This window comes from Mesorhizobium sp. WSM4816 (assembly GCF_055811535.1).
In genome coordinates this window covers 1-47,929 of sequence record NZ_JBVVQR010000042.1, presented here as the reverse complement: position 1 = coordinate 47,929, position 47,929 = coordinate 1, and the positions used below count along the sequence as shown (strand labels likewise).

At 64.1% G+C, this 47,929-nt stretch carries 45 protein-coding genes and 1 tRNA gene; 23 read left to right on the top strand and 23 right to left on the bottom strand.

Translation table 11 applies throughout. From position 1 onward, the window contains the following. Positions 1 to 178: 178 nt before the first annotated feature. Together rlmN and AC0L3H_RS28810 are read left to right on the top strand one after the other, a co-directional pair. Positions 179 to 1,414, top strand: a complete 1,236-nt coding sequence (gene rlmN, locus AC0L3H_RS28815; protein ID WP_473587725.1) for a dual-specificity RNA methyltransferase RlmN — start codon at positions 179 to 181, stop codon at positions 1,412 to 1,414. Beyond that, positions 1,411 to 1,890: a hypothetical protein gene (locus AC0L3H_RS28810; RefSeq protein ID WP_473587724.1), complete on the top strand. Its 480-nt coding sequence runs from the start codon at positions 1,411 to 1,413 to the stop codon at positions 1,888 to 1,890. The genes rlmN and AC0L3H_RS28810 overlap by 4 nt, the downstream gene beginning before the upstream one ends. Here AC0L3H_RS28810 and AC0L3H_RS28805 read toward each other — a convergent pair. Beyond that, a complete protein-coding gene (locus AC0L3H_RS28805) occupies positions 1,862 to 2,503 on the bottom strand; it encodes a LysE family translocator (RefSeq protein WP_473587723.1) in 642 nt (213 codons plus the stop codon). The genes AC0L3H_RS28810 and AC0L3H_RS28805 overlap by 29 nt on opposite strands. A 425-nt stretch (positions 2,504 to 2,928) precedes the next feature. Here AC0L3H_RS28805 and AC0L3H_RS28800 point away from each other — a divergent pair, with 425 nt between their 5' ends. The 3 genes from AC0L3H_RS28800 to leuB all read left to right on the top strand — a co-directional run bounded on the left by AC0L3H_RS28800 (position 2,929) and on the right by leuB (position 5,988). Then, positions 2,929 to 4,152 carry an argininosuccinate synthase gene (locus tag AC0L3H_RS28800; RefSeq protein ID WP_473587722.1) on the top strand — a complete coding sequence of 408 codons (1,224 nt, stop codon included), beginning with the start codon at positions 2,929 to 2,931 and terminating at the stop codon, positions 4,150 to 4,152. A 118-nt stretch (positions 4,153 to 4,270) separates the two neighbouring features. Further along, positions 4,271 to 4,654, top strand: a complete 384-nt coding sequence (locus tag AC0L3H_RS28795; RefSeq protein WP_473495517.1) for a RidA family protein — start codon at positions 4,271 to 4,273, stop codon at positions 4,652 to 4,654. A 230-nt stretch (positions 4,655 to 4,884) separates the two neighbouring features. Then, positions 4,885 to 5,988: a 3-isopropylmalate dehydrogenase gene (gene leuB / locus AC0L3H_RS28790; protein WP_473587721.1), complete on the top strand. Its 1,104-nt coding sequence runs from the start codon at positions 4,885 to 4,887 to the stop codon at positions 5,986 to 5,988. 59 nt (positions 5,989 to 6,047) lie between these two features. Here leuB and AC0L3H_RS28785 read toward each other — a convergent pair whose 3' ends face one another. Next, positions 6,048 to 6,731, bottom strand: coding sequence for a DUF805 domain-containing protein (locus AC0L3H_RS28785; RefSeq protein ID WP_473587720.1), 684 nt, complete (start codon positions 6,729 to 6,731; stop codon positions 6,048 to 6,050). A gap of 379 nt (positions 6,732 to 7,110) precedes the next feature. Beyond that, positions 7,111 to 8,967 (bottom strand): DEAD/DEAH box helicase, encoded by a 1,857-nt coding sequence (locus AC0L3H_RS28780; protein WP_473587719.1) that lies wholly within the window; start codon positions 8,965 to 8,967, stop codon positions 7,111 to 7,113. Between the two features lie 198 nt (positions 8,968 to 9,165). Between AC0L3H_RS28780 and AC0L3H_RS28775 the strand changes: the two genes are divergently transcribed. From AC0L3H_RS28775 to AC0L3H_RS28755, 5 genes are all read left to right on the top strand, one after another. Then, positions 9,166 to 9,315 carry a hypothetical protein gene (locus AC0L3H_RS28775; RefSeq protein WP_473587718.1) on the top strand — a complete coding sequence of 50 codons (150 nt, stop codon included), beginning with the start codon at positions 9,166 to 9,168 and terminating at the stop codon, positions 9,313 to 9,315. Between the two features lie 106 nt (positions 9,316 to 9,421). Beyond that, positions 9,422 to 10,456 (top strand): aspartate-semialdehyde dehydrogenase, encoded by a 1,035-nt coding sequence (locus tag AC0L3H_RS28770; RefSeq protein WP_473587717.1) that lies wholly within the window; start codon positions 9,422 to 9,424, stop codon positions 10,454 to 10,456. Positions 10,457 to 10,776: 320 nt separating this feature from the next. After that, positions 10,777 to 11,682, top strand: a complete 906-nt coding sequence (locus AC0L3H_RS28765) for a bestrophin family protein (protein WP_473587716.1) — start codon at positions 10,777 to 10,779, stop codon at positions 11,680 to 11,682. A 124-nt stretch (positions 11,683 to 11,806) separates the two neighbouring features. After that, positions 11,807 to 12,217 carry a DoxX family protein gene (locus tag AC0L3H_RS28760; protein ID WP_473495524.1) on the top strand — a complete coding sequence of 137 codons (411 nt, stop codon included), beginning with the start codon at positions 11,807 to 11,809 and terminating at the stop codon, positions 12,215 to 12,217. 151 nt (positions 12,218 to 12,368) lie between these two features. Then, complete coding sequence (locus AC0L3H_RS28755) at positions 12,369 to 12,632, top strand: YMGG-like glycine zipper-containing protein (RefSeq protein ID WP_027153677.1); 264 nt, start codon at positions 12,369 to 12,371, stop codon at positions 12,630 to 12,632. Positions 12,633 to 12,707: 75 nt separating this feature from the next. On the opposite strand, the gene rpsP is transcribed toward AC0L3H_RS28755, so the two are convergent. The 7 genes from rpsP to AC0L3H_RS28720 form a co-directional block, all read right to left on the bottom strand. Next, complete coding sequence (rpsP, locus tag AC0L3H_RS28750) at positions 12,708 to 13,109, bottom strand: 30S ribosomal protein S16 (RefSeq protein ID WP_473587715.1); 402 nt, start codon at positions 13,107 to 13,109, stop codon at positions 12,708 to 12,710. A gap of 44 nt (positions 13,110 to 13,153) precedes the next feature. Beyond that, entirely contained in the window at positions 13,154 to 13,480 is a 327-nt protein-coding gene (locus tag AC0L3H_RS28745; RefSeq protein ID WP_023803766.1) for a chorismate mutase, read from the bottom strand. Between the two features lie 7 nt (positions 13,481 to 13,487). After that, on the bottom strand, positions 13,488 to 15,107 hold the full coding sequence (gene ffh, locus AC0L3H_RS28740) for a signal recognition particle protein (protein WP_473587714.1): 1,620 nt from the start codon (positions 15,105 to 15,107) through the stop codon (positions 13,488 to 13,490). A 324-nt stretch (positions 15,108 to 15,431) separates the two neighbouring features. Beyond that, positions 15,432 to 16,394, bottom strand: coding sequence for a lysostaphin resistance A-like protein (locus AC0L3H_RS28735; protein WP_473587713.1), 963 nt, complete (start codon positions 16,392 to 16,394; stop codon positions 15,432 to 15,434). 250 nt (positions 16,395 to 16,644) lie between these two features. Continuing rightward, the gene (locus tag AC0L3H_RS28730; protein WP_023803769.1) at positions 16,645 to 17,244 is read right to left on the bottom strand and encodes a DUF1236 domain-containing protein; all 600 of its coding nucleotides are present in this window, start codon (positions 17,242 to 17,244) and stop codon (positions 16,645 to 16,647) included. A gap of 63 nt (positions 17,245 to 17,307) precedes the next feature. Then, positions 17,308 to 18,402, bottom strand: a complete 1,095-nt coding sequence (locus AC0L3H_RS28725; protein ID WP_473587712.1) for a zinc-binding metallopeptidase family protein — start codon at positions 18,400 to 18,402, stop codon at positions 17,308 to 17,310. 115 nt (positions 18,403 to 18,517) lie between these two features. Next, positions 18,518 to 19,765 carry a flavin monoamine oxidase family protein gene (locus AC0L3H_RS28720; protein ID WP_473587711.1) on the bottom strand — a complete coding sequence of 416 codons (1,248 nt, stop codon included), beginning with the start codon at positions 19,763 to 19,765 and terminating at the stop codon, positions 18,518 to 18,520. A 267-nt stretch (positions 19,766 to 20,032) separates the two neighbouring features. On the opposite strand from AC0L3H_RS28720, the gene AC0L3H_RS28715 reads away from it, so the two are divergent. Beyond that, positions 20,033 to 20,827, top strand: a complete 795-nt coding sequence (locus AC0L3H_RS28715) for a lytic murein transglycosylase (protein ID WP_091592126.1) — start codon at positions 20,033 to 20,035, stop codon at positions 20,825 to 20,827. Between the two features lie 118 nt (positions 20,828 to 20,945). Here the strand turns inward: AC0L3H_RS28715 and AC0L3H_RS28710 are convergent, their stop codons facing one another. Both AC0L3H_RS28710 and leuD read right to left on the bottom strand, forming a co-directional pair. Continuing rightward, on the bottom strand, positions 20,946 to 21,875 hold the full coding sequence (locus tag AC0L3H_RS28710) for a hypothetical protein (RefSeq protein ID WP_473587710.1): 930 nt from the start codon (positions 21,873 to 21,875) through the stop codon (positions 20,946 to 20,948). 61 nt (positions 21,876 to 21,936) lie between these two features. Then, positions 21,937 to 22,542 carry a 3-isopropylmalate dehydratase small subunit gene (gene leuD / locus AC0L3H_RS28705; RefSeq protein ID WP_023803774.1) on the bottom strand — a complete coding sequence of 202 codons (606 nt, stop codon included), beginning with the start codon at positions 22,540 to 22,542 and terminating at the stop codon, positions 21,937 to 21,939. Positions 22,543 to 22,694: 152 nt separating this feature from the next. On the opposite strand from leuD, the gene AC0L3H_RS28700 reads away from it, so the two are divergent. Continuing rightward, positions 22,695 to 23,120, top strand: coding sequence for a GNAT family N-acetyltransferase (locus AC0L3H_RS28700; RefSeq protein WP_473587709.1), 426 nt, complete (start codon positions 22,695 to 22,697; stop codon positions 23,118 to 23,120). 66 nt (positions 23,121 to 23,186) lie between these two features. Here AC0L3H_RS28700 and AC0L3H_RS28695 read toward each other — a convergent pair whose 3' ends face one another. From AC0L3H_RS28695 to AC0L3H_RS28680, 4 genes are all read right to left on the bottom strand, one after another. Continuing rightward, the gene (locus AC0L3H_RS28695; protein WP_473587708.1) at positions 23,187 to 24,353 is read right to left on the bottom strand and encodes an NAD(P)/FAD-dependent oxidoreductase; all 1,167 of its coding nucleotides are present in this window, start codon (positions 24,351 to 24,353) and stop codon (positions 23,187 to 23,189) included. 66 nt (positions 24,354 to 24,419) lie between these two features. After that, on the bottom strand, positions 24,420 to 25,916 hold the full coding sequence (locus AC0L3H_RS28690; RefSeq protein WP_473587726.1) for an ATP-binding protein: 1,497 nt from the start codon (positions 25,914 to 25,916) through the stop codon (positions 24,420 to 24,422). Positions 25,917 to 25,975: 59 nt separating this feature from the next. After that, positions 25,976 to 26,671: a response regulator transcription factor gene (locus AC0L3H_RS28685; protein ID WP_128170058.1), complete on the bottom strand. Its 696-nt coding sequence runs from the start codon at positions 26,669 to 26,671 to the stop codon at positions 25,976 to 25,978. A 3-nt stretch (positions 26,672 to 26,674) separates the two neighbouring features. Continuing rightward, a complete protein-coding gene (locus AC0L3H_RS28680) occupies positions 26,675 to 28,216 on the bottom strand; it encodes a DUF4153 domain-containing protein (RefSeq protein ID WP_473587707.1) in 1,542 nt (513 codons plus the stop codon). Between the two features lie 564 nt (positions 28,217 to 28,780). Between AC0L3H_RS28680 and AC0L3H_RS28675 the strand changes: the two genes are divergently transcribed. After that, positions 28,781 to 29,665 (top strand): HpcH/HpaI aldolase/citrate lyase family protein, encoded by an 885-nt coding sequence (locus tag AC0L3H_RS28675; protein WP_473587706.1) that lies wholly within the window; start codon positions 28,781 to 28,783, stop codon positions 29,663 to 29,665. 25 nt (positions 29,666 to 29,690) lie between these two features. Further along, positions 29,691 to 29,897, top strand: a complete 207-nt coding sequence (locus AC0L3H_RS28670) for a DUF1737 domain-containing protein (protein WP_236371063.1) — start codon at positions 29,691 to 29,693, stop codon at positions 29,895 to 29,897. Between the two features lie 188 nt (positions 29,898 to 30,085). Here AC0L3H_RS28670 and AC0L3H_RS28665 read toward each other — a convergent pair whose 3' ends face one another. Beyond that, positions 30,086 to 30,508 carry a metallopeptidase family protein gene (locus tag AC0L3H_RS28665; RefSeq protein WP_023802719.1) on the bottom strand — a complete coding sequence of 141 codons (423 nt, stop codon included), beginning with the start codon at positions 30,506 to 30,508 and terminating at the stop codon, positions 30,086 to 30,088. 185 nt (positions 30,509 to 30,693) lie between these two features. On the opposite strand from AC0L3H_RS28665, the gene AC0L3H_RS28660 reads away from it, so the two are divergent. The 3 genes from AC0L3H_RS28660 to AC0L3H_RS28650 are packed head-to-tail and all read left to right on the top strand — an operon-like array spanning position 30,694 to position 36,429. After that, positions 30,694 to 31,734, top strand: coding sequence for an ImuA family protein (locus AC0L3H_RS28660; protein ID WP_473587705.1), 1,041 nt, complete (start codon positions 30,694 to 30,696; stop codon positions 31,732 to 31,734). Continuing rightward, complete coding sequence (locus AC0L3H_RS28655) at positions 31,676 to 33,157, top strand: DUF6504 family protein (protein WP_473587704.1); 1,482 nt, start codon at positions 31,676 to 31,678, stop codon at positions 33,155 to 33,157. Before AC0L3H_RS28660 ends, AC0L3H_RS28655 begins: the two co-directional genes overlap by 59 nt. Next, a complete protein-coding gene (locus AC0L3H_RS28650) occupies positions 33,154 to 36,429 on the top strand; it encodes an error-prone DNA polymerase (RefSeq protein WP_473587703.1) in 3,276 nt (1,091 codons plus the stop codon). Before AC0L3H_RS28655 ends, AC0L3H_RS28650 begins: the two co-directional genes overlap by 4 nt. A 226-nt stretch (positions 36,430 to 36,655) precedes the next feature. Here the strand turns inward: AC0L3H_RS28650 and AC0L3H_RS28645 are convergent, their stop codons facing one another. The 4 genes from AC0L3H_RS28645 to AC0L3H_RS28630 all read right to left on the bottom strand — a co-directional run bounded on the left by AC0L3H_RS28645 (position 36,656) and on the right by AC0L3H_RS28630 (position 39,593). Continuing rightward, positions 36,656 to 36,895: a Trm112 family protein gene (locus AC0L3H_RS28645; protein WP_027153659.1), complete on the bottom strand. Its 240-nt coding sequence runs from the start codon at positions 36,893 to 36,895 to the stop codon at positions 36,656 to 36,658. Positions 36,896 to 37,148: 253 nt separating this feature from the next. After that, positions 37,149 to 37,820: an LON peptidase substrate-binding domain-containing protein gene (locus AC0L3H_RS28640; RefSeq protein WP_091592106.1), complete on the bottom strand. Its 672-nt coding sequence runs from the start codon at positions 37,818 to 37,820 to the stop codon at positions 37,149 to 37,151. A 184-nt stretch (positions 37,821 to 38,004) separates the two neighbouring features. After that, positions 38,005 to 39,003 (bottom strand): thioredoxin, encoded by a 999-nt coding sequence (gene trxA, locus AC0L3H_RS28635; RefSeq protein ID WP_473587702.1) that lies wholly within the window; start codon positions 39,001 to 39,003, stop codon positions 38,005 to 38,007. Positions 39,004 to 39,095: 92 nt separating this feature from the next. Next, complete coding sequence (locus AC0L3H_RS28630; RefSeq protein WP_473587701.1) at positions 39,096 to 39,593, bottom strand: prolyl-tRNA synthetase associated domain-containing protein; 498 nt, start codon at positions 39,591 to 39,593, stop codon at positions 39,096 to 39,098. Positions 39,594 to 39,826: 233 nt separating this feature from the next. Between AC0L3H_RS28630 and AC0L3H_RS28625 the strand changes: the two genes are divergently transcribed. Continuing rightward, a tRNA-Gly gene (locus AC0L3H_RS28625) sits at positions 39,827 to 39,901 on the top strand. Here AC0L3H_RS28625 and AC0L3H_RS28620 read toward each other — a convergent pair. Then, positions 39,890 to 40,093, bottom strand: a complete 204-nt coding sequence (locus tag AC0L3H_RS28620) for a hypothetical protein (RefSeq protein WP_473587700.1) — start codon at positions 40,091 to 40,093, stop codon at positions 39,890 to 39,892. The two genes, AC0L3H_RS28625 and AC0L3H_RS28620, sit on opposite strands and share 12 nt — an antisense overlap. Positions 40,094 to 40,273: 180 nt before the next feature. After that, positions 40,274 to 41,143: a helix-turn-helix domain-containing protein gene (locus tag AC0L3H_RS28615; RefSeq protein ID WP_027153653.1), complete on the bottom strand. Its 870-nt coding sequence runs from the start codon at positions 41,141 to 41,143 to the stop codon at positions 40,274 to 40,276. Between the two features lie 106 nt (positions 41,144 to 41,249). Between AC0L3H_RS28615 and AC0L3H_RS28610 the strand changes: the two genes are divergently transcribed. The 5 genes from AC0L3H_RS28610 (at position 41,250) to AC0L3H_RS28590 (ending at position 47,835) form a co-directional block, all read left to right on the top strand. Further along, complete coding sequence (locus tag AC0L3H_RS28610) at positions 41,250 to 42,521, top strand: ABC transporter substrate-binding protein (protein WP_473587699.1); 1,272 nt, start codon at positions 41,250 to 41,252, stop codon at positions 42,519 to 42,521. 338 nt (positions 42,522 to 42,859) lie between these two features. Further along, entirely contained in the window at positions 42,860 to 43,720 is an 861-nt protein-coding gene (locus tag AC0L3H_RS28605) for a carbohydrate ABC transporter permease (RefSeq protein ID WP_473587698.1), read from the top strand. Next, the gene (locus tag AC0L3H_RS28600; RefSeq protein ID WP_473587697.1) at positions 43,717 to 44,583 is read left to right on the top strand and encodes a carbohydrate ABC transporter permease; all 867 of its coding nucleotides are present in this window, start codon (positions 43,717 to 43,719) and stop codon (positions 44,581 to 44,583) included. The genes AC0L3H_RS28605 and AC0L3H_RS28600 overlap by 4 nt, the downstream gene beginning before the upstream one ends. A gap of 7 nt (positions 44,584 to 44,590) precedes the next feature. Continuing rightward, positions 44,591 to 45,676 carry an ABC transporter ATP-binding protein gene (locus AC0L3H_RS28595; RefSeq protein ID WP_473587696.1) on the top strand — a complete coding sequence of 362 codons (1,086 nt, stop codon included), beginning with the start codon at positions 44,591 to 44,593 and terminating at the stop codon, positions 45,674 to 45,676. A gap of 125 nt (positions 45,677 to 45,801) precedes the next feature. Next, on the top strand, positions 45,802 to 47,835 hold the full coding sequence (locus AC0L3H_RS28590; RefSeq protein WP_473587695.1) for an aldo/keto reductase: 2,034 nt from the start codon (positions 45,802 to 45,804) through the stop codon (positions 47,833 to 47,835). Positions 47,836 to 47,929: the final 94 nt, after the last annotated feature.

Below are 47,929 nucleotides of genomic sequence, written 5' to 3'. Positions count from 1 at the left end.
AATCATCTCCCTCTCTTCCTTACCCCCGGAATCATCAATCCGATTCTGTGCAAAGGCCTCACAAGGGGAGAAGGAAACCGCCGCCTGCATGACTCCGCCGTCAAGCTGTGCTATGCGCCGCGCTTCATTTCGGGCACGATGCTGTAATCGGCCGTAAATCGCTTATATTGGCGCAACGATGACCCTCTCATTCGACCTTACCACTGAAGGCGCCCGTGACGCGTTGCGCGCCCGCGCCGCGCCGGCGGAAAAACCGTCGCTGATCGGCCTGACCCGCGCCGAGCTTGGCGCTGCGCTCGTTGCATCAGGCATCGTGCCGGAGCGCCAGGCCAGGATGCGCGCCCAGCAGCTCTGGCACTGGATGTATGTGCGCGGCGTCTCCGACTTTGCTGGTATGTTCAACATCTCCAAGGATCTGCGCGCCGAGCTCGACAAGCATTTTACCGTCGCCAGGCCCGAGATCGTCGAGGAGCAGATTTCCTCCGACGGCACGCGCAAATGGCTGTTTCGCTTTCCGCCGCGCGGCGCCGGCCGGCCGGTCGAGATCGAGACCGTCTACATTCCCGAAGAAGGCCGCGGCACGCTCTGCATCTCCTCACAGGTCGGTTGCACGCTGACCTGCTCCTTTTGCCACACCGGCACGCAGAAGCTGGTGCGCAACCTGACCGCGGAGGAAATCCTCGCCCAGCTTCTGACCGCCCGCGACCGGCTCGGCGATTTCCCCGACCGCGACACGCCCGATGGCGCCGTCGTTCCGGCCGAGGGCCGGAAAGTGTCCAACATCGTCATGATGGGCATGGGCGAGCCGCTCTACAATTTCGAGGCGGTGAAGAAGGCGCTGCTGATCGCGTCCGACGGCGACGGGCTTTCCCTGTCGAAGAGACGCATCACGCTGTCGACTTCCGGCGTCGTGCCGGAGATCTTCCGCACCGGCGACGAGATCGGTGTCATGCTGGCGATCTCGCTGCACGCCACCAATGACGATCTGCGCGACCTTTTGGTGCCGATCAACAAAAGATATCCCTTGAAAGAGCTGATCGCCGCCTGCCGCGCCTATCCCGGCCTGTCGAACGCCCGCCGCATCACCTTCGAGTATGTGCTGCTGAAGGACGTCAACGATTCGATCGAGGACGCCAAGGGACTGATCAAGCTGCTCAAGGGCATTCCAGCCAAGATCAATCTGATCCCGTTCAATCCGTGGCCGGGCACCAACTACCAGTGCTCGGACTGGGAGACGATCGAGAAATTCGCCGACTACATCAACAATGCCGGCTATGCCTCGCCGATCCGCACGCCGCGCGGCCGCGATATCCTCGCCGCCTGCGGCCAGCTCAAGTCGGAATCCGAGCGCATGCGCAAGGTCGATCGGCTCGCGCTGGAAGCAATGATGATCGCGGGGCACGGCGAGGCGTGACCCGCCTTGTCGCCTACTTCATCCGCTTCGCCATCATCCTGATCGGTTATGGCGTTGCCGCGCTGGCGGCCAGCGCTTTCCTCAACGTCATGTTCCTGGCGTCGCTGGGCTATACGCCGGAGCATGTGCAGCCGGCGGCGACGGCCTCGCTGTATTTTTCAATCCCCTTCGTTGCGCTGTTCGTCGCCTATTTCGCCTTTATGCCGGCAGCGGTGGCGATTCTCGTCTCGGAAATCCTCGGACGGCGCGACTGGCTGTTCTATGCGCTGGCGGGCGCGGTGGTCGCGGCGGTCTTCCTCGGCTTCGCCCACCAGACCGCCGAGGTCAATTTCGAGATCACCGACCCGCGCGTCGTCGCTGCCGTGATCGGCAGCGGCATGGTCGGCGGCATTTTCTACTGGCTGAGCGCCGGGCGCTCGGCCGGAAGCTGGCGCCAAGCCGGAAGGTCTACTTCGCCTGGGCGGTCAGGATCTTGAGCGCGAAGGCCGAAAACACCCCGGCGAACAGATAGTCGACGGCGCGCGTTACCCGCGGGCTTGCTTTCATCGCGGCCGAGAATTTTTCTGCCGCAAAGACCATCGGCGCTGTTACCGGGATCGACAAAACGACGAACATCGCGCCGAGGAAGAACAGTTTTCCGGGCGCGTTCGGATCATGGGCCGAGACGAACTGCGGCAGGAAGGTCATGAAGAACAGGATGATCTTCGGGTTGAGCAGATTGACGCCGAGCCCTGCCGCCCAGGCGCGAAACAGCGAAATCTCCGGCCCGCTCTTCTTCTCGGGCGAAAACGCCGAACCCTTGGTGATCGCCTGCCACGCCAGGAAGACGAGATAGCCGGCGCCAAAGATCTTCAGGGCCAGGAAAGACATCGGCGAGGCGACGATCAGCGCCGAGATGCCGACCACCACCAGCGTGGTGTGGATCAGTGTGCCGAACAGCGCGCCGGCCATCGAGGCAAAGCCGGTGGCGCGTCCATGGCTCAGCGTGCGCGACACGAACAGCGTCATGTCGGGGCCCGGCGTGATCGCCAGGATCACGGTGGCGATGGCGAATTGGATCAGCGTGGTGGTGTCGGGAATGAAGGACATCTGCGGGCCCCTGGATAAAGAAAGCGCAGCCTATAGCGCAGGTGCCTTATACACGCCAGCTTCTCGCCAGCACGGCGTCTGGTATAGCGAGACTCCGACAAACAATCGCGCCCAACTCGGGCAGCCAATCGTCAAATGTCGGCGCCGCCCCTCATTGCCCTGCCGGGCATTTCTCCCCGTATAGTGACGGGGAGAAAGGGCTGGCCGCAGCCTCAGCGCCATTCTTGCAGCGTTAGAGTTTGGCGAAACCGATGAAGCCGCCTCCTCTCCCCGTCACTATACGGGGAGGGGATGCCGGCAGGCAGGTGAGGGGCGGTGCAAACGCCCGGAAGGACGATTGCCCTCCGGAACACTGTTCGTCACTTGCGCAAGGCGGAAACGCCGTGATACCTCGCCCGCAAAGAACCCTGTCGCGGAACAGCCAAATGTCGAAAGCAAAAACCGTCAACAAGGTCGTGCTCGCCTATTCCGGCGGCCTTGACACCTCCATCATCCTGAAATGGCTGCAGACCGAGCTTGGCGCCGAGGTGGTCACCTTCACCGCCGATCTCGGCCAGGGCGGCGAACTGGAGCCGGCGCGGCGCAAGGCCGAGATGATGGGCATCAAGGATATCCGCATCGTCGATGTGCGCGAGGAGTTCGTTTCCGACTTCGTCTTCCCGATGTTTCGCGCCAATGCCGTCTATGAAGGCACCTATTTGCTCGGCACCTCGATCGCCCGGCCGCTGATCTCCAAGCACCTGGTCGAGATCGCCCAAGAAACCGGCGCCGATGCGATTGCGCATGGCGCCACCGGCAAGGGCAACGATCAGGTCCGTTTCGAGCTTTCGGCCTATGCGCTCAATCCCGACATCAAGGTCATCGCGCCATGGCGCGACTGGTCGTTCAAGTCGCGCACCGACCTGATCAACTTCGCCGAGCAGCACCAGATCCCGGTGCCGAAGGACAAGAAGGGCGACGCGCCGTTTTCGGTCGACGCCAATCTTCTGCATTCGTCCTCCGAAGGCAAAGTGCTGGAAGACCCGTGGAGCGAGCCGCCGGAATTCGTCCACCAGCGCACCATCTCGCCGATGGACGCGCCGGACAAGGTCACCGAGATCGAAATCGAATTCCTGAAGGGCGATCCGATCGCGCTCGACGGCAAAAAACTGTCGCCGGCGACGATGCTGGCGGCGCTCAACGATCTCGGCCGCGACAACGGCATCGGCCGGCTCGACCTGGTCGAGAACCGTTTCGTCGGCATGAAATCACGCGGCGTCTACGAGACCCCCGGCGGCACCATCCTGATATCAGCCCACCGGGCGATCGAATCGATCACGCTCGACCGTGGCGCCGCCCACCTCAAGGACGAATTCATGCCGCGCTACGCCGAGCTGATCTACAACGGCTTCTGGTTCGCGCCCGAGCGGCTGATGCTGCAGGCGATGATCGACAAGAGCCAGGAAGACGTCGAAGGCACGGTGCGGCTGAAACTTTACAAGGGCAACGTCATCGTCACTGGCCGCAAGTCGAACAAGACGCTCTATTCCGACGCGCTGGTCACCTTCGAGGATGACCGCGGCGCCTACGACCAGAAGGACGCCGAAGGTTTTATCCGCCTCAACGCGCTGAGGTTGCGGACGCTGGCGGCGCGGGGCCGAAAAAGCTAGCCAGTTTCTCTGCGCAGGGAATGCACGGCTCAGATAAATGTCGATTCCGCCCCGCCTGGCCCATAGCCGGAAGGCACGTCTTCAGCTCAATATCGCCTCAGGAATATCCGAGGGAACCATGCGAAAACTGATCTCCACCGGCTCGCCCTTCGAGAAGGCCGCCGGTTATTCGCGCGCCGTGGTGCAGGGCGACTGGTGTTTCGTTTCCGGAACAACGGGCTACGACTATGCGACCATGTCGATGCCGGAGACGGTCGAGGCGCAGACGCGCAATTGCCTGGCGACGATTGCCAAGGCGTTGCAGGACGGCGGCTTCGAGATGGCCGATGTGGTGCGGGCGCATTACTACATCACCGACGCGGCTTTCGTCGACATCGTCTTTCCGCTCCTCGGCGAGGCTTTTGGTGACATCAGGCCGGCAGCGACGATGATCGTCTGTCAGCTCAACAAGCCGGAAATGAAGATCGAGATCGAAGTGACGGCGCTCAAGCGCACGTCCTGAGCGCGGCGGCGGCGCAGAAGCTTGCGCGACGTCGGCGGAGCGAAGGATCGTCAAAGGTGCTCTGAACCAAGGCTTGCGCGTGAGCCGCTTGGCGTTTAGCAAGGCCGCGGCTCACGACAGCGCCGCGCGTCCTTTGGCCGCGAAAAGGGACGCTGTAGAATTTTGTTTCTGCGCATGATGCTTTGCGAAATCGATTCCGATTTCATGCGCCACAATTAGGACGGTTCCGGATGGCTTCGAAAAATCTTCTCCTGCTCGCCGGCGACGGCATCGGCCCCGAGGCGATGGCCGAAGTGAAGAAGCTGATCGCCGCCATGAACGACAATCTCGACAGCGGTTTTGTCACCGATGAGGGGCTGGTGGGCGGCTGCGCCTATGACGCGCATGGCGCGGCGATTTCTGATGCCGACATGGCCAAGGCGATGGCCGCCGACGCGGTGCTGTTCGGCGCCGTCGGCGGGCCGAAATGGGATGCGGTGCCTTATGAGGTGCGCCCGGAAGCCGGACTGCTGCGGCTGCGCAAGGACATGGAGCTGTTCGCCAATCTCAGGCCGGCCATCTGCTATCCGGCGCTGGCGGCATCCTCCTCGCTCAAGCAGGAGGTGGTCGAAGGGCTCGACATTCTGATCGTTCGCGAGCTCACCGGCGGCGTCTATTTCGGCGAGCCGAAGCAGATCATCGATCTCGGCAACGGCCAGAAGCGCGGAATCGACACCCAGGTCTACGACACCTTCGAGATCGAGCGCATCTCGGGCGTCGCCTTCGAGCTGGCACGCACGCGCAAGAACCACGTCACCTCGATGGAAAAGCGCAATGTGATGAAGTCGGGCGTGCTATGGAACGAGGTCGTCACGCAGACGCACAAGGCCAGATATGGTGACGTCAAGCTCGACCACATGCTGGCCGATGCGGGCGGCATGCAGCTGGTGCGCTGGCCGAAACAATTCGACGTCATCGTCACCGACAATCTGTTCGGCGACATGCTGTCCGACATCGCCGCCATGCTGACCGGCTCGATCGGCATGCTGCCTTCGGCGTCGCTCGGCGCGCCGGATGCCAAGACGAAAAAGCGCAAGGCGCTCTACGAACCGGTGCACGGTTCGGCGCCCGACATCGCGGGCAAGGGCATCGCCAACCCGATCGCCATGATCGCCTCCTTCGCCATGTGCATGCGCTATTCCTTCGGCATGGTGGCCGAGGCCGACCGCCTGGAAAGCGCCATCGCCGCCGTGCTCGACCAGGGCTTGCGTACTAGGGATATTCTTTCCCCTGGCATGACCGAGGTCGGCACCGCTGAGATGGGCGACGCGATCATCGCCAGGTTCCTGGGCTAAGCCCGCTGGCGATCGACGTCCGCCCGGCTTCCACCCCTCAAAATCGCTGTGTCGACCAGCTAGGCCCTGACCCCCGCCGGCACCGGGCCCCACTGATTTTCACGGGACTGCGTCGGGATCAGCGCGAAGACCAGGATGATCAGCCAGCCGATGGTCGGGATGAGCACCGCCAGAAAAAGCCAGCCGGTCAGGCCGATGTCGTGCAGGCGACGCACGTTCAGTCCGATCCAAGGCGGGAATGTCGCCAGCACAAACGCGCCGCAAAGACCGACCGTCGCTGCCGGCAATTCGTCAAGATCGCCCATGGCGTCGTCGATGAAGAGGCCGACGCCGACGACCACGATCAGCGCGATCGTCCAGAACAGGCAATAGCCCCAATATTCCTTGCGGCGGGCACGGCCGGAGAAATTGAAGTAATTTTCAGTCAGGCCCCGCCGGAAGTAGCTCCAAAGGTCGGTGGCGGGAGCATTTTCAGCGAAACGGCCGAAATGTTGCGGCGCCACGGGCGCATTGCCGGCCTGAGACAGAGCCACGGTTGCGTCCGTCGGACTGGCGGTTTGGGCGCGGACCGAAAAAACCTCGCGTGCCCGTCCGCCAGCCGGCTGGAACTCGATGGCCGTGCCCCTGCCTATCGTCGCCTCTCGGCGCAGATCCTCGCGCGCGAAGGTGTAGCGGTTGCCGTCGGCTCCGGTGATGAAGCCAAAACCCTGGTCCTCGTCATAGTGAAGCACTTCGCCGCGCATGCCTGCCCCTCGTCCCGCTGGCCAAACTGTTCAAAGTTGCGGCAGATCGCAAGGGGTGCGTGCGCGGGAGCATCGCTTCAGATAAAAGATAGCGGCGCCACTCGTGTTGAAGACGACCAATCGTCGAAGTCTTCGCCGCCCCTCATCGCCCTGTCGGGCACTCCCCGTATAGTAACGGGGAGAAGGACGCTGTCATCGCCGGTTTCGCCAATCGCGGGCGTCGCGGAAAGAACGCCGAGGCTGCGGCCAGCGGGCTTCTCGCCGTTGACGGGGAGAAGGTGCCGGCAGGCGGATGAGGGGCGGCGCAGACCTGTATCGATTTCCCTTGGCGAGGGCCAGCCCTTGCAGGCCATGACAAGCCAACGATGCCAGCAAATCGCTAAGCCGGCCGCTTCTTCGCTTTCTTGCTCTTGGCGGGTCCGGCCTTGTCGAATTTCGGCTTGCCTGCCTTCCCGGCCCAGGGCTTTGCCTCGAATGCGGCGGGGCGCTGATCGGCTGACGGTGCGCGCTTCTCGAATTTGGGCGCGTTCTGGTCGAACGTCCGCTTGCCGCGGTGCGGCTTCTTGTCCGGCCGTGGCTCCTGATAGCCGGCCCGCGACAGGTCGGGCGTGCCGTCCAGCCGCTTCACCGCGATGTTGTTCTGCAGCTTGCGATCCGGGCCGATCGCCTGGAGGAACCGATCGGCCCAATCCGCCGCGATCTGCACGAAAGTTTCCTCCGGCTGCATCTTGATGGCGCCGATCTCGCGCTTGGAGATGCCGCCGGTCCGGCACAGCATCGGGATCAGCCAGCGCGGCTCGGCATTCTGCCTGCGTCCCACCGACAGCGAGAACCAGACGCTGTCGCCGAAATCGTCGCGGCGGCTTGGCGCCTCGTCGCGACGGGCAGATCTGTCGCCAGAGGGCCTGTCGCCCGACGGCGTGAACGGAGCGACTTCTAAAAGATCCTCGGGCGCCGAACGGCTGGAACGGCACAGACGCACGAAGGCGGCGGCCACCTGATCGGGGCCATGCTGCTCAAGAAGCGCATTGATGAAGCCGCGTTCATCATCCGTCACAGGCTCGCTGAAAACCGGGTCGGCGAGGATGCGCTCGTCGTCGCGGCGCAGGACGTCGTCGGCCGAAGGCGGGCTTGCCCATGTCGCCGCAAGGCCAGCGCTTTGCAGCAGCCGTTCGGTGCGCCTGCGAGCATTGTTGGGCACGATCAGCGCGCTGACACCCTTGCGTCCCGCCCGTCCCGTCCGCCCGCTTCGGTGCAGAAGCGTCTCCGGATTGGTCGGCAGGTCGGCGTGGATAACCAGTTCGAGGTTGGGCAGGTCGATGCCGCGCGCCGCCACATCGGTGGCGATGCAGACTTTGGCGCGGCCGTCGCGCATCGCCTGCAGCGCGTGGCTGCGCTCGTTCTGGCTCAGCTCGCCCGAAAGCGCGACGACGGAAAAGTTGCGGTTGTTGAAGCGCGCGGTCAGGTGATTGACGGCAGCGCGTGTATTGCAGAACACCAGTGCGTTCTTCGCCTCGTAATAGCGCAGCACGTTGATGATGGCATTTTCCCGGTCGGCCTGGGCCACGCTCAGTGCCCGGTATTCAATGTCGAGATGCTGCTTCTCCTCGCCGGCGGCCGAGATGCGCACCGCATCGCGCTGGTAGCCCTTGGCCAGCGTGGCGATGGAGCGCGGCACGGTGGCCGAAAACATCAAGGTGCGGCGCTCGGCCGGCGCGGCGTCGAGGATGAATTCCAGATCCTCGCGAAAGCCGAGATCGAGCATCTCGTCGGCCTCGTCGAGCACCACTGCCTTCAGCTCGGACATGTCGAGCGAATTGCGGGTAATGTGGTCGCGCAGCCGGCCGGGCGTGCCGACGACGATATGGGCGCCGCGCTCCAACGTGCGGCGCTCGGTCCGCATGTCCATGCCGCCGACGCAGGACGCTATCGCTGCGCCGGTCAGTTCGTAGAGCCATTCGAGTTCGCGCGTCACCTGCAAAGCGAGCTCCCGCGTCGGTGCCACGGCCAGCGCCAGCGGTGCTGCGGCCTGGGAAAAGCGCTCGGCGCCGTCGAGAAGGGTCGGCGCCAGAGCCAGCCCGAAGGCGACGGTCTTGCCGGAGCCGGTCTGGGCGGAAACCAGCGCATCGGCCTGCCCGAGCTCGAGAACCGCCTTCTGCACCGGCGTCAGCTCGACATAGCCGCGTTTTTCCAGCGCCTTTGCCAGCGCGGGGACAAGTGCTTCGAAATTGGACATTTCACTCTTTCGGAATTCGGATTCTTTTATGCCCGGCAATGGGTCATCCGTCGGCGAGCGCCAGGAGCGCCACGAGCCAAACGATCCAATCGTTCGTACTTCGCGCCGCCGCCATTGTACAGGGCAAGCGCCTCGCCGCGTCGCGATTGACTCTTTACGCAAACCGCGTAAAAGCCGGCACCGAATGGGGTAGTTTCGATGCGCGGCCTTTTGATGGCGCTTCTTGCCTTCGACGTCCCGGGCCGCAATGTGAACCATTGGGCCGGGCGTCTCGGCGCGTCTGCTCGTTCCAGCAAAACCAAGTTCTTGGCCAAAAAAACCGGTAAAACGACCACTAAAACGGTCTGATTCCCTTGGCCTAACCACCCTCTCCCGGGTCCGGGCCGGGGGTTGAAACCCGCATCGGCCGGCGGGTTTTCTCCAAAAAACCGAGCGGAGAGGACAGGAGATTTCGATGAGTTTCAAGGTTGCAATCGTCGGCGCCACGGGCAATGTGGGTCGGGAAATGCTCAACATACTGGAAGAGCGCGGCTTTCCGGTGAGCGAGGTGGTAGCGCTGGCCTCGCGGCGCAGCCAGGGCACGGAAGTGTCGTTCGGCGATCGCACGCTGAAGGTCAGGGCGCTCGACCAATATGATTTTTCCGATACCGACATCTGCATCATGTCGGCCGGCGGCAACGTTTCGAAGGAATGGTCGCCGAAGATCGGCAAGCAGGGCTGCGTCGTCATCGATAATTCGTCGGCCTTCCGCTATGACCAGGACGTGCCGCTGATCGTGCCGGAAGTGAACCCGGACGCGATTTCGCTGTTCACGCGCAAGAACATCATCGCCAACCCGAACTGCTCGACGGCGCAGCTGGTCGTGGCGCTGAAGCCGCTGCATGACCTCGCCACCATCAAGCGTGTCGTCGTCGCCACCTATCAATCGGTATCCGGCGCCGGCAAGGAAGGCATGGACGAACTGTTCACGCAGACCCGCGCGGTGTTCGTCGCCGATCAGGTCGACGTCAAGAAGTTCACCAAGCGCATCGCCTTCAACGTCATCCCGCACATCGACGTCTTCCTCGACGACGGCTTCACCAAGGAAGAGTGGAAGATGGTCGCCGAGACCAAGAAGATGCTCGACCCCAAGATCAAGCTGACGGCGACCTGCGTGCGCGTGCCGGTGTTCATCGGCCATTCGGAAGCGGTCAACATCGAATTCGAAAAGCCGATCACCGCCGAGGAAGCACGTGATATCCTGCGCGAAGCGCCGGGCTGCCAGGTTCTCGACAAGCGCGAGGACGGCGGCTACATCACGCCGCTGGACTCGGCCGGCGAGGACGCGACCTTCATCTCGCGCATCCGCGAGGATTCGACCGTCGACAACGGCCTGTCGATGTGGATCGTCTCCGACAATCTGCGCAAGGGCGCGGCACTCAACGCGGTGCAGATCGCCGAATTGCTGATCGAGCGCGGGCTGATCCAACCGAAGAGGAAGGCGGCGTAACTTCTCGCTCACGGGCCGTATCGCCGCTGCCGCGGCGGGCCCCCCGCGGGGGCGCCGGACAACCGGCGGCCCGCAGTCGCGGGCTCGGCCTTCGGCCGTTAGCCCCTTCTCCCCGTTCACGGGGAGAAGGTGCCGGCAGGCGGATGAGGGGCGGCACCGGCGCCTCAGTTAGATCGCGTCGGGCCGGCATCACCTGGCCCTGCTCTGCCCTCAAACTGGCAAGACGACATCGCCATGTCGCTGGCCGCTGGGCTTGTGCGTGTATTGCGTCGCACAATGGAACCGATCAGGATCATTGCCGGTCCGTGAAAGGGGTTTCGATGATCGTTCGCCCGCGCCCGGGATTTTTGCATCTGTTCTTCATCATGCGCGGCTCGGTGGCGCCGCGCATCCTGCCGCAGATCTTCGGCTTCGGCATTTATGGCGCACTGGTGGTGCTGGCGGTCAGGGCGCTGCAGCTTGACCTCGGCAATGCCGGGCCCGCGCCGCTCGCCTTGCTCGGTGTGGCGCTGTCGATCTATCTCGGCTTCCGTAACAATGCCGCCTACGACCGCTGGTGGGAGGCGCGCAAGCTGTGGGGCCAGCTTGTGTTCGACATTCGCAATCTGGCGCGCGCCAGCACCGGGTTGATCGAGGATCGGGTCGAACTGCGCGGGCTGCTGATGGAGGCGATCGCCTTCTGTCACTTCCTGCGCGGCCTGCTTCGGCGGGTCGATGCCACGACCGAAGCACGCGCGTTCATCGATGAGGCGGCCGAAAGTGCTGCCAAGCTGGCCAACCCGCCGGACGCCATGCTGCGGCGGATGGGCGAGCGAGCCGCCGCGTTGTACAGGGCCGGCGCAATCGATGTCATGGGCTACCGCATTCTCGACGAGCGCCTGTCGCAAATCGCCGCAGCGCAGGCCGGCTGCGAGCGCATCATGGGAACACCGCTTCCTTTTGCCTACACGCTGCTGTTGCAGCGCACCGCCTACATCTTCTGCCTGCTGCTGCCGTTTGGGCTGGCCTCGACTGCCGGTTGGGCGACGCCGCTGTTCACGGCGCTGATCGCCTACACCTTCTTCGGCCTCGACGCGCTCTCGGAGGAACTCGAGGACCCGTTCGGCACCGAGGCCAACGATCTCGCCCTCGACGGCCTGTGCCGCGTCTGTGAGATCTCGGTGTTCGAGGCGCTCGGCGAAGCGCCGCCAAAAATGATCCCCGCCAAAAAATACTATTTCTCCTAGGGTTTGTTCCCGCGCTCACCGAAGCACCGTGCGCTGGAAAAATCATAAGCGTGTCGGATCGCCGCCTCACGCCGCGTCCTTGGTTCGACCCTCGCCAAAAGGGCTCGAAACAACCGGAGGACCAATGACCATGTCTCAAACAGCATCCGTCACGCCGAGCGCGCTGTGGACCGGCCGCGGGCTCAGCGCCCTCATCGTGCTGTTCATGACCTTCGACGGCGTCATCAAGCTGCCGCCGCTCGATGTCGTCACCCAGACCATGGTGCAACTCGGCTGGCCGGCCGATCCCGATGTCTCGCGCATGCTCGGCATCGTCGGGCTGGTCTCGACCGCGCTCTATGCGGTGCCGCGCACCTCGGTGCTCGGCGCCGTCCTGCTCACCGCCTATCTCGGCGGCGCCATCGCGACCCACGCGCGTCTTGGCAGCCCGCTGTTCTCGCACACATTGTTCGGCGTATATCTCGGCCTCATTCTGTGGGGCGGCCTTTTCCTGCGCAATCCCGGGGTGCGCTCGCTGATCCCGCTCAGCCGATAGCGGCGGCGTCAAGAGCCGTTCGATGGCGGTCGCGCCGCCAGAGAGAGGGCCATCTGCCGCCACCCTCTTCCTTGCCCTTGGATCAAATCGCCCGGTTGCGAGTTAGACGAGGTGGGGCGAGGACGGAAAACCCCATTTGGGAGGAGCGACGATGAAGAAACTGGTGGTCCTGATGATATTGGCAACCTCGCTCGCAGCCTGTTCGCGGACGGAACAGGGCGCCGCGGTCGGTGGCCTGGGTGGCGCTGCTGTCGGCGCTGCCGTTGCAAATGACCCGGTGGAGGGAGCTGTTGTTGGTGGTGCTGTCGGCGCCGTCGCCGGCGCACTGATCGGTCGTGCTACCGAACCCGGCCGGTGCCGCTATCGCGATCGCTATGGACGCGTCTACATCGCCCGCTGCCCGGCAGGCTATTGATCGGGCCGCGTTTAGCTCCGACCAAATAAAACGGCGGGCAAAGCGCCCGCCGTTCCGTAGGCGATAAAAAGCGGATTATTCGGCGGTCGCGGCTTCCGCCTCGACCGGCGCGGCTGCCGCAGCGGCAACAGCGGCGGCTGCATTGTCCTGCGCCTTCTTCAGAAGTGCGGCGCGTTCCTGCGCCTTCTTGCCGGGCTCGGCCTTCTTGGGATTGGAGCGGGCCTCGCGCTTGGCGATGCCGGCCTCGTCGAGGAAGCGCAGCACGCGGTCGGTCGGCTGGGCGCCGTGCGAGAGCCAATGCTTGACGCGGTCGGCGTCGACCTTGACCCGCTCGCCGTCCTTGGGCAGCAGCGGGTTCCACGAGCCGAGCGACTCGATGAAACGGCCGTCGCGCGGCGAACGGGCGTCGGCGACGACGACGTGGTAATAGGGACGCTTTTTCGAGCCCGCACGGGCCAGTCGGATTTTCAATGGCATTTCTTTTCTCCTAAAACGCTGATTTTCGGGTTTACGGCTGGTCCTCAGCCGGTTTTCGTTCCGCCGTTGGATGCGGCGATATGCTCGTGATGGCGGATCACTTCGCGGACGACGAAGTTCAGGAATTTCTCCGCGAAATCCGGGTCGAGATGGGCGTCCTTCGCCAGTTGGCGAAGGCGGGCGATCTGCTGCTGCTCGCGCGCCGGATCGGCCGGCGGCAGGCCATGCGATGCCTTCAGCTCGCCGACCGCCTTGGTGCAGCGGAAACGCTCGGCCAGCATGTGGATGAGCGCTGCGTCGATGTTGTCGATCGAGGCGCGGTAATCGACCAGCGCCGCGCGTGCGTCGGCCATGTCCTTCTCTTCGTTCATCGCGCCCTCACTTCTTCTTGCCAGGGGCGTTCTTGCCGAGCATTGGCAGACCGCCGCCGGATCCTGGCAAACCAGGAAGCTTCATGCCGCCGGGCAGCCCAGGCAGACCACCGCCACCTGGGAGGCCACCGGGAAGACCCTTCATGCCGCCGAGACCGGCTGCCTGTGCTTGCTTCTGCAAGGCTTCGAGCTGCTTGGGGTCCATCTTGGACAGGTCCGGCATGCCGCCCATCATGCCGCCCGGGCCACCCATGCCCCCTGGCATCATGCCGCCGAGTCCCATCTTCTGGGCCAGACCGCCCATCATGCCACGCATCAGGCCACCGCCCTTGCCGCCCATCGCTTTCATCATGTCGGCCATGCCGCGGTGCATCTTCAGGAGCTTGTTGATCTCGGCCGCATCGGTGCCGGAGCCTGCGGCGATGCGCTTCTTGCGCGAGTGCTTCAGAATATCGGGGTTGGCGCGCTCGGCCTTGGTCATCGACGAGATGATGGCGAGCTGGCGGCCGAACATCTTGTCGTCGAGACCGGCGGCAGCCATCTGGTCCTTCATCTTGCCCATGCCCGGCATCATGCCCATGATGCCGCCCATGCCGCCCATCTTCGACATCTGCTGAAGCTGGCCGGCAAGATCGTTCAGGTCGAACTTGCCCGACTGCATCTTCTTGGCCATCGCCGCCGCCTGCTCGGCGTCGATGTTTTCGGCAGCCTTTTCGACGAGGCTGATGATGTCGCCCATGCCGAGAATGCGGTCGGCGATGCGCTTGGGATGGAATTCCTCCAGCCCGTCCATTTTCTCGCCGGTGCCGATCAGCTTGATCGGCTTGCCGGTGACAGCGCGCATGGAAAGTGCCGCACCACCACGGCCGTCGCCATCCATACGGGTCAGCACCAGGCCGGTGATGCCGACGCGCTCATCGAAGCTTTTTGCCAGATTGACGGCATCTTGGCCCGTCAGCGAATCGGCGACCAAAAGGATTTCGTGCGGCGACGAAACCTTCTTGATGTCGGCCATCTCGACCATCAGCGGCTCGTCTATGTGGGTGCGGCCGGCGGTGTCAAGGATGACGACGTCATGGCCGCCGAGCTTTGCGGCCTGCACGGCGCGGCGGGCGATGTCGACCGGCGTCTGGCCCTCGACGATCGGCAGCGTGGCGACCTTGACCTGCTCGCCGAGCTGACGGAGCTGCTCCTGCGCGGCGGGACGCCGCGTGTCGAGCGAGGCCATCAGGACCTTCTTGTTCTGACGCTCGGTGAGGCGCTTTGCGATCTTGGCCGATGTCGTGGTCTTGCCGGAACCCTGCAGGCCGACCATCATGATGACGACTGGAGCCGGTGCATTGAGGTCGATGGCGACGCCCTCGGCGCCCAGCATCCCGACCAGCTCGTCATGGACGATCTTGACGACCATCTGCCCGGGCTTGATCGACTTCAGCACGGCGGCGCCGACGGCCTTCTCGCGCACCTTGTCGGTGAAGGAACGCACCACTTCCAGCGCAACGTCGGCCTCAAGCAGCGCACGGCGCACCTCGCGCAGCGCCGCCGAGACATCGGCCTCGGACAGGGCGCCGCGGCCGGTGAGGCCGTTCAGGATCGAACCAAGACGTTCCTGTAGCGATTCAAACATTCTTCTTCCTTTTCCCTGGCACCCGGATGATGCCCGAGAGGTAATGCGTTCGCGCCCAGTATCCAACCCAAGCTGTCCAGGCAAAAGCTCAAAGCCAAAAAGCACCCGGGGGCGCACAGCGCTGCCGGATGTTGACCTCCAGGATCGATTTACAGCACGTCGCCTCAAACAGGCTTCGGCGTCCCGGTCGGCTTGCTCGGAGGGATACTCGTCGCGGAATTCGCGGGCTGTAGACAGGAAATCGGCCGCGGAGTCAAGGTGCGGGGCCGAATACGCTGAACCGGGCCGGTTTGGTTTATGGCAGCACCACCAGCGTGATGCGCATCAGCATGGGCCGCCGGGGTGCGAAAAATCCGGCTCGACCTTCAGCGGCGAGCGCGGGTGCAGCAGCAGCAGAACGGTCAACAGGCTGCAGACGATGCCGATCGCCGCAATGAGGACGGCATCAACCGTCGTCCAGCCGGGGCCTTCGAGCGGCTTGGCGTTGAACAGGGCGAAGGAATTGTAGCTTTGCTGGTGCGAAATCAGCAGGAAGCCGGTCAGATTGTTGCCGAGGTGGGCGCCAAAGGCCGCGCCGAGATTGCCCGTGGCATAGACCACAAGCGTCAGGAGCAGCGCAAAAGCGGCGATCGAGGCCAGCACGCAGGCGTTGATGGCGGTCGTCGAGCTTGGGTTCCAATGCATCGCAGTGAACAGAAGTCCTGGCAGCAGCGCCCAGATGAAGGGGTTTTGAAAGCGGTTGGCCAGGCCCCTGAGGAGATAGCCGCGAAACAGCACCTCTTCGGACGAGGCCTGCAGCAGGGTCAGCGCGGCGATCGGGATCAGGAACAGCAGCCAGGACGACAGGGCGAGCGCACCGCGCGCAATGTCGGGCTGCAAGAGATAGAGCAGTATCTCGGAGAGCAGCGATGTGACCAGCACCGCGGCCAATCCCCTAAAAAATCCCGAGCGCGAAACGCGGCGGCTGGTGCCGATCAGCGCCATCAGCGGCTCGCGATGGACCCAGCGCATGGCAGCCCACAGGCCGAGCCAGATTCCTGCGAAGGAGGCGAGCGCGGCGAGGATCCCGGCGGGTGAGGCCATGAAATTCTGCACCGCCCCTCCTTCTATCAGGGCGCCAGACGATGCTTGCCAGACGACGAAGAAATAGGCGCCGCCGAACAGCACGGCGACGGTCGTCGCGACCCAGAACAGGACGACGATCGCCGTTCCGAGCAGGAGCCGCGGCAGGGTCGTCTTGGCGTTGGGAGTATGCCGATAGCGCTCGAAGGCGGCAGGGTCTATCACGCGGGCTCACAGGCTGGTGCTTCGGGTCGCATGATTTATTCGATCGAGTCGTGCCGCGCAATCGTCACGGCAATCGGCGTTGGCGCCGCCCCTCACCTGCCTGCCGGCATCCTCTCCCCGTGAACGGGGAGAGGGCGCTCTCCCAACGATTTCGCTAATCGCCAGCGAGGCCCCCGGCAGGGCGATGAGGGGCGGCGCCGACTTCGACAGTTCCGTCATTCGTCCAAGGCGATTGCCCTGTTCGGCACCGTCAGCGCTCGACGTACATGATGCGTCGGGTGCCGGGGTCGACCAGTGCCGGCTGACCGTTCACATAGACATAGCGGTAGTCATAGTCCGGAATCTCGCGCAACTCGACGGTATCGGGCAAGGTCGCGCCGGTAACCACCTCGCCCTCGAGATAAACCGGGTCGACCCGGTTGGTCTCGATGTAGGTGCGGACTTCGGCCGGCGGCCGCCTGATCGGCTCGATCGGCTCGCCAGCGACGATCGCTCCGGTATAGATGTCGGGATCGTCGACATCGGCGGGGGCTTCGACGATGGTAATGTCTGCGTCTGCCGGGCGCCGGGTCAGGACGACCTCGTTGCCGCCGAAATCGGCCGTCACATAGTCGGAATAGATCCAGCCTTGGCCATTGGCCTCGGCTATGGTGCACCATTTACTGTTTTGGATGCAGCCATCGAGCGTTGCCGACTGGCCGGCGGCGAGCACGCCGATGACTGGGTATTGCGGCCCTGGGCCGGCGCGAATGTTGAGATCGGCGACCGCCGAAACGGCGGTATCGGCCAAGGCTGTGCCGGACATGGCGACAAGCGCTCCGGCGACAGCAGGAAACAGTATGCGCTTCATGGTTTCGCTCCGTGTTGATGGTCCCTCGCGAACGAAAACGAAACAAGACCTCATGCGTTCCGGCTAAAACGCCTCGGCCGGCTCACGTTTTGTTCCGGTTTCTTTCACGACACCGGTCAGGAGTTCATGGACGAAGGCCAGCTTCTGTGCCGTCAGTTCCGAGATGACGAAGGGATAGAGGTCCGGCAGGCCCATGCAGCGGTTGATCGAGTTGGACGCTTCCGACAGCACCAGCCAGCGGGCCAGGATCTTTTCAAACGGTTCGGGAACGGCGGCAGGTTCAGACGGCGCCGGCTGGAGCTCGCCGCCGGTGTCGCCCCGCGACAGGTCGTTGGCCTCCACCGTTTCCAGCCGGCCGAGCGGGAAATTCAGCGCATGCACCATCTCCAGCGTATCGGTGATGTGCAGATGGTGTGCCCATGTCTCGGCCCAGTCCTCCCAGGGATGGGACGTGGCATAGGCGGAAATGTGGTCCTGCTGCCAGTCGGGCGGCGCGCCATTGGCATGGTAGGTCTTCAGCGCCTGCTCGTAGTCGGCGCGCTCGTCGCCGAACAAGGTGCGGAAGGCGGCAAGCCGTTGCGGGTCGTCGCGGATCAGGCGGTCCCAGTAATAGTGGCCGAGCTCGTGGCGGAAATGGCCGAGCAAAGTGCGATAGTTCTCGCCCATCTCGACGCGCCGTCTTTCGCGCTCGGCCGAGTCCGCCTCGGCGACATTGAGTGTGATCAGGCCGTTGTCATGGCCGGTCAGGATGCGCGCGCCACCCGGACCACCAATCGGATCGGCGAGAAAGTCGAAGGCGAGGCCAGCCTCGTCGCCGGCGTTCTGCTTGGGTGCGACCGGCAGTCCGGCGGCGAGCAGCGAATAGATGGCCCGCTTCTTTGCCGCTTCGACGCGGATCCAGCGACGGCGGTTGCCCTCGACCGAAAGGTCCGGGATCAGCTGGTTCAGCGCGCAGGCGCGGCAGAAGGCATGGCCAGGTTCCGCCATCCAGTTGCAAGCGCACTCGTCGGCATTGGTGCACTGGAAAACGCCGCCGGCGCCAGACAGCACGAAGCGCGCATGCCCGGCATCGTAAAGCACGGGGCTGGCGCAGTTCAGGCACTGGGCGTTCTCGAAATAGAGGCGGTGGCCGCAATGCGGGCAATCGAAGAGCTTCATACCGATCTCGAATCACCAGATCTCAAATCACCAAGTCTCAAATCATCAGGCCCGGATATAGTGCGCAGCGGCATATCGCCCAAACGCCTGTCGGCGGCCGGCGTTCCTGCCGTTGCTATGTTGCCGCAAGCTGGGCGGCGACCGTTCTCGCCACCGCCTCGCCCGATAGCCTGGCGCCGCCGCAGGTCTGCATCAGCGGACCGGCCAGATGCTCGCCGGCGAAGAAGATTTTTTCCGCCACCGGCTGCATCAGCGTGGCGCGCGCCTGCGAACGGCCGGGTCGGGCCGCCGCATAGGCGCCGCGCACGAACCGCTCGCCGCCCCAATTGGTCATCATGGCGCGCCCGACATGTTTTCTGACGTCGCCGCCGAAGATGGCGCACAGCCGGTCGACGACGAAGTCGACGCCTGCCGCCTCGCCCGCCGCCGACATCTCCCAAGCGAAATCGCCGCCGACGAAGCCGACCATCAGGTCGAGGTCGAAGGGAAAGCAAAGGAAGTAGATGTCGTGCCTGGCCAGCCGCTCGATCAGCAGGTCGTCGAACGGCGCCAGCCCGAGCCTTGTGCCCCTGATCTCAACCGGCAGCTTGGTCAGCATGCCCATCGGCAGGTCGAAGAAGGCAGCGAAATGCCTGTCTGGCAGCGCCGGCGCGAATTCGATCTCCTCGAAGGCGAGCACCGCCGGCGAGGCGGTGACGATGACCGCCTTGGCGCGGATGATGCCGCGATCGGTGACGCAAGCGACGCCGGGCACGTCCCAGAGGATTTTCCGCACCGGCGTCGACAGCTCGACCGGCACGTCGGCGCCGAAATGGGCGACCAGCGCGCCGAACCCCTCCTTGGTGAAGTAGTTCGGATCGAGATCGGCGGCAGCCTGAAAGTCGCGGATCGATATCTCGTCCTCGTCGGCGCCGAAGTCCATCGGCCCGGCAAAGGTGGCGGCGGCGCGCGGCGCATGGCCTTTGGCGAGCAACGCCGAAAGACGGTCGTCGTCACCAACCTTGACCTCATGCGCCGCCAGCAGCTCGAACAGCCTGATATCGGCCGCCTTCATTGCGGCCTCTTCGTCCTCGCTCGCCTTTCGGTTGCGATAATAGAGATGGTCGATATTCATGTCGTGATGATGAAGCGTCCAGCGGGCAGCTTGCGCCTCGGGAAAGTAGGGATTGCGGTTGGCCGCGTGCAGCCAGGCGCAGCCGATGTCGAAAGGAACGCCGAAATGCTGGTCGCTGGTCCAGGCGCGGCCGCCGATACGGTTCATCGCTTCGACCAGCTTGAAGGAAAGGCCGGCCGCACGCAGGGTCTTGGCGGCGGAAAGTCCCGCCGAGCCGGCGCCGATGACCACGACGTCAACGTCTTCCATGAATATTCTAGCCCCCCGCCACAATAATTACTTGATCGTAAGCAAGTTGTCCGGCATTCGCCAGCGCTGCGGCGAGGATGCGTAAACGAGTTCTTAGCGCATCGGCCCCGAAGGTCGGTTCCGATTCTCGGAAAGCACGATGCGCAGATTGTAAAGTGCTGGAGCGTACTACGTCCAAGCGGACGCACGTCGCTCCAACGGTGACAAGCGGGCGTTTCGCTGGCAAATTCGTATTTGGGACAAGATCCAGGCAACCAGGAGAGCAACATGGCATTTTTTGCCAAGGCAAAGATTTTCGCAGCGGCGGCATCGATGATGCTTGCGGCGGCAACAGCGGCACAGGCCGCCCAATGCGGCAAAACGGGCGCGGGCTTCGAAGCGTGGAAGGCGGAGTTCGCGCAGGAAGCAAGGGCCAGCGGTGTAGGCTCGAAGGGTCTGGCCGCTCTGGCTAGCGCGACCTACGCAAAAAGGACGATCGCCGCCGACCGCGCGATCCACAAGGCTTTCGGTGGCTCGGTGGATGCTTTCATGAAGCGCCGTGGCGCGTCCACGATCATTTCCAAGGGCCGTTCACTGAAGAAGTCGAACGCGGCGCTGTTCGACAAGATCGAACGGACCTACGGCGTGACGCCGGGTGTGTTGCTCGCCATCTGGGGGATGGAGACCGGCTTCGGTTCCTTCTTGGGCAAGCAGAATACGGTCTCTGCCATTGTAACGCTCGCCTATGATTGCCGCCGCCCGGAGTTCTTCTACCCGCATGCTGTTGCAGCCCTGAAACTGGTTGATCGCGGCGCGTTGAGCGCCTCGTCGGTCGGCGCCATGCATGGCGAGATTGGCCATACGCAGTTCCTGCCGGGAAATGTCTTGAAATACGGGGTCGGCAGCGGAAATCTGCGCGACAAAGCCACTGCGTTGGCTTCCACCGCCAACTTCCTCAAGGCTCATGGTTGGCAGGCGGGTGCCAGCGCACAGGCGAATCTCGGTGCAATTGCCGGCTGGAATGACGCGAGCAACTATCAACAGGCCATCGCCCGCATCGCCACGGCGATCGACGGCGAGTGATACAAGTCTCTATTCGACGGAAAGCCCGGCCATGCGCCGGGCTTTTTTGTCGATGGTCTGAGGTTACGACTGCCGCCGCTCGGCCCCGCCTCGGGAACGAAGGCATGAAGCAGAGAAGCTAATTCGGCGAACCGAGCGCCTTGTCCATCGCTTCCCTGACCTCGGCCGGCCACGTGTTCACCGCCGGCCACGCATCCGGCTCGGGCTTGTCGCCGCGGCGGGCGAAATAGAGCTTGTGGTTGGCCGGATCGATCGCCATGAAGCCGTCGTCGCCGCCGCAATCATGCGGGATGCAGCCGCTGGCGTGGAAGACGCCCGAGGTGGTTTTCTCGGTGCCGCCGCCGACCAGCAGGCTGGTCGCCATGTCGGGCATCTGCTTGCCGAGCAGCGTCGCGGCTTGCCTGTAGATGGCCTCGTTATGGAAGGCATCGACGATGCTGTCGTATTGCGTCGGGTCGACATCTTTCCAGCCTGAACCCGGCTCCGGCATGTAGGCGAGGTTGCCCGAGGTCGACAACCCGCCGGTCGGCGACCATTGCAGCGCCGGCTTCGATTCGCCCGGCAAGAGATTAGGCACGAAATAGATGGCGCCGTCGGATAGCGCGGCCGGCGGTGCGCCGCATTCATCCTGCTCGACGGTGGTCGTCTGGATCGTGCCGCCTTCCGGCTTCCACACGATCACCTTGGCCGGACCGCATTGATTGCCGCCGTCGCCGACATCGACCAGCGCCACCGTGACGCCGCCGACATCGACAATCCTGTCGAAGAAGACATCGTAATTGCGCGCCAGCTGCTTGCCGTCATAGGCCAGCACCTTCTCGCCATAGTCTTCCTGCTGGGTGATGGTCAGCTGCCCATTCTCGAACGGGACCGGTGCTTGGCCGTCATCCTCGGCCAGGGCCGCATTGCTCGACGCGCCCAGGTCGGCGGCCCCGCCGGACGCATCGTCAGCCGGCACGAGCACCGTGTCGGTCTGTGCATGCGCGCCAGCCACCGGCATCAGAATCCACGCCAGCGCCCAGGCGCCCGCAAGCAGCGAACGTGTCATGCCTGTCCCTCCGTGCAGCCGCCACGAACCCGGCCTGTCGCGGCCGGGGTCATCCTACCGTTCAGGCCCAGGGCCGCAGCTCGGCGTTCTTCTTCTCGAACGAGGCGATGGCGTCGGCCTTCTCCATAGTCAGGCCGATATCGTCGAGCCCGTTCAAGAGGCAGTGCCGCTTGAAGTCGTCGAGGTCGAACTTGACCACGCCGCCGTCCGGCCCGCGGATTTCCTTGGCTTCGAGGTCGATCGACAGGGTTGCGTTGGAGCCGCGCGAGGCGTCGTCCATCAGCTTGTCCAGATCCTCCGGGCTGACGGTGATCGGCAGGATGCCGTTCTTGAAGCAGTTGTTGTAGAAAATGTCGGCGAACGAGGTCGAGATGACGCAGCGTATGCCGAAGTCGAGCAGCGCCCACGGCGCATGCTCGCGCGACGAGCCGCAGCCGAAATTGTCGCCGGCGACCAAGATCTGCGCCTTGCGGTAGGCCGGCTTGTTGAGCACGAAGTCGGGGTTTTCCGAGCCGTCGTCCGTGTAGCGCATTTCGGCAAACAGTCCGCTGCCGAGCCCGGTGCGCTTGATCGTCTTGAGATAATCCTTGGGAATGATCATGTCGGTGTCGACATTGACGATCGGCATCGGCGCGGCAACGCCGGTGAGCTTGGTAAATTTTTCCATAGGTCTTGCCCGTCTTCTTTTCGCTGCGGGGATGTATTGGCGCCCGGTTTACACAAAGCTGCAGGCAAATAAAAGGCAGCTGTTTTCGCAAGCTTTGGTCCTAGAGCACGGACCGCTTCAAAGTTGCCGCCCTATGGTGCACCTTGGCCGGCATGACAACACGTCCCAAAGTACTCTACGCCAGCGAACCGAACCTCGACGCAGCCGAGTTCCGCCGCGTGCTGGTGGAATCCGGCCTCGGCGTCACTCGGCCCATCGATGACGACGTCCGTCTGAAGGCGATGCTTGCCATTGCAGATCTGGTGTTGACGGCGCGCCTCGATGCGCCTGGCGAGCCGCTGATTGGCCTCGCCCGAGGCATCACCGACTTATCGTGGGTGTGCTATATTTCCGAGCTCGCCGTCTGCAAATCGGCGCAAGGGCTCGGCATCGGCAAGGGCCTGCTCGACGAAGCGCGGCGGCAGCTCGGGCCATCCGTCGCCATGTCACTGATCTCCGTGCCCGACGCGGTCGGCTTCTACGAACGGATCGGCATGACGCGGATGGCGGATGCGTTCTGGTTTGGCCGCGAGCGCTGACGGCTGGCCTTGCGGTGCGGAACCCTTTGGTGACCGAGGGACAGCACCCCTCTCTGTCCGCCAGCCTCAGATCACATTCAACTCCCTGAAAGCCCGCCCCTCGGCAACGCGCTCATACCCAAACGCCGAGCAGTCCACCGTGCGGTAGCCGCCATGCACGATCAGCTCGGCCAGCGCCTTGCCGACCGCCGGCGCCTGCTGCAGGCCGTGGCCGGAAAAACCGTTGGCGAAGAGGAAATTCTGCACCTGCGGATGCGGGCCGATCACCGCGTTCTGGTCGAGCGTGTTGTAATCGTAATGGCCGGCCCAGGCGCGCGTCGGCTTGATCGCCTCGAAGGCCGGAATGCGGGTCGCCAGCACTGGCCAGATTACCTCTTCGAACAGCGGCCAGTCGGGCTCGAAATCGCTGGGATCGGCGGGGCCGTCGCCGTCTTCCGGTTCGGCCCCGCCGGTGATGTAGACCGAGCCTTCCGGCCGGACATAGATGCCTGAGGGATCGACCAGCAGCGGCATGTCGTCATATTTCTCGCGCGCCTCGAAGATGAAGACATTTCGCTTGCGCGGTTCCACCGGCAGCACCAGTCCGGCCATTGCCGAGACTTTTCCGGCATTCGGCCCGGCGGCGTTGACGACGATACCGGCGTCGAGCCTTTCGCCATTGTCGAGGCTGACGCCGGTGACACGGTCGCCCTGCCGTTCGATGCCGGTCACGTCGGCGGTGATGAAATCGATCTTTTTCTCGCGCAGCGCCTTGCGGAACAGCATCAGCATGGCATGCGCGTCGAACCAGCCCTCGCCGCTGCGGCCATAGGCGCCGGCGGTGATGCCCTCGGCCGACAGCCATGCAAACCGGCGGACGAGCGCCTCCGCATCCTCAAGCACGATGTCGGCGCCCTCGGCCAATTGCGTCTGGTGATTGGCCTCAAGGATCGGCAACCCGTTCTCGCCGGCAAGGATGAGGTAGCCGCCTTCGCGAAAACCGATATCGGCGTCGGCCCCGAACTCTTCCGTCAGCCGCCGGAACAGTTTCAGCGTGAACTGCGACAGCCGGATGTTTTGCGGAATCGAAAACTGCTGGCGGATCGAAGCGCAGGACAGCGTCGTCGCCGCATGGGCGAACTGCGGGTCGCGCTCGACCAGCGCGATCGAGCCCGAAAACCCTTCCTCGCGCAGATAATAGGCGATCGAGGAGCCGACGATGGCTCCGCCGATGATGACGACGTCGTAGCGCACTTTTTCGCTTCTCCAGTTCTGAAGCATGATCCCGAAGCCGGTTTTCTGAAACGATCATGCTGCAATTCATGCAGCCGGCAGGATGATCTCGAAGCGCGTGCCGCGCTCGGAGTCAACCAGGCGGATCGTGCCATCATGCGCTTTCAGCAGGGCCAGAACGATGCCGAGGCCCATGCCGGTGCCGCCGCAATCGCGGCGTGTGGTGAAGAATGGCTCGAAAATACGCGCACGGTTGCTCGGCGAAATGCCGGCGCCGTCGTCGCTCACCTGGATCGTCGCCTTGCCGCCTGCGCTCGCCGCCGTGATCGAAACCAGTGTCGCGCCATGCCTTGCCGAATTGTCGATGAGATTGGCCAGCACGATCGCTGCGTTCTCGGCCGAGATGCGCAGGCCGGTCTCGCCGCCCGCCTCGACCCGAAGCGCCAGCCTGTCCCCGGTCGGCAACAGCGCCAGGGCCGCACTGAGCGATGTGCTTTCGCCGCTGGGCGCAAGATTTTCGGCACGCGTCAGGTCGAGCAGACGGCGCACCAGCAGATTGAGCCGCCCGGCGTCGGTGACGATATTGTCTGAAAACCGCCGCCGCTCGGCCTCGTCCATTGCGCTACCTGAATCGCGCAGCAGTTCGGCCGCCCCCTGGATCGCCGTCAGCGGCGATTTGAGCTCGTGCGAGACATGGGTGGCGAAGGTCTGGATGCTGTCGGAGCGCGCATGCAGCTTTTCGGCCATCTCGAGGAAAGCGTCGGACAGCGCTGCCATCTCGCGCGTGCCATGATGGTCGAGCGGCCTGATCGCTGCTCGATCACCGGCGGCGATCCGCTTTGTCCGCTCCATCAGCGCGTAGATCGGCCGGCTGACGGTGCGCAGGAAGATCAGGCCGATGAGCAGCGTGCCGCCGAGGATGGCGATCGCCGCCAGCACCACCTTGCCGCGCTCGCCATAAAGATGCTTGACGATGTTGTTCGGCGTCCGCGACAGATAGACGACGCCGGCGACCTTGCCGTCGACGGCGACGGGCATTGCGACGAAGACGCGGACTCTCGTGCCGCGGCTGACCGAATAGAGCGAAGGTGGCGGCTCGTCTGATATCCTCTGCCTGAGCGCGCTGGCATAGCGGCCGGCAAGTGCTGCGCGAACCTCGCCTACTGCGCCGAGCGACAGGCCGATCTCCTCGCGTCCGGCGATGACGACGCCTTTGGGATCGAGCAGCCGGAAGCCGGCAAGCGTGGTTTTCTGCGTCTCGGCAAGAATGCCCGACAGCCGCGCGCCGATCGCCGTGAAGGCGGGATCGACGGTGGCGGCTGTCGCCGCGGGCCGTGTCGCCAGAACCCTGTCGGACGCAAGATCGAGGCTTGGCTCGATCGGCCGGTAGGGAGAGTCCGGACTGTCGCTGTCGGCAGGCACGGCCGCGCCGAGCTTTTCAGCCGCGATGCCGGCGTCGCGGACCTCTTGCGCATGGATGGCGGCAAGGGCGGCACCCTGCGCGATCAGCTCGGCCTCGGTCTGGCGGATCAGCTGGTTCTCGTAGAGCCTGAAGAAGAACAGGCCGACCAGCGGCAGCGCCATCACCATGATCAGGATGGCGACAACGACCGTGGCGAGGCGCGGCCGCCATTTATGCGCGGTCACGCGCCGCACCGGCCGAGCCGGAAGCCGACGCCATGTACGGTCTCGATCGCATCTGTGCAGCCGGCCGCCGCCAGCTTGGCGCGGATGTTGCGGATATGGCTGTCGACGGTGCGGTCGGCGACATGGATGTTGCCGGCATAGGCATTGGCCATCACCATGTCGCGCCCAAGCACATGCGCCGGGCGCGCCAGAAACCCCTTCAGGATGGCGAATTCGATCGAGGTCAGCACCAGCGGCCTGCCGTCGAAGCTGGCGGCGTGGCTGGCCGGCAGCAAAGCGAGACGGCCGTGCGAGAATTGCCTGTCGTCGGCCTGTTCGGCTTTTGCCGGGCGGGCGCGCCGCAGGATGACGTTGACGCGGGCGACCAGCTCGCGCGGGCTGAACGGCTTGGTGACATAGTCGTCGCCACCCATTTCGAGCCCGAGGATGCGGTCGATTTCTTCATCTCGCGCGGACAGGAACAGCACCGGCACATCCGATGTGTGCCGCAGCCGCCGGCAGACCTCTAGCCCGTCCATCTCCGGCATGCCGATGTCGAGCACGACAAGATCGGGCGCGCGGCGCTCGATCGCCTGCAAGGCGGCGGCGCCGTCGGCTACCGCGACCGTTTTCATGCCGGCCTTTTCGAGCGCGAAGCAGATGATCTCGCGGATGTGCGGATCATCGTCGGCGATAAGGATGTGATGCGGCATCGATCAGCGGCCCGGCACGAAGGGTTCGGAGCCCTGAGGAACCACGAACGGGATAGACGTGTCGAGAGTGCGAAGGAGCCGCCAATCGCGAAAGCTCCAGGCGCGCCAGTTTTCCTGGGCCGCGCGGTAGCCGGCCTCGTCCTGTCCCAGCAAACGGACGAGTTCGCGGTAGGGGGAAACGCTGGCCGTATTGGTCCTGGCCTGATGCTCGAGGAAGCGATCGAGCGCCGGCCGGGCGCTGGGACCGAGCGAACGCAGGTACCAGAAATCGAGCTCGGTTCCGTGGCCGGTCATTTCGAATGAGTGCTCGACATTGTAGTTGGCGATCAGGGCGGCAAAGTTGATGAACGAGCAGGCATAAAGCGTCGCCGATAGCGTCAGAAGATTGGCGGAAAGCAGCCATTCATTGGATTTTCCGAGCGCGATGCGGGCGATGATCAGGACGAGGCCCGCCGCCACCAGCCCCATCCAGACGAAGGCGGCGACGCGCCAGTAGGTCAGCGCATAGATGCCGACATAGAGTTCAAGCCGCAGGATCGACGAGATGACCAGCACGATGTTCTGCGCCACCCAGACATAGACCAGCCGGCGGATGAACGGATCGCTGGAAGTGGCACTTCCCGGCCTGAGCGCCGCCAGCACGAAACCGGCGGCGAGCAGCGCCGTGACGATCAGCGGATAGGCGCCGCGATGCGCATAGGCGGCGTAGGTCAGCCCGTCGGGCAGGGCGATGCCGCCCCACAGATAGGTGGCGTCGAGCGCGGTCTGCATCGCGAACAGGATGTTGAAGATGACCAGCGCGCGAAGGATGGCGGCCTTGCCGAAGATGATGTCCTCGATCGCCCTGGCGGGTTTTGTCGTCGTCGTCACCGCGCTGACAGGGACAGGTGTCACCCGACGCGCAATGCGGCGCAAGAAGCGCGGCAGGCGCGGGCGCAAAAAAGCCCAGACGCCGGCAAGCACGACCAGCCAGAAGGCCAGCCGCGGCAGCTGGATGAGGTCGAGCAGTGCGTAGAGATCGATCAGCGACAGCCAGTATTCGATAACCGGATTGGCGGCGCCGAACAGCGCCAGAAACACTGCGCCCAGGGTCAGCGGCATGATCCAGACGGCGATCGCCGCGAAGCCGATGCGCCGCCGGCCAAGCCGCCGCGCCGCCTTGCGCCAGCGGACGAAATCGTGGACGAACCGAAACGGCGCTGCGAGCAGGAACAGCGCGACCTGGCCGGCAATGCGGGCAAATCCGCGCCGCAGCCGCCCGACCAGCGAAAGCGTAAAGACGGCCAGCGCCGCAAGCCCGATCGCGACGGACAGCGCGCTGACATTTTCAAGGAGCGGCAGCAGCCCGACAAGCAGGGCAACGGGTTTGAACCAGGCCCGGCCGGCGCTGAGCGCCGCGGCCGCGGCGGCCAGCGTCATGCCGAACAGGAAGAGCGTGATGCCGACCGGCTGCCCATAGAAGAAGAAATCGGCCAGCGCGGCAAGCAGGGCGGCAACGCCGAAGCGCGCGCAACTGCCCGGCGCGGCGGTAAGCAGCGATGTCATGATCGGGTTTTCTCAGCGGCTTTGATCCGGCCGGGGGGCGGAGATTTGCGGATGAAGGGAAAGAGAGTCGCCGAACGCGGCGGATCGATGAGCCAGCAACCGTCATTGCGGAGGGGCAGGGACCAACGGGGCTTTTCGCGCTCTTGCATGCCGCCCTTTTCGCCGGCCGAAATGCAGGCTGCGAGGCGGGTCCGAGGAGATTTTCCGCAATGTTGTGCAGTTTTTGTGCAGGGTCAGGAATCACTTCAGCTTTGAATCCGCCCCGTCACCCCTTTTGCGGGCGCTTGCGCTGCCCCTCACCTGCCTGCCGGCATCCTCTCCCGTATAGTGACGGGGAGAGGGGTGCTCTCATCGCCGGTTTCGCCAATCACCAGCGTTGCAAGAATGACGTCGAGGCTGCGCCAGCCCCTTCTCCCCGTCCCTATACGGGGAGAAGTGCCCGGCAGGGCGACGAGGGGCGGCGCCAACTTCGATGATTGGCTTGCATCCAATGCAAGCTATGACTGCCCGAAGCGATTGCCCTGTGTGCTTGCTTCGATCGCCTCCAGGCGGCATAGATCAGGCATGACCGAAACCTGCCGCCCGCGCCGCTCGGTGCTTTACGTCCCGGCCTCGAACGACAAGGCGCTGGCCAAGATCTCGTCACTGGCCTGCGATGCCGTCATCATCGATCTCGAAGATGCCGTCGCCCCGACCGACAAGGTTTTTGCCCGCGAAAAGCTGGCTGATATTTTCGCTCACCGCGCAAACCTGCGCTGCGAAATGGTCGTGCGCATCAACCCGCTCTCCAGCGAATGGGGCGCCAGGGACTTGCTGGCGGCGGCACGCTGCCAGCCCGACGCCATTCTGCTGCCCAAGGTCGACACGCCGCGCGACGTCCTGGAAGCCGGCGACGTGCTGGACGACAATTTTTCACCCGACGAGGTAAAACTATGGGCGATGATCGAGACGCCCAAGGCGCTGCTCAACATCGGCCCGATTGCCGAGCTTGGACGCGATCCGGCCTCGCGGCTGGTCTGTTTCGTTGCCGGAACGAACGACCTGGTCAAGGACACCGGCATTCTCGCCACGCCCGACCGGCGCTATCTCACACCATGGCTGATGCAGATGGTGCTCGCCGCGCGCGCCGGCGGCCTCGAGCTGCTCGACGGTGTCTTCAACGATTTTCGCGATCTGGACGCTTTTGCGCGCGAATGCGCGGAAGCAGCCGCCATGGGGTTCGAGGGCAAGTCGCTGATCCACCCGGCCCAGATCGATGCCGCAAACCGCGCCTTTGCACCATCTGCCGAAGCCGTGGCCGAGGCGCGTGCGGTCAAGGAGGCCTTCGCGCTTGCCGAAAATGCCGGCAGGCAAGTCATTGCGCTGGATGGAAAGATGCTCGAGCGGCTGCATCTGGCGCAGGCCGAAAAACTGCTGGCGAAGGCGGCCGCCAGCGCCAGCGGGACATGATCGCAACCCACCACAGGAATGAAAAATGAAACTCTACCGCTTTCTGTCCGGCCCGGACGATTCCAGCTTCTGCCACAAGGTGACGGCGGCGCTGAACAAGGGCTGGCACCTGTTCGGGTCGCCGACCTATTCCTACGACCAGCAGACCAAGACCATGCGCTGCGGCCAGGCCGTGGTGAAGGATGTCGAGGGCCAGGAATACGGGCCCGACACCAAGCTCAGCGATTGGTAGCTTTGCAAGGCTCGACGCAGGGTGTGTTGAGATTCAGGTCAGGCCGCGCCGGAGTCGAAGACGGGCGCGAAGCGACCAGACTGGGTAGTTTCCGAGAACCGGAGCGGAGCGTACTTTTGGGTACGTGAGCACCGGGAGCGCAGGGAACTGCCGTTCGCAGGCCGGCATCACCTGAATATCAGCACAGCCTACTCGGCTGCCTCTTCGATCCGTTCCATATCGTCGTCCGACAGGCCGAAATGGTGGCCGATCTCGTGGATCAGCACATGGGTGACGATATCGCCCAGCGTCTCCTCGTTCTCGGCCCAGTAGTCGAGGATGGCGCGGCGGTAGAGCGTGACGCGGTTCGGCCCCTCGCCGGTCTGCGGATTCCAGCGCTCGGCGATGCCGCGCCCCTCGAACAGGCCGAGCAGATCGAAAGGCGTTTCCAGCGACAAATCGTCCATGATCTCGTCGGTCGGGAATTCGGCGATCTGGATGACGATCTCGCCGGTCAGCTTGCGAAACTCCTCCGGCAGATGGGCGTAAGCTTCTAGCGCCAGGAACTCCATTTCCTCCATCGACGGCGAAAGCTCGTCGTGCCAGGTACGGGTCTTGTAGATGCGGGCCATGCTTTGTCCTTCTGATCCCGGCATATAGGCTTTCGCGCCGGACTCGGCAATTGGCCGGGTTGCCGTCCATGCGCGGCAGGAATAAATTCCCCATGACTGCGCCTATGACTCCGCTTGACTCTTCGGCCGCCCTCTGGAATCTATTAGAACATAACAGGAACAATTGTGAGTGGAAGCTGACCGTCATGGCGACAAGCGCCGTGGCGCGGGAGACTGTTTTTGCCCTGCGCCGCCAGATCGCGAAGATCGAGGGAACGCTGCCCGAGCGCCTGCAGGCGCCGGCCGGCGCTCCCGTTGATGCGCCCCGGAATCCAACAGCTGATGTCACGCCCAAAAATCTGACAATTGTCCGCCGCGGCCTCGCCGTGGCGCCGCCCGATGCGTTTCTGCGCACCGGCGCCGAAGGTCTCGACACCGCGCTCGGCGGCGGCCTGCCGAAGGCGGCGCTGAGCGAGATCCATGGCGCCGCGACCCGCGATGCCGGAGCCGTCGCCGGCTTCGCCCTGTCGCTCGTCAGCCTGATCCTCAAACAGGGGCCGCGACTGCCGGTCCTGTGGATCGGCACCGCGGAAATCTTCCGCGAGGCCGGCTTCCCCTATGCCAGGGGGCTTCATCGCCTTTTCGGCATCGAGCCGGAGCAATTGCTGTTTTCCGAGACGCCAAGGCTCCTCGACGCGCTGTGGACCGCCGAGGAGGCCGCCCGGATGACGGCGCTCGCCGCCGTCATTCTCGAAATCCGCGGCAGTCCGCAGCGGCTGGACCTCACCGCGACGCGGCGGCTGCACGCCCGGGCACAGAGCGCCGGCCGGCCGGTGTTTCTGCTGCGCCAGGCCGGCGAACCCGAGCCGACGGCGGCACCCGTCCGCCTCGTCCTGTCGGCGGCGCCGTCGGCACCACGCCAGACGATCGCCGGGCCGCTCGCCGGCTCGATCGGCCGCCCCGCCTTCACCGTCAGCATCGGCAAGAGCCGCACCGCCTTGCCAGGACAATTCACACTGGAGTGGAACCCCGATGAACGCAGTTTCGAGGAAAGAAGGGCTGGGGAAAGACGCCAAGAACGGGCAGCGAATCCTGTCCCTGTGGTTTCCGCATCTCGGCGCGGAAAGGATCCTGCGCCAGCGTCTGGGGCGGTCCTGGCGTTCGCGGCCGTCGGATCACCTGCCGCTGGTGATCAGCCATCGCCAGGCGAACGCGCAGCGCATCGCCGCCCTCGACGAGCGGGCTGAGGCGCTTCACCTGAAGCGCGGCATGGGCATAGCCGACGCGCGCGCCATGCATCCGTCGATCGACGTCGTGGAAGCCGATCCCGAGGCCGACCGCCGCCTGCTCGAAAGCCTCGCCGACTGGTGCGACCGCTACACCCCGCTGGTGGCGATCGACGCAGCCGATGGCCTGTTTCTCGACGTCACCGGCTGCACCCATCTTTTCGGCGGCGAACGGGCGATGCTGGACGACATCCTGTCGCGCTTTTTCCATCAGGGTTTCGATGTCCGCGCCGGCCTTGCCGCCACACCAGGTGCAGCCTGGGCGGCAGCGCGGTTTTCTGGTGATCGCATCGTCCCCGGTGGCGAGGAGGAGGCGCTTCTCGCACCCTTGCCGCTGGCGGCGCTGCGCATCGAGCCTGACATCCGCGCCAGCCTGGAAAGCGTCGGCCTGCGCACGGCGGGCGCCGTCATGGCAGCACCGCGCGCGCCGCTCGCCCGCCGCTTCGGCAGATCGCTGCTTTTGCGTCTCGACCAGGCGCTCGGCCGCCTCGACGAGGCGGTGTCGCCGCGCCTGCCGGTGGCGCCGCTTTCGGTCGAACGCCATCTCGCCGAACCGATCATGCTGACCGACGAAATAGAGCGGCTGGTGAAAATGCTGGCGACGACATTGAAGGCGGACCTCGAGCGCCGCGGCGAGGGCGCAAGAAGGCTGGCGCTGCTGCTTTTCCGCGTCGACGGCGCCGTCAGCCGCATCGCCGTCGGCACCTCGCGGCCGTTGCGCGAGCCGTTGCTGATCCAGAAATTGTTCCACGAGAGGCTTGCCGCGCTCGAACAGGACATCGATGCCGGCTATGGCTTCGATCTCGTGCGCCTCTCGGTGCTGTCGGCCGCGGCCTTCGACATGCAGCAGGCGGATCTGACCGGCGAGACGCGCGACGACAGCGCCGACATAGCCCTTTTCGCCGACCGCATCCGCGCCCGGCTCGGCGACAGCGCGGTTTTGAAACCGGTTGCCGTCGAGAGTCATCTGCCCGAGCGCGCCGTCGCCACGCATCCCTATGCGGAGGCGCCGCAAAGGGTCTCTGCGCCGAAGCAGCCGGACAAGATGCCGGGCAAGATGAAAGACACTAGGCCTGTCTTGCGGCCGGAACGGCCGATCCGGCTGTTCCGCTCGCCCGAGCCGATCGAGGTGCCGGCCACCAAAATGCCTGAAGGACCGCCGCTGAACTTCCGCTGGCGGCGCGCGCTCTACCGGGTGGCGCGCGCCGAAGGGCCGGAACGCATCGCCCCGGAATGGTGGCGGGAGGCAGCGGGGCAGGAAGCGACCCGGGATTATTTCCGCATCGAGGATAGCGACGGCCGCCGTTACTGGCTTTATCGCCAGGGTCTCTACGGCGCCTCGCAGGCGGCGCCGCGCTGGTTCATGCACGGGGTCTTCGCATGAATGCGCTGGCGGCCGTCCCCTATGCCGAATTCGGCATCCAGTCGAATTTCTCGTTCCTGCGCGGCGCCTCGAAACCGGAGGAGCTGGTGGTCGCGGCAAAGTTTTTGGGCTTTTCGTCGATCGGGCTTGCCGACCGCAACACGGTGGCCGGCGTCGTGCGCGCCTGGCAGCAGGCCAAGGTGGAAGGTCTTTCCTGTCATCCCGGCTGCCGCCTGGTTTTTTGCGATGGCACGCCCGACGTTCTCGCCTATCCGCGGGACCGCAAGGGCTGGGGCCATCTGTGCCGCATGCTGACGCAAGCCAATATGCGCGACGACAGCGAAAAGGGCGCACCGCTGCTCTATCGCGACGATCTTTTCGAATGGGGCGATCTCATGTCGCTGGCGATCCTGCCGGATCTGTCGGCGCCGGCCGAGGATCTCGGGCTGATCAGCCGCCTGAAAGATCGCTTCGGCCGCAAGACCCTGCGGCTTGCCGTTTCGCCGGATTATCACGGCAACGACCGCTACCGTGTCGAGCAGGCGGCTGCCATGGCCGAGGCATCAGGCATTCCGCTGATGGCGACCAACGACGTTCTTTACCATACGTCCGAACGGCGCCGGTTGCAGGACGTGCTGACGGCGATCCGCCTCAACCTGCCTGTTGCCGAAGCCGGGCTGGAACTGGCGGCCAATGCCGAGCGCCATTTGAAGCCGCCAATGGAGATGACGCGGCTGTTCCGGCGGCATCCGCAGGCACTGGCGCAAACGCAGCACTTTGCCGGCGAATTGAGCTTCTCTCTCAGTGACCTCCAATACAACTATCCCGACGAACCGACGGAATCGGGCCTCGGGCCCCAGGCCGAACTGGAAAGGCTGGCTCTGGAGGGAGCCGCGATACGCTACCCCTCGGGCGTTCCCGCCGATGTGACCAGGCGCATCCGCGAAGAACTCGCTTTGATCGAGCGCCTGAATTACGCGCGCTATTTCCTGACAGTCTACGACATCGTCAAATTTGCCCGCAGCCAGGGCATACTCTGCCAGGGACGTGGCTCCGCGGCCAACTCGGTGGTCTGCTATTGCATCGGCATCACCGAAGTGGGGCCTGAGCGGATCGATTCGCTTTTCGAGCGTTTCATTTCCGAGGAAAGAAACGAGCCGCCCGACATCGATGTCGATTTCGAGCATGAAAAGCGCGAAGAGGTCATCCAGTATATCTACTCGAAATACAGCGCCAAGCGCACCGCGCTGGCCGCGGCCGTCGTCAGCTACCGGGGCCGGTCGGCGATGCGCGAAGTGGCCAAGGCGATGGGCCTGTCGGACGATGTCAGGAGCGCGCTGTCCAGCTCGATCTGGGGCTGGTCGACCTCGGAGCTCGGCGAAAAGGAGACCAGCGCCGGCGGCCTCGATCAAACCGATCCGTCGACAAGGCAGGTGATCGAATGCGCCAACGAGATCATGGGTTTTCCCCGTCATCTGTCGCAGCATGTCGGCGGTTTCGTCATCACCAGGGACCGGCTCGACGAGATCGTGCCCATCATCAAGACGGCGATGGACGAACGCAAGATGGTCGAGTGGGACAAGGACGATCTCGACGCGGTGAAAATCCTCAAAGTCGACGTGCTGGCGCTCGGCATGCTGACCTGCCTGCAGCGCGCCTTCACGCTGCTTGAAGATCATTATCCCGATGCGCGGGATGATTTTGGCCGGCCCTATGTGCTGGCCACCCTCCCTGCCGAGGACAAACATGTCTACGACATGATCTGCCGTGCCGACACGATCGGCGTCTTCCAGATCGAATCGCGCGCCCAGATGTCGATGCTGCCGCGGCTCAAGCCGAAAACATTCTATGACCTCGTCATCGAGGTGGCGATCGTGCGGCCCGGCCCGATCCAGGGCGACATGGTCCACCCCTATCTGCGCCGCCGGCAGGGCAAGGAAAAGCCCGAATATCCCAAGCCGGAACTGGAAGAGATACTCGGCAGGACGCTGGGCGTGCCGCTGTTCCAGGAACAGGCGATGAAGATCGCCATTGTCGCCGGCGGCTTCAGGCCGGGCGAGGCCGATGAACTGCGCCGCGCCATGGCCACTTTCAAGCGCACTGGCACGATCGGCAATTATCGCAAGCGGATGGTCGACGGCATGATTTTGCGGGGTTACGAAAAGGACTTCGCCGAGCGCTGCTTCAAGCAGATCGAGGGTTTTGGCGAATATGGCTTTCCCGAAAGCCATGCCGCCTCCTTCGCCCTGCTGGTCTATGCCTCCTGCTGGTTCAAGACGTTCTATCCCGACGTGTTCTGCGCCGCGATCCTGAATTCCCAGCCGATGGGGTTTTATCAGCCGGCTCAGCTTGTCCGCGACGCGCGCGACCATGGCGTCGAAATCCGCGAGGTCGACGTCAATTTTTCCGGTTGGGATTGCGCGCTGGAGGAAGTGCCTTTCGACCCGGCCGGCATCCTCGACCGCCATGCCGAAATGCGCGGCATCATCCGGACCAGCCATGCCGTCCGGCTGGGTTTTCGCCAGGTCAAGGGCCTGTCGAAGGAGCGCATGGAGGTGTTTGTCGCCAGACGCGGCGACGGCTACGCATCCGTTCGCGATGTCTGGCTGCGCTCGGGCCTCCATGTCGATGAGATCGAGAAGCTGGCGCAAGCCGACGCTTTCCGTTCGCTCGGCCTCGACCGCCGCGACGCCCTGTGGGCGGTCCGCGCGCTCGACGGCAGGAGTGCCATGGAGACCCTGCCGCTGTTCGACCGGCCGGAGATCCGCTTGCGCGATCTCGAGCCCGAGACCAGGCTGCCGACAATGCCGCTCGGCGAGCACGTCGTCCACGACTATCGTTCGCTCGGCCTGTCGCTGAAGGCGCACCCGCTTGCCTTTCTACGCCAGCGGCTGGACCGCTCAGGCGTCACCCCCAATGCGCGCCTCGGCCAGGTTCGGGACGGCAAGCGCGTTTCGGTCGCCGGCCTTGTCCTGGTGCGGCAGCGGCCGGGCAACGCCAAAGCGATTTTCCTGACGCTGGAAGACGAGCAGGCGGTCGCCAACGTCATTTTTTGGGAAAGGACCTTCAACCGCTACCGGCCCATTGTCATGGGCGCGCGGCTGGTCCGCGTCACCGGCAAACTGCAGTCGGAATCGGACGTCATCCATATCGTCGCCGACAAGGTCGAGGACCTGACACCCTGGCTGTCCGTGCTTTTGCACGCACATGCCGTGCAGAACGATCGGCAGGACATTGCGACGCTATCGGGGAAGGCAGAAATGGTCATGCCGAAGGGGCGTAATTTTCAATAGGGGATACTGTGCGGCGGTGCACAATCCTGAATGCCGGCGGGACAGCGCCCCCCTCTGCCCTGCCGGGCATCTCCCCCTCAAGGGGGGAGATTGTCTGTCGCGGCCGGCCTCGGCAATCTCCTACGTCGTAGGAAAGGCGCTGCAGGCGAAGCTGCCGATCTCCCCCCTTGAGGGGGAGATGGCCGGCAGGCCAGAGGGGGGTGCGAGCGCCGACACCCGAATATGTTCAGGACGGCCCACCCAACCGCGGCGGCGGCAATCCGTCGTCGAAGGGGAGCGAGCGTGCTTCAGAAGGCAGCATGATCGGAATGCCGTCACGCACCGGATAGGCAAGCCGTGCGACCCTCGAGATGAGCTCGCCGCGCTCCGGATCCCAGCTAAGCGGACCCTTGGTCAGCGGGCAGGCCAGCAATTCCAGCAGCTTGGGGTCGACATTGGCCTTCTTTCCCTCACGCCCATCCACCATTTTGTCAGTCCTCTCGTTCGTCCTCAGTCTTCGTGCGTTGACGCTGCCGCTCACCTGCCTGCCGGCATTCCTCTCCCCGTATAGTGACGGGAGAGGGACGCTCTCATCGGTGGTTTCGCCAATCACCCGCGTTGCAGAACGTCCGCCAAGGCTGCCGACAGCCCCTTCTCCCCGTCCCTATACGGGGAGAAGTGCCCGGCAGGGCGATGAGGGGCGGCGCCGACTTCCGCAATTGGCTTCTTTTTCCACCCTTCTACTGCAAGCTCGAGCCGAAATCCTCGTTCTCGCGTGCCAGCGCCATTTCGGTGATGGCGATCAGGGTTTCGGCGCGTGTCTTCAGGTCGGCCGCTTCGAGCAGCGCCTGTTTCTCGGCCGGCCCGTAGGGCGCCATCATCGACAGCGCATTGACCAGCATGGCGTTTTCGGCGCGGCTGACGCTTTCCCAGTCGGCTTCAAGATCGTTGGCCTGCAAATAGGCGCGAAATGCCTTGAGCAGCGCCGGCCGGTCGATCTCGGCCTCGGCTTGATCTTCGTCGAGATCGGTGAGAAAGGGTGCAAACCGGCACTGGCGGAAGGGCGTCTTGACCACAAGCTCCTGCACGATGCGGAACCGGCACACACCTTGCAGCGAAATCAGGTAGCGGCCGTCGCCGCTCTCGGAAAGCGCGATGATACGGCCGGCGCAGCCGACATTGCAAAGCGCCGGCTCGCCGTCGGGACGCCGCGAGCCGTCGAGGCTGGGCTGTATGACGCCGATCAGCCGCGATCCGGCGATCGCCTCATCGACCATCTCCAGATAGCGCGGCTCGAAAATGTTGAGCGGCATGCGGCCGCCCGGCAGCAGCAAGGCGCCTTCAAGCGGGAAGATCGGCACCGTCGGCGGCAAATCCGTATCGAGCCGGTAATGCGCGTTTCCCGCCTGCACTTCAAACCTCCGCTCGCTCCCTCAAGAAGCGCATCAAGCCCGCCCATCCCTTCGCAACCTGACCCAAAATCGTCACCAGGCCCAAAATCGTCACCAGGCGAAGAACGGATCGGTCAGGCCTCCTAATCTGGCGCAGCCGTTGTCGACCGCAAGGCCATCAGGCAAAAACAGCTTGGTGTTGCGCTCAGGAAAACAGCAGCGACGACAATTTGCGCCGCGCCGCCAGCGTTGCCTCGTCGGTCATGCCCCAGGCCTCGAAGAACTGCAGCAACTGCGTCTTGGCGCCGTCGTCGTTCCACGAGCGATCGGCTTTGACGATCGCCAGCAGATTGTCGGCTGCGGCCATGCGCTCGCCGTTGGCGTTCTGGATCATGGCAAGCTCGAAACGTGCCTGATGATCCCCGGGGTTATCAGCCAGGCGCCGCTCGAGCTCGGCCGGATTGCCAAGTGCTTGTGCCTGCGCGGCGAGCGCCATCTTGGCGCGCACGGCGGCGAGCGGCGGCGCATCCTTTTTTGCTTCCGGCGCCCGCGCCAGCACGGCTTCGGCACCCTCGGCATCGCCAGCCTCGAACAGCAGATCGCTCAGCCCGGCAATCGCCTCGATCGTCTCCGGCGCTTGTTCCAGGATCGTGTCGAAAATGTCCGCCGCGGTCTGCACATCGCCGGCGGCGCGCGCCTCCGCGGCCGCGGCAAGCGCCTCGGCCACCTGCGGCGCACCATTGCCCTTGCCGCCGACCTTCTGGATGAAGGCGGCGATCTGGCTCTCGGGAATGGCCCCCATGAAACCGTCGACCGGCTGGCCGTCCTTGAATGCGATGACTGCCGGTATCGACTGGATGCCGAGCTGTCCGGCGATCGAAGGATGGTCGTCGATGTTCATCTTGACCAGCTTGACCTTGCCGCCGGCGGCGGTGACCGCCTTTTCCAGCAGCGGCGTCAGTTGCTTGCAGGGCCCGCACCATGGCGCCCAGAAATCGACCAGCACCGGCTGACGGCGCGATTCCTGGATGACGTCGGCGGCAAATGCTGCCGTCGTCGTCTCCTTGATAACGTCGGCAGCGACAGGCGGGTCGCCAAGCGCGACTTTCTCAGGCGCGGTCTCAGTGCCGCCATACTGCACAGTGGTGGCATACTGTCCGGCATTGCTGCCAAACGGGCCGCCAAATTGATTGTTGTCGCTCATCTCGTGCCCTTTCGGTCGCCGCCCGGCCGCCAGCCCGGCGCAACATCCTTAATTCTCGCTCAGAAGTCGGTATATCGTCATCCATGTGGCGATCATGCCGTGACTTTCAAGATAACAGCATCATGCCCGGTTGCCTCGACGAATTTGACCAGGTCGGCGGCGGCGATCGATGTCGTTGCCTCGTTGGTCAGCGGATGGGCGTTGATGACGGCATGGCGCATCAACTCCTGGTCGAGAACGACCTTGACCCGCAACTGCGTATCGTTGATCAAGCCGAACACGGTGACCGCCCCCGGAGTGACGCCGAGAAGCTCCATCAGCATCTCCGGCTTGCCGAAGGACACGCGCCCGGCGGCGCCGATGATTTGGTGGATCTGCTTGAGATCGACCACCGCCTCCTCATCGACGCTGACCAGGAAGAAATTGTCCTTCCTGTCCTTGAGGAACAGGTTCTTGGTGTGCCCGCCGGCGATTTCCCCGCGCAGCGCCTGCGAATCGGCGACCGTGAACAGCGGCGGATGGCGCAGGGTCGAGACCTCGATCCCGAGATCGGCAAGAAAGGCGAAAAGCTCGGCTTCGGTTTTCGGCATGTCGTTTCTGTCGGACTTTCTTGTTGTCGCGCGTTTGGATCATGCCGTTTACGGCCAATGACGCGGCCGAGACAAGACCGTTGCGCGGCAAGGCTGCCGATTGCGTTCCTGTCCGCGCCAGGGAAGGCTGGTTTGCGTCGCCGGGTGCAGCCCAAAAAACCTGCGATTTCCCTGTTGCAATCGCCGCGCCCTTCAGCCATATAGGCTCGGCTTGCGGCCCAAAAGCCGCGCGAGCGGGTGTAGCTCAGGGGTAGAGCACAACCTTGCCAAGGTTGGGGTCGAGCGTTCGAATCGCTTCACCCGCTCCAGTTTCCCAAGCGGGAAACAAGCATCGAAAAGCCGCGGTTCGCCGCGGCTTTTTCGCTTTTGGGCTGCACGGCACCAGCCAGCCGACGCCGAATAAAATTGCAAATCATGTGTGCGCGGTGGCGCATCGCAGCATCGAGATTCTTGGTCAGTTGGCGGGCTCCTTCATCTGTTCGGCCGATGCTGTGGGTCAAGAAAAACCCGACATTCGAGTCCGATCCTAAGGGATCCCCTGGAACGGTCCTGCCCCTACAGACGGTCCAGAGAGCACCACCGGCCTCAGGGCCGGTGGTGCATTGTTGCGTGGGCGCCAAACCAAACCGTGACCGCCTTGGTGTTCGGCGCCCGGGTCCCAGCCATGTCCTGTGCATCGACTATCGGGCGCCCGCGCCTCTGCGAAAATCCGACGGCGACATGCCGGCCAGCTTGCGGAACGACTTGTTGAAGGCGCTGAGCGAGCCGAAGCCGGAGTCCATGGCGACGCGCAGCACGTTGGCGTCCTGGTGCATCAGCAGCGCCTGGGCGTAGCTGAGCCGCAACAGATTGACATATTCGTTGAGCGTCATGCCGGTCGACTTCTTGAAAACGCTCATGGCGTATTTGGGATGGATGTCGGCCGCCGCCGCGATGTCGACGCAGTCGATGTCGTAGAGGAAATTCTCGGCGATGAAGTCGCACATGCGCCCGACATTGCGCAGCGATTGCTGGTCGAAGGGGCTGCCTGCTTCCTGCTCGATCGGCGTTTCGGGCACCAGCCGGTAGGGTTCGAAGCGCACCCGCTCCAGCCGCAGCAAGAGTTCGTTGACGGCGTGCTCGGCCTTGCCCGCATCGCCCGAGCGGACGTAGCGGTTCCAGCGCTCGAAATTGTCGCTGTCGGACCGGTCGGTGGCATTGGTCACCAAGGTCGCGCCGGTCATCAGCCGGTTGCGGACGTCGGCGGGCAGGTGCAGCCGGAAGAAGTGCACCAGCGGCAGATGCGCGCCGGCATAGACGGCATCGTCCGACGCATCGTCCATCTGGTGCGGCAGGCCGCCCCAGAACAGGCACATGTCGCCGGCCGAAAGCGCGATCTCGTGCTCGTCCATGCGGTAGTGCACGGCGCCGCGGACGATGAAATTCACCTCGACCTGGGCATGCCAATGCGGCTTCAGCATCACCAGGGGCTGGGTGTGAAACATCTGCAGCAGCAGCGGCAGACCCTCCACGCTGCTGGCGCCGGGCTGGTAAAACGGCCTTTCCGGCATCTTACTTTCCGCCCATTCTTTATTCCCTTTGTCGCGGACAAGCCTTCGCCAGCGCCTAGTCTAGCCATGCTCGCGAAGAGAGAGCAAATGAAATGGGAGGATTTCAATGCGCATCACACTGACCTGCGCCGCGTTCGCGCTTGCCTTGGGCTCAGCCCCGGCCTTTGCGCAATCCGGCGAAATCACGATCTGGAGCTGGAACGTCGCCGCTTCGTCGCTGAAGGCCACCATAGAAGGTTTTAACAAGCAGTTCCCCGACATCAAGGTCACGGTCCAGGATCTCGGCAACCAGCCGACCTATGACAAGTCGATCGCCGGCTGCGCCGCCGGCGGAGAGGGGCTGCCGGACATCGTGACGATCGAGAACGGTGAGGCCGAGAACTACTGGAGCCAGTTCCCGGACTGCTTCGTCGACCTCCATACGCTCGGCTATACCGCCGAAGACCAGGCAAAATTCCCCGATTTCAAGCGCACCGAGCTCGAAGTAGAAGACAAGGCCTATGCGATGCCGTGGGATTCCGGCCCGGTGGCGATGTACTACCGCCGCGACTTCTATGAGAAGGCCGGCGTCGACCCGACCTCGATCAAGACCTGGGACGATTTCATTGCCGCCGGCAAGAAGATCCAGGAGGCCAATCCCGGCGTGACCATGACCAACGCCGATTTCAACGGCGACTCCGAATTCTTCCGCATGATCGCCAACGAGCAGGGCTGCGCCTATTTCGCCGCCGACGGGCAGTCGATCACCGTCAACCAGCCGGGCTGCGTGGCGTCGATGACCAAGATCAAGGAGATGAAGGACGCCGGCATCATCACCTCGGCCGATTGGGGCACCAAGATCACCAACAACACCGCCGACAAGGTCGCCAGCCAGATGTATGGCGGCTGGTACGAGGGCACCATACGCACCGAGTCGCCCGACGGCAGCGGCAAATGGGGCGTCTACCTGATGCCTAGCCTCACCGCCGACGGCCCGCGCGCCGCCAATCTCGGCGGTTCTTCGCTCGCCATCACCTCGGTGTCGAACAACAAGGAAGCCGCCTACGCCTACCTGAAATACGCGCTCGCGACCAATGAGGGCCAGATAGCGATGCTGAAGGGTTTTGGCCTGGTGCCGTCGCTGATCTCGGCGCTCGACGACCCCTATGTCTCCGAAGGCCAGCCCTATTGGGGCGGCCAGGCGGTGTGGAAGGACATTCTTGGCACCTTGCCGAAAGTCGTCCCCAGCCGCGGCACGCCGTTCCAGAGCGACGCGGAAATCATCGTCCGCGCGGTGCAGACCAAATATCTCGGCGCCGGCTACCCCGACGCCAAGGCGGCGCTCGACGATGCCGCAAGCCAGATCGCCTCGGCGACCGGCCTGCCGGTCGAAGAGTGAGATGGAGTTTGGCCGAAGAGGGCGAGGGCGGGTTCGAATTCGGCCCCTTCCTGTGACCGTTTCGCTGCCCCTCACCTGCCTGCCGGCATCCTCTCCCCGTATAGTGACGGGGAGAGGGGCGCTGTCATCGACGGTTTCGCCAATCACCAACGTTGCAGATTGCACGCCCAGATTGCGGCCAGCCCCTTCTCCCCGTCACTATACGGGGAGAAGTGCCCGGCAGGGCGATGAGGGGCAGCGCTGATTTCGACAATTGGTCCTCACCAGAAGTTCATGAACCGCCGTTTGCAGCCGCATCATTAACCCCGCGTTCCAGCGCGAGACAGGAAGGAGAAGGAATGCGCTATCAGAACGCCACGGCGTACCGCTTCCTGGCGCCCTATCTGCTGATCTTCTCGATCTTCTGGCTGTGGCCGATCATCAACTCCTTCCTGATCTCCTTCCAGGCGACGCGCACCGTGCCGTGGCGGTTCGCGCCGACCTTCAACTGGGGCCGGCTGATCGGCGACCCGGCCTTTTTCAACGCCTTGAAGAACACGCTGCTCATCCTCGTCATCCAGGTGCCGGTGATGATCACTTTGGCGATCGTCATGGCGGTGCTGCTCAATTCGCCGCTGCTCAAGGCCCGTGGCCTGTTCCGCTTCGCCTTCTTCGCCCCGGTCGTGGTCGGCGAAGTCGCCTATTCGGCGGTGTTCCGGCTGATGTTCAATCTCGACTACGGCATCATCAACAAGCTGCTGAACAGCGTCGGCCTGCCGCGTATCGACTGGTTTTCCAACGTCACCCCGGCGATGTCGGTGATCATGATCGCGGTGACCTGGCGCTGGGCCGGCTACAACGCCATCATCCTGCTCGCCGGCTTGCAGTCCATCCCCCAGGATGTCTATGAGGCGGCGACGCTGGACCGCGTCAGCAAGCTCAAGCAGTTCTTCTACATCACCCTGCCGCTGCTCAAGCCGATCATCGTGTTCTGCGCCGTGCTGTCGATCATCGGCACCATGCAGCTGTTCACCGAACCGTTCCTGATCACCGAGCGCGGCGGGCCGGGCGGCGGCACCGAAACGCTCGGGCTGCTGCTTTACCGCCAGGGTTTCAGGTCGCTCAATTTCGGCTACGCCTCGGCCATCGCCTACACCATGGCCGGGCTGGCGATCGCCATCTCGCTGGTGCAACTGTGGCTGACGAGGGAGCCGAAATGAGCTCACGTTCCGCTTCGAGCCGTTCCTCCTCCAGCCGCTCCTCCTCCAGATTGGGACGCAGCATCGCGCTGCATCTCTTCCTGACGCCGCTTGCGCTGATCTGGCTGTTTCCGCTGTGGATGATGGTGATCTTCTCGACCATGCCCGACAGGGGCATTTTCAGCCCCAGCATCGAGCTTTTGCCGCACGGCAGCTTCCTCGACAACGTCAACAACCTGCAGCGCGACACCAATTTCATCGGCGCCATCGGCATCTCGGTCTCGGTGGCGGTGACCTATACGTTCCTGTCGGTGCTGCTCACCTCGATGGCCGGCTGGGCGCTGGCGCGCTACCAGTTCTTCGGCAAGGGCGTCGTCGTCGCGATCATCCTCGGCACCATCACGCTGCCCTATGCTGTCGTGCTGATCCCGCAATTCATCATGGTGGCGCGCGACTTCAGGCTCGCCAACACCTGGGTGGCGCTGATCGTGCCGCCGCTGTTCAATTCGCTCGGCGTGCTGTTCATGCGGCAGAGCTTCTCGATGATGCCGGGCGATCTGTTCGACGCCGCACGCGTCGAGGGGGTCAAGGAATGGCGGATCTTCCTGTTCGTAGCGCTGCCGCTGGCGCGGCCGATGCTGGCGGCGCTCGCCATCATCCTGTTCCTTGCCTCCTGGAACAATTATCTCTGGCCGCTGCTGATCAATTCCAAGCCCGGCGCGATGACGGCGCCGGTGGCGCTCGGCACGCTGATCGGCCTCACCAAAGTGTCGTGGGGCGGCATCATGGCGGGCGCCGTGATGCTCACCGTGCCGATGCTCGTCGTGTTCGTGCTCTTGCAGCGCCATTTCGTCGCCGGCATTGCCGCCGGCGCCATCAAATAGGATCAGCATGGCAGCGGTCACACTCAAAAATGTCGTCAAGCGCTTCGGCGTCTTCGAGATCGTTCACGGCGCGAACATCGACGTCGACGACGGCGAATTCGTCGTCTTCGTCGGCCCCTCCGGCTGCGGCAAGTCCACGCTGCTCAGGATGATCGCCGGGCTCGAGGACATCAGCGGCGGCGAGATCGCCATCGGCGGCAAGGTAGTGAACAATGTCGAGCCCGCCGACCGCGGCATCGCCATGGTGTTCCAGTCCTACGCGCTCTATCCGCATATGAGCGTCGAGCAGAATCTGAGCTTTGGGCTGAGGATGAACGGCAACCCGAAAGCCGACACCGAGCGGCGGGTGAAGCGGGCCTCCGAGATCCTGCGCATCGCCGAGCTGATGAAGCGGCGCCCGCGGCAATTGTCGGGCGGCCAGCGCCAGCGCGTCGCCATCGGCCGCGCCATCGTGCGCGAGCCGCAAGTGTTCCTGTTCGACGAACCGCTGAGCAATCTCGACGCCGAGCTCAGGGTGCAGATGCGGGTCGAGATCTCGCGCCTGCACAAGGAGCTCGGCGTCACCATGATCTATGTGACACACGACCAGACCGAAGCAATGACGCTGGCCGACAGGATCGTCGTGCTCAACGCCGGCAATATCGAGCAGATCGGCGCGCCGCTCGATCTCTATGACGACCCCGCCAACCGCTTTGTCGCCGGTTTCGTCGGTTCGCCGAAGATGAATTTTCTGGCGGCACAAGTGGTCGGCAACGACGGCAATGCGACGCTCATCGAACTCGCCAACCATGGCGGCGCTCGGCTGCGGAAACCGCTGTCGGGCGCCCCGCCTGCGGTCGGCGCCGAGGTCGTGCTCGGGGTGCGGCCGGAGCATTTCTTCGAGGCCGGCGAAGGCGACTGCGACATCGCCGTCAAGGCCGACGTCGCCGAGCACCTCGGATCGGTGAGCTACGTCTATGCCAATGCCGGACCAGAGGAACTGATCATCGAGCGCGAGGCGTCGCGGCAGCGGGCGACTGGCGACCACATGGCGGTGTCGATCAAGGCCGGCCGGTCGCTTCTCTTCGACAAGTCAGGTGCTCGCATTCGCTAGTGCCCAAAAGCATGCCCTCGGGCGTGAACCGCGCAGCGGTTTGGGACAAACGCCATGCACACCAAGACACGGAATTTTTCTTTCACCAACTCGCGACGCCGAGGCGACCCCAAGGAGATCCAGGAATGACGTCCGAACCACAAAAGATCCGCTGGGGCATTCTCGGGCCCGGCACCATCGCCAAGGCCTTTGCCGGCGGCGTCGCCCATTCGCGCACCGGCACATTGGTCGCCATTGGTGCGCGCAATCCCGGCAAACCAGGCTTCGCTGAAAACTTCCCCGGTGCCCGTATCCTCGACGGCTACGAGGCTCTGCTCACCGATCCGGACGTCGATGCGGTCTACATTTCGACGCCGCATCCCAGCCACGCCGAATGGGCGATCAGGGCGGCCGAGGCCGGAAAACACGTGCTTTGCGAAAAGCCGATGGGGCTCACCGCTTTCGAAGCGGACGCGATGATCCATGCGGCGCGCAGGGCCGGCACCTTTCTCGGCGAGGCCTTCATGTACCGGCTGCATCCGCAGACGGCAAAGCTGGTCGACCTCGTCAGGTCCGGCGCGATCGGCGAGGTGCGCATGGTGAAATCGAGCTTCGGCTTCGCCATGCCTGGCTTCATGCCGGAGCACCGGCTTTATGCCAACGATCTCGCCGGCGGCGGCATTCTCGACGTCGGCGGCTACCCCGTTTCGATGGCGCGGCTGATTGCCGGGGCCGCATCGGGAAAGCCTTTCGCCGAGCCGGACAAGGTGGCGGGTGCGGCGCATCTCGGCCAGTCCGGCGTCGACGAATGGGCTTCGGCGCTGCTGCATTTCCCCAACGGCATCGTCGCCGAAGTCTCCTGCGGGATCTCGCTCGCCCAGGACAATGTCCTGCGCATCCTTGGTACCAAAGGCCGCATCGAGGTCGCGGATTTCTGGTATGCGAGCGGCAGGGAAGGCGGCACCGGCGAGATCCGCATCATCCGTTCAGGCGGTGAGGAGGTGGTCGAGATCAGGGAAGACCGCTGGCTCTACGCTTTCGAGGTCGACGCCGCCGGCGAGGCGATCCTGGCCGGAAAGCAGGAGTTTGCCTGGCCGGGCATGGGCTGGGCCGACAGTCTCGGCAATCTGCGTGTGCTCGACAAATGGCGCGCCGCCATCGGGCTCGAATACGAGATCGAAAAACCCGAAAAACGCGTCGACACCATTTCTGGCCGGCGGCTGCGCTCGGGCGGCACCATCATTGCGAAGCACGAAATTCCGGGCCTGCCGCGGCCGGCCTCGTGCCTGGCGCTCGGCTTCGAGGATTTTCGCACCTTCTCCTCCGGCATGATCCTGCTCGATGCCTATTTCGAAGCCGGCGGCAACGTCTTCGACACCGCCTTCATCTACGGCAGCGGCTACACCGAAACGCTGCTCGGCCAATGGCTGAAAAACCGCGGCGTGCGTGAGCAAGCGGTGGTCATCGGCAAGGGCGCGCACACCCCGCTCTGCTATCCCGATGTGATCGGCAAGCAGCTCACCCAGTCGCTCGACCGGCTGCAGACCGATCATGTCGACGTCTATTTCATGCACCGCGACGATCCCGACGTGCCGGTCGACGAATTCGTCGACGCGATGGACCGGGAGGTCAGGGCTGGCCGCATCCGCGGTCCGTTCGGCGGCTCGAACTGGACGAGGGAACGCATGGACGAGGCGATTGCCTATGCCGAGCGGACCGGCAAGCAGAAGCCTGGCGCGCTTTCGAACAATTTTTCGCTGGCCGAGATGCTGGTGCCGATCTGGCCGGGTTGCGTCACCTCGTCGAGCGATGACTGGAAAGCTTGGCTGACCGCCCGGCAGATGCCCAATTTCGCCTGGTCGAGCCAGGGAAGGGGTTTTTTCACCGGCCGCGCCGGGCGTGGCCAGCGTGACAATGAAGAGCTGGTCCGGGTCTGGTACTCCGAGAAGAATTTCGGCCGCCGCGACCGGGCGATCGAGCTCGCCAACCGGCTGGGCAAGAGCCCGATCCATGTCGCGCTCGCCTACGTCCTGGCCCAGCCGTTCCCGTCCGTCCCGCTGATCGGACCACGCACACTCGACGAACTGGAGGACAGCCTGCAGGCCCTCGACATCGCGCTTTCGCCCGACGACATTGCGTGGCTGGATAGCGGATCGGATCAGCATCGACGCACGGGCTGAGGGGGGCATCGCTGTCCTTTCCTTCTCCCCTTGTGAGGCCTTTGCACAGAATCGGATTGATGATTCCGGGGGTAAGGAAGAGAGGGAGATGATT

What these genes read in the sequence shown, in the direction of transcription:
- AC0L3H_RS28805 (WP_473587723.1), bottom strand. Translation starts at nt 2,503, where the DNA reads ATGTCCTTCATTCCCGACACCACCACGCTGATCCAATTCGCCATCGCC.
- AC0L3H_RS28605 (WP_473587698.1), top strand. Translation starts at nt 42,860, where the DNA reads ATGCGCTATCAGAACGCCACGGCGTACCGCTTCCTGGCGCCCTATCTG.
- leuB (WP_473587721.1), top strand. Translation starts at nt 4,885, where the DNA reads ATGGCTTCGAAAAATCTTCTCCTGCTCGCCGGCGACGGCATCGGCCCC.
- AC0L3H_RS28600 (WP_473587697.1), top strand. Translation starts at nt 43,717, where the DNA reads ATGAGCTCACGTTCCGCTTCGAGCCGTTCCTCCTCCAGCCGCTCCTCC.
- ffh (WP_473587714.1), bottom strand. Translation starts at nt 15,107, where the DNA reads ATGTTTGAATCGCTACAGGAACGTCTTGGTTCGATCCTGAACGGCCTC.
- AC0L3H_RS28660 (WP_473587705.1), top strand. Translation starts at nt 30,694, where the DNA reads ATGGCGACAAGCGCCGTGGCGCGGGAGACTGTTTTTGCCCTGCGCCGC.
- AC0L3H_RS28615 (WP_027153653.1), bottom strand. Translation starts at nt 41,143, where the DNA reads ATGCCGGAAAGGCCGTTTTACCAGCCCGGCGCCAGCAGCGTGGAGGGT.
- AC0L3H_RS28710 (WP_473587710.1), bottom strand. Translation starts at nt 21,875, where the DNA reads ATGACACGTTCGCTGCTTGCGGGCGCCTGGGCGCTGGCGTGGATTCTG.
- AC0L3H_RS28680 (WP_473587707.1), bottom strand. Translation starts at nt 28,216, where the DNA reads ATGACATCGCTGCTTACCGCCGCGCCGGGCAGTTGCGCGCGCTTCGGC.
- rpsP (WP_473587715.1), bottom strand. Translation starts at nt 13,109, where the DNA reads ATGCCATTGAAAATCCGACTGGCCCGTGCGGGCTCGAAAAAGCGTCCC.
- AC0L3H_RS28630 (WP_473587701.1), bottom strand. Translation starts at nt 39,593, where the DNA reads ATGCCGAAAACCGAAGCCGAGCTTTTCGCCTTTCTTGCCGATCTCGGG.
- AC0L3H_RS28690 (WP_473587726.1), bottom strand. Translation starts at nt 25,916, where the DNA reads ATGGCGCTGCCGCTGGTCGGCCTGTTCTTCTTCAGGCTCTACGAGAAC.
- AC0L3H_RS28785 (WP_473587720.1), bottom strand. Translation starts at nt 6,731, where the DNA reads ATGCGCGGCGAAGTGCTTCACTATGACGAGGACCAGGGTTTTGGCTTC.
- AC0L3H_RS28595 (WP_473587696.1), top strand. Translation starts at nt 44,591, where the DNA reads ATGGCAGCGGTCACACTCAAAAATGTCGTCAAGCGCTTCGGCGTCTTC.
- AC0L3H_RS28795 (WP_473495517.1), top strand. Translation starts at nt 4,271, where the DNA reads ATGCGAAAACTGATCTCCACCGGCTCGCCCTTCGAGAAGGCCGCCGGT.
- AC0L3H_RS28685 (WP_128170058.1), bottom strand. Translation starts at nt 26,671, where the DNA reads ATGCCGCATCACATCCTTATCGCCGACGATGATCCGCACATCCGCGAG.
- AC0L3H_RS28650 (WP_473587703.1), top strand. Translation starts at nt 33,154, where the DNA reads ATGAATGCGCTGGCGGCCGTCCCCTATGCCGAATTCGGCATCCAGTCG.
- AC0L3H_RS28730 (WP_023803769.1), bottom strand. Translation starts at nt 17,244, where the DNA reads ATGAAGCGCATACTGTTTCCTGCTGTCGCCGGAGCGCTTGTCGCCATG.
- AC0L3H_RS28665 (WP_023802719.1), bottom strand. Translation starts at nt 30,508, where the DNA reads ATGGCCCGCATCTACAAGACCCGTACCTGGCACGACGAGCTTTCGCCG.
- AC0L3H_RS28725 (WP_473587712.1), bottom strand. Translation starts at nt 18,402, where the DNA reads ATGAAGCTCTTCGATTGCCCGCATTGCGGCCACCGCCTCTATTTCGAG.
- AC0L3H_RS28720 (WP_473587711.1), bottom strand. Translation starts at nt 19,765, where the DNA reads ATGGAAGACGTTGACGTCGTGGTCATCGGCGCCGGCTCGGCGGGACTT.
- AC0L3H_RS28770 (WP_473587717.1), top strand. Translation starts at nt 9,422, where the DNA reads ATGAGTTTCAAGGTTGCAATCGTCGGCGCCACGGGCAATGTGGGTCGG.
- AC0L3H_RS28675 (WP_473587706.1), top strand. Translation starts at nt 28,781, where the DNA reads ATGACCGAAACCTGCCGCCCGCGCCGCTCGGTGCTTTACGTCCCGGCC.
- AC0L3H_RS28780 (WP_473587719.1), bottom strand. Translation starts at nt 8,967, where the DNA reads ATGTCCAATTTCGAAGCACTTGTCCCCGCGCTGGCAAAGGCGCTGGAA.
- AC0L3H_RS28715 (WP_091592126.1), top strand. Translation starts at nt 20,033, where the DNA reads ATGGCATTTTTTGCCAAGGCAAAGATTTTCGCAGCGGCGGCATCGATG.
- AC0L3H_RS28670 (WP_236371063.1), top strand. Translation starts at nt 29,691, where the DNA reads ATGAAACTCTACCGCTTTCTGTCCGGCCCGGACGATTCCAGCTTCTGC.
- AC0L3H_RS28775 (WP_473587718.1), top strand. Translation starts at nt 9,166, where the DNA reads ATGCGCGGCCTTTTGATGGCGCTTCTTGCCTTCGACGTCCCGGGCCGC.
- AC0L3H_RS28800 (WP_473587722.1), top strand. Translation starts at nt 2,929, where the DNA reads ATGTCGAAAGCAAAAACCGTCAACAAGGTCGTGCTCGCCTATTCCGGC.
- AC0L3H_RS28610 (WP_473587699.1), top strand. Translation starts at nt 41,250, where the DNA reads ATGCGCATCACACTGACCTGCGCCGCGTTCGCGCTTGCCTTGGGCTCA.
- trxA (WP_473587702.1), bottom strand. Translation starts at nt 39,003, where the DNA reads ATGAGCGACAACAATCAATTTGGCGGCCCGTTTGGCAGCAATGCCGGA.
- AC0L3H_RS28760 (WP_473495524.1), top strand. Translation starts at nt 11,807, where the DNA reads ATGACCATGTCTCAAACAGCATCCGTCACGCCGAGCGCGCTGTGGACC.
- AC0L3H_RS28700 (WP_473587709.1), top strand. Translation starts at nt 22,695, where the DNA reads ATGACAACACGTCCCAAAGTACTCTACGCCAGCGAACCGAACCTCGAC.
- AC0L3H_RS28745 (WP_023803766.1), bottom strand. Translation starts at nt 13,480, where the DNA reads ATGAACGAAGAGAAGGACATGGCCGACGCACGCGCGGCGCTGGTCGAT.
- AC0L3H_RS28590 (WP_473587695.1), top strand. Translation starts at nt 45,802, where the DNA reads ATGACGTCCGAACCACAAAAGATCCGCTGGGGCATTCTCGGGCCCGGC.
- rlmN (WP_473587725.1), top strand. Translation starts at nt 179, where the DNA reads ATGACCCTCTCATTCGACCTTACCACTGAAGGCGCCCGTGACGCGTTG.
- AC0L3H_RS28755 (WP_027153677.1), top strand. Translation starts at nt 12,369, where the DNA reads ATGAAGAAACTGGTGGTCCTGATGATATTGGCAACCTCGCTCGCAGCC.
- AC0L3H_RS28765 (WP_473587716.1), top strand. Translation starts at nt 10,777, where the DNA reads ATGATCGTTCGCCCGCGCCCGGGATTTTTGCATCTGTTCTTCATCATG.
- leuD (WP_023803774.1), bottom strand. Translation starts at nt 22,542, where the DNA reads ATGGAAAAATTTACCAAGCTCACCGGCGTTGCCGCGCCGATGCCGATC.
- AC0L3H_RS28645 (WP_027153659.1), bottom strand. Translation starts at nt 36,895, where the DNA reads ATGGTGGATGGGCGTGAGGGAAAGAAGGCCAATGTCGACCCCAAGCTG.